Consider the following 57,185-nt stretch of genomic DNA (forward strand, 5'->3'; position numbering starts at 1 on the left):
CCACGCTGGAACTCTGTTACCTGCGCGACAGCGTAGCCCGAAGGGCTGGGCGATCTCCTACAGGGATCGTGCGTGGCTTGAGGCAATGGCCGGGCTCACACCGTGTAATGCTTCAACTCACGCGCAATCAGCATGCGCTGGATCTCGCTGGAACCCTCGTAGATCTGGGTAATGCGCGCATCGCGATAGTACTTCTCCACCGGATAGTCTTCCAGGTAGCCGTACCCGCCATGCACCTGGATCGCCATCGAGCAGACCCGTTCGGCCATCTCCGAGGCGAACAGCTTGGCCTGGGAGGCCTCCGACAGGCAAGGCTTGCCGGCACTGCGCAGGCGCGCGGCATGCAGGATCAGCAGGCGCGCAGCGTTGACCTGCACCTGCATGTCGGCCAGCAGGTTGGCAATGCTCTGGTGCTCGTTGATCGGCTTGCCGAACTGGATGCGCTCGCGGGAGTAGGTCAGCGCCGCCTCGAACGCCGCGCGGGCAATGCCCAGGGCCTGGGCGGCGATACCGATACGCCCGCCTTCGAGGTTGGACAGGGCGATGGCCAGGCCCTTGCCGCGCTCGCCCAGCAGGTTGGCGGCCGGGATGCGGCAGTCGTCCAGGGTCACCGCGCAGGTGTCGGAGGCACGAATGCCCATCTTGTGCTCGCTGCGGTCGACCTTGAAGCCTGGGTTGTCGGTCGGCACCAGGAAGGCCGAGAGGCCTTTCTTGCCCAGTTCCGGGTCGGTCACGGCAAAGACGATGGCCAGCTTGGCCCGGCGGGCGTTGCTGACGAACTGTTTGGCGCCGTTGATGACCCACTGGCCATCGACCAGCTCGGCGCGGGTGCGCAGGTTGTGGGCCTCGGAGCCGGCCTGGGGCTCGGTCAGGCAGAAGCAGCCGATCGCCTCGCCACTGGCCAGTCGCGGCAGCCAGGCCTGCTGCTGCTCGGGCGTGCCGTAGGCCAGCAGCGGGCCGCAGCCCACCGAGTTGTGGATGCTCATCATCGCCCCGGTGGCGCCATCGGCGGCGGAGATTTCCTCCACCGCCAGGGCGTAGGCCACGTAGTCGGTGTAGCTGCCGCCGAACTGCTCCGGGGCGACCATGCCGAGCAGGCCCAGTTCGCCCATCTTGCGCACCACGTCATCGTCGATCCAGCCGGCCTTTTCCCAGGCCTGGGCATGGGGCGCGATCTCGCCGCGGGCGAAATCGCGGGCCATGTCGCGGATCATGATCTGCTCTTCGCTCAGTTCCAGGTCTTGCATCTGTGTACTCCCGGGCTCACAGGCCTTCGAAGAATTGGTCGACCCGCTGGGCGGTGAGACCGGCCAGGGTCGGCGGGTTCCAGCGGGGTTGCTTGTCCTTGTCGACGATCAGGGCGCGCACGCCTTCGATGATGTCGCCGTGGGCGAACCACTGGCGGTCGATGTGCAGTTCCATGGCGAAGCAGTCTTCCAGGGCCAGGTGGCGGCCACGGCGCAGCAGTTCCAGGGTGACCGCCATGGCCAACGGCGAGCGGGTTTCCAGCAGGTCGGCGGTGTCCAGCGCCCATTGGCGGCTATCGCCGATGGTCACGGCGCGCAGTTGCTCGATGATGCTCGGCAGGTCGGGCAGGGCGAAGAAGTGGTCGATCACCGGGCGCAGTGTCGCCAGCGGCGCGTCCGCCAAGGTCTGGGTGCCCAGCTTGGCGAGCAAGCCTTGCAGGTCCTTGAGCGGGTTGGCGCCGAAGGTCAGGCGGTCGAGCCCGTCATCCAGGGCCGCGAGCTGCTCACTGTCGACGTACCAGTCGGCCAGGCCGCAGTAGAGGGCATCGGCAGCCTTGACCTGGCTGCCGCTGACGCCCAGGTAGATACCCAGTTCGCCCGGTACCCGGGGCAGGAAGTAGCTGCCGCCGACATCCGGGAAGTAACCGATGCCCACCTCGGGCATGCCCAGGCGGCTGCGTTCGGTGACGATGCGCAGGTCGCAGCCCTGGGCCAGGCCCATGCCGCCGCCGAGGGTGAAGCCGTCCATCAGCACCAGCACCGGCTTGCGGTAGCGGTGGATGCACAGGTCCAGGGCGTATTCCTCGACGAAGAAGTCCTCGTGCAGCTTCTCGCCGGCCTTGTAGCTGTCGTGCAGCGAGCGGATATCGCCACCGGCGCAGAAGCCCTTGGGGCCCTCGCCACGCAGCATCACGGCGTGCACCTGCGGATCCTGGGCCCATTGGTCGAGGTGGCGCTGCAGGCTGCGTACCATGTCCAGGGTCAGGGCGTTGAGGCCGGTGGGGCGATTAAGGGTGAGGTGGCCAATGTGGTTGCGGACCTCGGCCAGTACCTGATCCGTTGCCGAGGGTTGAGCGTGCGCGGTCATCGCGGTCTCCCTGCTTTGTTATTGATTTTCCAGGTGAAGTCCTGGAATGCGCGGGCGGATCGAACGATCCTGTCATGCAAAATTACCCTGCACAATTGGCAAATCTGCAGGGTTACCCTGCATTTTTGTCGCCATGCGCATTCCAAGTCTGATGCAGCACTGTAGCAACTCCACGCCCCCTGTAGGAGCGGCCTTGTGCCGCGAAAGGGCCGCAAAGCGGCCCCAGGATTTCAATACTGATGCGAAGGTCGCCGGGGCCGCTTGCGGCCCTTTCGCGGCACAAGGCCGCTCCTACAGGGGGACGTGCAGCAATTGAGACTGGCTCCTCACCCCGAAGGGTGATAGCCGCCCCGTCCCCCCCATGAAACAATCCCGCCCAGCACTCACCCTGGCGGGGACAACAACAATGAGCAACGCCCAGCTGAATTCGCCCGACTGGTACGCGCAGATGGCCCGCGTGGTCGACGCCATTGGCACGCCCGGCTTCGTCGAGGCGTTGTTCGCTGCCCTCAACCAGCTGGCGCCGTGCCAGGCCATCACGGTGTTCCTGTACCCGCGCAAGGGCTTGCCGTCGGCGCTGTTCGCCAAGGACGACGAGGGGCCCTGGCTGCCCGAGGGCAATGTGCAGAAGTACCTCGAAGGCTACTACCTGCTGTGCCCGTTCTACCGCGCCTGCATGGACGGCATGCCCGCCGGCTGCTACCGCCTGAGTGATGTCGCGCCCGATCATTTCAAGCGCAGCGAGTACTACACCTCCTTCTACCAGCATGCCCACCTGGAGGACGAGCTCAACTACCTGATGCCGCTGGACGCCCAGCTGTCCATCGCCGTGGCCCTGGGCAGCACCCGGCGCCTGGGCAGTCGCCAGGTGGCCGAGCTCAAGTGCATCGCCGCCTGGGTGGTGGCAGTGGTGCGCCGACACTGGGGGCAGCTGGATGCCGAGGCCCTGGGCGGACGCTTCGAGAGCGCGCTGGGGCGGCAGATCAACGCCGCGCTGAACAATTTCGGCTCATCCCTGCTCACCGAGCGTGAATGCCATATCGCCCAATACCTGCTGCGCGGCCATTCCACGCGCTCGCTGGCCGAGCGCCTGGGGATCAGCGAAGACACCGTCAAGACCCACCGCAAGAACCTCTACGCCAAGCTCGACATCGCCACCCAGGCCGAGCTGTTCTCACTGTTCATCGCCTCGCTGGCCCAGGCCCAGGAAGGCCTGAGCAAGGACCCGCTGGAAAGCTACCTGCGACGGCGCTGAACCACCGTTTCACCTTATCCAGACAACGACAATCACTGGCCCCGCGTGTGGCCGGAGGGGAGACCTGCGTGCATACGAAAAGCGATTGGCAGCAGCGCGCTGCACGGCAAAGCTTCATCACCAGCGCGTTGATCGACGGCCGCCCGGTGGCGGCCCGCGACGGCGCCACCTTCGCCGCCGTCAACCCGGCGACCGAGCAGTGCCTGGCCCAGGTCGCCGCCTGCGCCGACCATGAGATCGACCAAGCGGTGCGCGCCGCTCGCCGCGCCTTCGAGCACGGCCCTTGGGCACGCATGGCGCCGGCCGAGCGCAAGCGCGTGCTGCTGCGCCTGGCCGAGCTGATGCTGGCCCACCGCGAGGAACTGGCGCTGCTCGACTCGCTGAACATGGGCAAGCCGGTGATGGACGCCTACAGCATCGACGTACCCGGTGCTGCGCATGTGTTCGCCTGGTATGGCGAGGCGCTGGACAAGCTCTACGACCAGGTCGCGCCGACCGCCGCCAGCGCTGTGGCAATGATCAGCCGCGAGGCGTTGGGCGTCATCGGCGCGGTGGTGCCGTGGAACTTCCCGCTGGACATGGCTGCCTGGAAGGTTGCCCCGGCGTTGGCCGCAGGCAACAGCGTGGTCCTTAAGCCCGCCGAGCAGTCGCCATTCTCGGCCCTGCGCCTGGCGGAGCTTGCACTGCAGGCCGGGCTGCCGGAAGGCGTGCTCAACGTGGTGCCGGGCCTGGGTGAAACCGCGGGCCGCGCCCTGGGGCTGCACCCGGACGTGGACTGCCTGGTGTTCACCGGCTCCACCCAGGTGGGCAAGTACTTCATGCAGTACTCGGCGCAGTCCAACCTCAAGCAGGTGTGGCTCGAATGCGGCGGCAAGAGCCCGAACCTGGTGTTCGACGACTGCCGCGACCTCGACCTGGCGGCGCAGAAGGCGGCGTTCGGCATCTTCTTCAACCAGGGCGAGGTGTGCTCGGCCAACTCGCGGCTGTATGTGCAGCGCTCGATCCATGACGAGTTCGTCGAGCGCCTGCTGCGCCAGGCCCGTGAGTGGCTGCCGGGCGACCCGCTGGATCCGGCCAGCCGCGCCGGCGCCATCGTCGATGCCGGGCAGACCGCACGCATCGAGGCGGCCATCGCCCAGGGCCGGGCCGAGGGCGCGCGCCTGCTGTGCGGCGGTGAGCGGCTGAGCGTCAACGGCTCGCAGAACTTCATCACGCCGACGATCTTCACCGATGTGCGCCAGGACATGGCCCTGGCCCGCGAGGAAATCTTCGGCCCGGTGCTGGCGGTCAGCGCCTTCGACGACGAGGAGCAAGCCATCGCCCTGGCCAACGACAGTGTCTACGGCCTGGCCGCATCGGTCTGGAGCGACGACCTCAACCGTGCCCACCGCGTGGCCCGACGACTGAAGGCCGGCACGGTGTCGGTCAACACCGTCGATGCCCTGGACGTCACCGTGCCGTTCGGCGGCGGGCGCCAGTCGGGCTTTGGCCGCGACCTCTCGCTGCATTCGTTCGACAAGTACACCCAGCTCAAGACCACCTGGATCCAGCTGCGCTGACATTCACCCGAGGAGAACAACAATGAACGCACCTTTTGCGCCCAAACGCGACACCCGCGACTACCAGGCCAGCGACGCCGCCCACCACATCCACGCCTTCCTCGACCAGAAGGCGCTCAACGCCGAGGGGCCACGGGTCATCACCCGGGGTGAAGGCCTGTACCTGTGGGACAACGACGGCCGCCGCTACCTGGACGGCATGTCCGGCCTGTGGTGCACCCAGCTCGGCTATGGCCGCAAGGACCTGACCGCCGCCGCCGCCGCGCAGATGGACCAGCTGGCGTACTACAACATGTTCTTCCACACCACCCACCCGGCGGTGATCGAACTGTCCGAGCTGCTGTTCAGCCTGCTGCCGGGCCACTACAGCCACGCCATCTACACCAACTCCGGCTCCGAGGCCAACGAGGTGCTGATCCGCACTGTGCGTCGCTATTGGCAGGTGGTCGGCCAGCCGAGCAAGAAGATCATGATCGGCCGCTGGAATGGCTACCACGGCTCGACCCTGGCGGCCACGGCGCTGGGCGGGATGAAGTTCATGCACGAGATGGGCGGGCTGATCCCGGACGTTGCGCATATCGACGAGCCGTACTGGTTCGCCGCGGGCGGCGAGCTGACCCCGGCCGAGTTCGGCCGACGCTGCGCCCTGCAACTGGAGGAGAAGATCCTCGAGCTGGGCGCCGAGAACGTTGCCGGTTTCATTGCCGAGCCGTTCCAGGGCGCCGGCGGCATGATCTTCCCGCCCGAGAGCTACTGGCCCCAAATCCAGCGCATCTGCCGCCAGTACGATGTGCTGCTGTGCGCCGACGAGGTGATCGGCGGTTTTGGTCGCACCGGCGAATGGTTTGCCCACCAGCACTTCGGTTTCGAGCCCGACACCCTGTCCATCGCCAAGGGCCTGACCAGTGGCTACGTGCCCATGGGCGGGCTGGTGCTGAGCAAGCGCATCGCCGAGGCGCTGGTGGAGCGGGGCGGGGTATTCGCCCACGGCCTGACCTATTCCGGTCACCCGGTGGCAGCAGCGGTGGCGGTGGCTAACCTCAAGGCCCTGCGCGACGAAGGCATTGTGCGCCAGGTCAAGGAAGACACCGGACCGTACCTGCAGCGCATCCTGCGCGAGGTGTTCGCCGATCACCCGCTGATCGGCGAGGTGCAGGGCGCCGGGTTGGTGGCGGCGTTGCAGTTCGTCGAGGACAAGGCCACGCGCAGGCGTTTCGCCAATGAGAACGACCTGGCCTGGCAGTGCCGCACGTTCGGCTTTGAAGAGGGGGTGATCATTCGCTCCACCCTGGGGCGGATGATCATGGCGCCGGCGCTGGTGGCCAGCCGAGGCGAGCTGGATGAGCTGGTGGAGAAGACCCGTATTGCGGTGGATCGGGTGGCGGGGATGGTTGGCAGACGCTGAGTCTGGCTTGAGATCCTGGGGCCGCGTTGCGGCCCTTTCCGGCCGGTCCGACGCCTCGGCTAGGCCGCTCCTACAGGGGTACGCGATCCGGGTAGGAGCGGCCTTGCGCCGCGAAAGGCCTGACTTATGATTATCCAGCGTTGTCAGACAGTGCCTTCAACACCGTCATGGCGCTCTGGGCATCGTCCACGCCGACAAAGATGTGGTCATGGTAATAGGCCGCCACTACGTTGCAGCTGATGCCCGCCTTGCCCAGCGCGGTGGCGAACGCCGCAGTCAGGCCCACGGCCTCGAGGGAAGAGTGGACGGTTAGCGTGATCCAGGCGCAGACATAGGTGTAGGGCAGCTGCATCGCGTCCGCGACCGTTCGCTCCAGGATGACCGTCCAGCCTTCGCGCTCCCTGAAGCTGCCTACAATGTTCAGGTCTTGCAGCTGCGAGGCGTCAGTGACCGTGGCAAAGACATATTCGCCATCATTGAGTTCGGGCCTCATGGACTGGAGAAGTTTTTCAATCGAGGTTTCGCCATGCATCGCCTGGGCTCCTTGAATTGTGAGTCGGCAGTCTAGAGCGTTCACCGGGGGCGAATGAAATTAGCATTGCACGCAGGGCATTAGGACAATCGATTTCGCCGCTCAGCGCCACGCTGCCAGGCGTACCAGCGCGGGCAGCAGCAGCGCCCAGATCGGCGCCAGCAGCAGGGCGGTGGTGACCGCGCCCAACGGCAGGTCGACCTGCGCCAACCGGGCACCGGCCAGATAGGCCAGCGGCCCGCCCAACGCACCCAGCACCGCCCCGCACCAGAACGGCTGGCCGGCCCAGGCCAGGCTATGGCGCAGGCCGCTGGCCAACACCAGCCACATCAAAACCAGCCACACGGGTAGCGGACGGCTGTCGAAAGTAAACACGCCAATCGCGCCCAACAGGCTGTCCACCAGGCAGCCGGCCAGCGTCACGCGCAGTAGCGCCCAAGCCTCGCCAGGGCGATCCTGGCAGAGGTATACATGCACCGCCATGACCGGCGGCACCACCAGCAGCAACCCGGGCCATCGGGCGCCGAGCACGCACAGCCACCAGCCGGCCTGCAGCCACAGGGCATTGGCGATCAGCCAGCCACGGCGCATGGGTCAGTGCCCGGGCAACGGAGCGCGCCGTGCCAGGGGAGCTGCCCACAGCAACTGGGCGACGCCGATGGCGCGCTCCTCGAAACCGCCCTGGCAGTAGCACAGGTAGTACTCCCACAGGCGCTGGAACATTTCGTCGTAGCCGAGCGCCGTCAGCACACCGCGGGCCTGGCGCAGGTTGTCGCGCCAGTGCCGCAGGGTGCGGGCGTAGTCCAGGCCGAAGTCCTCCAGGTGCACGAGGTTCAGTCCTGTCTGGCGGCTGGCGGTGTCGAGCAGCACGCTCAGCGACGGCAGGGCGCCGCCGGGGAAGATGTAGCGCTGGATGAAGTCCACCGAGCGACAGGCCTGGGCATAGCGCTGGTCGCGGATGGTGATGGCCTGCAGGAGCATCAGCCCGTCGGGCTTGAGCAGCGTAGCGCACTGGCGAAAGTACACAGGCAGGTAACGGTGGCCGACGGCCTCTATCATCTCGATCGAGACCAGTTTGTCGAAGGTGCCCGCCAGGTCGCGATAGTCCTGGCGCAACACCGTCACACGGTGCTCCAGCCCCAGCGCCTGGACGCGCTGCAGGGTGAAGGCGTACTGGGCCTCGGAGAGCGTCGTGGTGGTGACCCGGCAGCCGTGCCGGGTCGCGGCGTGGATCGCCAGGCTGCCCCAGCCGCTGCCGATCTCCAGCAGGTGATCCTGCGCACGCAGTTCGAGTTTGCGGCAGATCTGCTCCAGCTTGTTCAGCTGGGCCTGCTCCAGGGGTTGCTCGGGGTGTTCGAACCGGGCCGCCGAGTACATCATGGTCGGGTCGAGCAGGTGTTCGAACAGGACGTTGCCCAGGTCGTAGTGGGCCAGGATATTGCGTTTGGCGCCGCGCCGGTTGTTGCGGTTCAGGCGATGCAGCAGGCGCAGCAGGGGGCGACCCAGACGCGCCAGGCCACCCTCCAGGGCGTCCAGTACCTCCAGGTTGGCCACGAACAGCCGGGTCACGGCCGCCAGGTCCGGGCTGTGCCAGTAGCCATGGATGTAGGCTTCGCCGGCACCGATCGAGCCATTGCCGGCCACCAGGTTCCAGGCCGCGCCTTCAAGGATCTCCACTTCGGCCTGCAACGGGCTGTCGGTGTCGCCGAAGCTCCATTGCCGTCCCCGCTCGCGCAGCCGCAGGTGGCCGTGGCGTAGCTTGCCCAGTTGCGCCAGCACCGCGCTGCGGGCCAGTCCACCCAATAGCGGTGTGAGGCCTGCAGATTTGCTAACGCTCAGGGTGGGGTTCGACATGGTCGGGCTCCTCGCGGCGATGGCCGAGCGCCAGGGTGCCCTGGCTGGCGGTATGGTCGTGAACGGGGACACGCTTGAACAACAGGCGCAGGGCTTGCCAGTAGATGGCCGAGACGGTGCGCAGGCTCATCCAGGGGAAGGACAGCAGGTAGCGATGCAGCGCGGCGCGGTCCAGCGGCTGGCGGCGCACGGCGAGGTCGGCTTCGAAGACCTTCTGGCCGTCTTGCCAGTTCTCCATGTGCACGTGAATCCGCTGCGTATCCAGATGGAAGTGCAGGTGGTAGTCCATGGCCATCGGCAGGAAGGGCGATACGTGAAAGGCCTTGGCCATGGTGAACGGTTGCTCGAGGCCGTCCCGCACCGGCAGCACATAGTGGAAGCGCTCGCGCCATGGCGTGTTGCGCACTTCCAGCAGAATCGCCGCCAACTGCTCGTCGCGGTCATGGCAGAAGTACAGGCTCACCGGATTGAACGACAGCCCCCAACTGCGCAACTGTGTCAGCAGGCGCACCGGGCCTTCGGGAACCTGGCCGGTGGCCTGGCCGACCAGTCGGCGGGCGGCCTGGGCCAGCGGCTCGCCCTTGCCGGTCAGCGCCGGCAGGTAGTCGGTCTCGCGCCAGCTCAGGGGCGCCAGTCGCCAGCGCCCCACCCAGCGCGACAGGCCCAGCAACCGGGCCTGCTCGTCGAGGTCCAGGTAGAACATGCCGATCCGGTAGCGGAAGGCATGCGACCGGGGCCCCAGGCGTCGATGGCTGACCCAGCCCGGGCACAGGCTGCTGTTCACAATTGCTCTCCGAAGTGTTCGGCGACCTTGAGCGCACTGACCACGCCGTCTTCGTGAAAGCCGTTGCCCCAGTAGGCGCCGCAGTAGTAGCTGTGGTGCTGGCCCTGCAGCTCGGCCTGGCGGGCCTGGGCGGCGGTGGCGGCGAGGCTGTATTGAGGGTGGGCGTACTGGTAGCGGGCGATGATCTGCGCCGGGTCTACACGTGAGGTCTGGTTGAGGCTGACGCAGAAGGTCACCGGGGCCTGGATGCCCTGCAGGATGTTCATGTTATAGGTCAGCGCGGCTGGGGCCTGTTCGGGGCCGCCCAGGCGGTAGTTCCAGCTGGCCCAGGCCTTGCGCCGGCGCGGCAGCAGGCGGGTGTCGGTGTGTAGCAGCACATCGTTGCTGGCGTAGGTGATGGCCCCAAGCACCGCGCGCTCCTGGGCGCTGGGTGCTTCCAGCAGGGCCAGGGCCTGGTCGCTGTGGCAGGCGAACACCACGTTGTCGAAGCGCTCACTACCGGCCTTGCCGTGCAGGGTGACGCCGCCTTCGTCGCGGCTCACCCGGTCGACCTTGCACGCCAGGCGAATGCGCTCGGCGAACGGTCGGCACAGCGGTGCGACATAGCTGCGCGAACCACCCTCGATGACCTGCCACTGCGGACGCCGGTTCACCGAGAGCAGCCCATGGTTGCGACAGAAACGCACGAAGAACTGCAGGGGAAAACCGAGCATGTCCGCCCGTGACATCGACCAGATCGCCGAGCCCATCGGCACGATGTAGTGCTCGACGAAGCGCCGGCCATAGCCCTGTGCCTGGAGGTAGCTGCCCAGGGTGGTGGACGGATCGATGCGCCCGCCGTCCAGTTCGGCCAGGGCCTGGCGGTTGAAGCGCAGGATATCGCGCAGCATGCCCCAGAACCCCGGCGACAGCAGGTTGCGCCGTTGCGCGAACAGGGTGTCGAGGTTGTGGCCGTTGTATTCGAGGCCGCTGTCCGGGTCATGCACCGAGAAGCTCATCTGGGTCGGACGCGAGGCGACCCCGAGCTGGTCGAGCAGGCGGATGAAATTCGGGTAGGTCCAGTCGTTGAACACGATGAAGCCGGTATCCACCGCGTGGCGCTCGCCACGCCAGGCCACTTCGACGGTATGGGTGTGGCCGCCGATCCAGTCGTCGGCCTCGAACACCGTGACCTCGTGGCGGCGCGACAGCAGGTGGGCGCAGGTCAGGCCGGCGATGCCGCTGCCTATGATCGCGATGCGCATGGCGGGCTATTCCTGTGGCCGTCTTGCCAGGCGTCGACCCAGCGCCAGGCGCCAACGCGGCGGCAGCGCGCCGAGCAGGCGCAGGACCAGGGTGAACGCAGCAGGGAAGTTGATTTCCAGCGGCCGCCCGGGCAGGCGCCGGGCGATATGGCGGGCGGCGCGCTGCGCCGTCCAGCGCTGGGGCATGGGGAAGTCGTTGCGCCGGGTCAGGGGCGTATCGACGAAGCCGGGGCTGACCAGGGTGACATCGATGCCTTCATTGGCCAGGTCGATGCGCAGCGATTCGATCAGGTAACGCACGGCGGCCTTGGATGCGCCATAAGCGCCGGCCCGGGGCAGGGCGAGCCAGGCCACCGAACTGCCCATCACCACCACATGCGGGCGCTCGCCACGGCGCAGCAAGGGCAGGGCGATGGCCAGGCAATGACACAGGCCCAGCAGGTTGGTGCGCACCACGCGCTCGACCAGGTCAGGGTCGAATCGACCCGGCTCCAGGTATTCACAGGTCCCGGCGTTGAGGATGACCCCGTCCAGCGCGCCCCAGGCTTGCTGCAGTTCCCCGGCGATCAACGCCAGCCGTTCGCGGTCGTCGATATCGCCAAGGGCCGCCAGCGCCTGCCCGGGAAAGCGTTCGACCAGGGGCGCCAGGCGCTCGGCGCAACGGCCGCCCAGGGCCACCTGGTGCCCCTGTTCCAGCAGTTGCCCGGCCAGTGCGGCGCCGATGCCGCTGCTGGCGCCGGTCAGCCAGTAGCGGCTCATGCCAGCCGACCCTTGAGCCAGCGGATGGCGCCGCCCATGACCGGGACATGTTCATAGAGCAGGGCACCGGCGTCGAAGTAGTCCTGGTGAACCTGTACCCGTTGCTGCCACTGCAGATGGCTGCAGCCCTGCAGGCTGATGGGCCGGCCACCGGCCAGGCGTGGATGGCGAAAGTGCAGGGTCCAGCGCAAGTAGCCCTGCCCGGGCCGGACCTCGTCGGCGTCGGTGAAGGCATAGCGGATGTCGTGGGCGTTGGCGTAGAGCTGGGCGAAGTACGCCTTCAGGGCCGGCAGGCCATCGACCCGGTGCAGCGGGTCGCGAAAGCTGACATCTTCGCTGTACAGGTTTTCCAGCGAGTCCAGGTTGCCCCGGTGCAGGCGGGCGAAGCATTCGGCGAACTGCTGCAGGTAGTCTGACATGCGCGGCTCCGGGCAATCCTGTACAACGATGGCGAGTTGTACAGGTATGACTGAAGCCTAGGTCTAAAATTGTACAAACACAATCTTCTTGTACAGCTTTTGCCGTCAGCGTCCGGCTGCCGCCAGCGCCTCGCGCAAGCGCGCGACCTCCGCTTCCAGCTCGCGCACTTTCTCCTCGGCATCCACCTGGGCCGTGACATCGCGCTGGATACCGATGTAGTAGGTCAGTTGGTCGGCTTCGTTGCGTACCGGGGTGATCGACAGCTCGTTCCAGAACGGGCTGCCATCCTTGCGGTAGTTGCGCAGCACCTGGCGGCAGGGGCGGCCTGCGCGGATCGCCTGGCCGATGGCGGCGACGCCCGGCTGGTCATGGTCGGTGCCCTGGAGAAAGCGGCAGTCCTGGTAGAGGATGTCGTCCGTGGCGTAGCCGGTGAGCCGTTCGAAGGCCGGGTTGACGTAGATGAGAATGCTGTCGTTGCCCTCCTGTTCGGCGACGACGATGCCATCGTTGGACTGCTCGACCATCAGTTGCAGGAGTTTCGCGTTGATCATGGAGCTCACCTGTCGGATCGTGTGTGCGAATGCGCAGCGTAGCTTCCGTGCGAGAACCTCGGGCGCGTGTGCCGACCATGATGACCCAAGCAGGCTCGCCGCAACAGGTACCCATGGGGTTAGAATGTGTCTTCACCCATTCGAACCCTGGCCATGACCGACGCCCCTTCCTTCGACTTGCTGCCCATGCGCGACGTGGTCAGCCTGACCGGCATCAACCCCGTGACGTTGCGCGCCTGGGAGCGCCGCCATGGCCTGATCAGCCCGCAGCGCACCGAAGGCGGGCACCGGCTGTACACGGCCAGGGATGTCCAGCGCATTCGCGACATACTGCGCTGGACCGGCAATGGCGTGCCTATCAGCAAGGTTGGCGGGTTGCTCGCCGGCCAGCCCGAAGCGCCCCCCGCGCAGGACGATGCCTTTCACGACTGGCGCCTGGCCGTTGTCCGGGCGACCAAGGCGTTCGACGCGCAGGCTTTGGAAGGCATTCACGGGCAGTTGTTCACGCTGTTGCCCAAGGCCTCGGTGATGCACGAGGTGTTCATGCCGGTGTGGCGCGAGCTGGCCGAAGGTGAGGCCTTCGGCGAGCGCAGCCAGTGGCTGTTCCTGGACACCTTCCTGCGCGCCCGTCTGCTGCTGCGCCTGCACATGAACCAGGCCGATGCGCCACGGGTGCTGCTGGCCGGCGCCGAGGGCCTGGCCGAGCTGCAGTTGCTGTGTGCCGGCCTGCTGCTGAGTGATCGGCGCCAACGCATCGAGGTGCTGGGGTGTGGCCAGCCGCTGGAGGAGCTGGCGCTGGTGTGCAGGGCAATCCAGCCGGCGGTGCTGGTGGTTGCGGTGCGGGGGCCGGTAAGCGCGGCCTTGGCGAAACGACTGCGTTCGTTGCAGATGGAGATCGCTTGCCCGCTGGCGCTGGTGGGCGAGGGGCTGGGGGCTTCGCAGGCGATGCTGCAGGGGATTCCGGTGTGTCTGCTGGATGAGTGTGATCCTCAGGCGCCCGGCATGCTTGATGCGTTGATCAGGGGCGCCTTGGATCTGTGATGGCTACCTACAGCGCCTTCATCTCCGCAATATCCCGCGCCACCTGATCCGCGGAGCGGTCGAACATCGCCTGTTCCTGCGCATCCAGCGGCAGCTCGATCACCCGCGTGATGCCCGCGTCCGAGAGCACGCAGGGAACCCCCATGGCGATATCCGTGCGTCCATACTCGCCCTCGAGAATCGCGACCGCCGGCAGGATGCGGCTGCGCCCGTTGGCAATCGCATCCACCATCTGCGCGATCGCCACGCCCGGCGCATCGCAGGCGCTGCCGACCTTCTTCAGGGCAAGGATCTCGCCGCCACCTTTACGGGTACGCTCAACGATCTGCTCGATCTGCTCACTGGACAGCAAGTGCGCCAGCGGCACCGCACCGACCATGCAATAACGCATCAAAGGCACCATGCTGTCGCCGTGCCCACCCAGGACCAGCGCCGTGATATCCCGTGCCGAAAACCCGGTCTGCTCGGCGATGAAACATTTCATGCGCGCGGTATCCAGCACCCCCGCCTGGCCGAACACCTTGTCGCGGCCCAGTCCACTCAGGCTCCAGGCCCGGTAGGTGAGCACGTCGACCGGATTCGACACCACCAGCACCGTCGCGGTTGGCGCCTGCTGTTTCACATCGCGCATGATGCCGTCGAGTATCGGCAGGTTGATGGCCAGGACATCCTGGCGCGACTGGCCAGGCTTGCGCGGCACGCCCGCACAGTGATCACCACCAGATCGGAACCCTGCAGCAATTGCGCATCCGACCCGCCGTGCACCTTGGTATCGGACCCGGACTCCACCGCCGCCTGCCAGACATCCAGCGCCTTGCCCTGCGCCAGTTCACCCTGGACGTCGATCAGCGCTAGTTCACGGCAGAGCGCGTCCCGGGCGATGACCTGGGCCGCTGCCTCACCGACGATACCGGCACCCACGATTGATAGTTTGTTCACCTCGCACCTCCTCGTGGCTCGCGTTACCCGCAACACGCGCGCCTGTACAGGGAAGTATTGCCTGCCCGGGCGAAAAGGCTACCCGAGGTGCAGCCCTGTGGGCCCTTGGAGCCATCCCTTTCAAGGTTTTTGCGTTTTTTGGGATATGGCCGCTCTAATTCAAGATTGCCGGGGTCGCTTTGCGACCCTTTCGCGGCACAAGGCCGCTCCTACAGGCGATCGCGCCCCCCTTGTAGGAGCGGCCTCGTGCCGCGAAAGGGCCGCAAAGCAGCCCCGGCGATTCGAAGCCGGACGCCAATTCAGAGCACTTTGACCGCCCGCCCGATGAACTGCACAGGCCCGTTCGGACGTCCGCTTGCAGAGCCACCCGCATTCTCCAGGGTCAGCTCGAACAACTGGTTGGGCTCTACCGCAGGCAGGCGCTCCAGCGGCACGGTGACCTGCTCCCCAGGTTTGATCAGCCCAAGCGAGATTGGTGCTGGCCACTGTTCACCCTTGGTCCAGAACTGCAGGACCTTGCCTCCCGGGACCTCGGACTTGCCCAAGGGAATCAGCTGGACCTGATCAGCGCCACGGGCCTGGACCACCCAGCCAGGTGCCTGGGTGGCAGGCGCCACCAGCACGACCATATAGGTGGTGGCAGGCGACTGTACCGTCAGCAGTGCAAGACCCAGTAACAGACTGGCTGCAAGGCCGGCACCGGCCAGCCCTTGCCACAGCCCCAGGCGTCGCCACCATGAGGGCTGGGCAGGGCGGTCGCCCAGGCTACGGTTGATCCGTTGCCACAGTCGGGGACTGGGCGCAAGTGGCGTGGCCAGCGCGTTCAAGCCCAGCAGTCGCTGCTCCCAAGCGTCCACGGCGTCACGCAAGGCACGGTCCCTGTCCAGGCGCTTGAGCACGGTCTCCTGCTGTTCGGCCGACAACGTGCCTAGCACGTACTCCCCGGCCAGTTGCTCGAGGTCATCGGTGCTTTCGTTACCCGGCTCGTTGGTCATCCCATGCACTCCCGCAGCGCCTTGAGGCTGCGTTTGATCCACGACTTGACCGTGCCCAGCGGGGTGTCGAGCAGGCGGGCGATCTCGGCATGGCTGCAGCCGTCGACGTAAGCATGCAGGATGCACTTGCGCGGCGCGGCGTCGAGCTGGTCGAGGCAGCGGTGAATCCTCGGTGCATCGGCCTGCAAGGTCATGTCATCGTGATAGGGCGCGATATCGACGATGGCGACATCGTCGATCACCACTTCTCGGCGGGTATCGCGTATGAAGTTCAAGGCCAGGTGCCGGGTCAGGCTGTACACCCAGCCACGCGCCGAGCCTCGGGCCGGATCGAAGCTGTCCGCGCGGGTCCAGATGCGGATGAAGGCGTCATGGACGATGTCCTCGGCGGTGGCGTGGTCGCGGGCGATGCGCCGGGCCACGCCGAGCAGCCGGGCACCCTCCTGGTCGTAAAGCGCCTGCAGGGCGCCGCGATCGCCCCTGGCACAGGCCTGGAGACAGCGCTCGTAGTCGAATGGCGTCGTGGGCAGGTTCAAGGTCGGGCCGATCCTCATGCTACCGGGAGCCCCGGCCGGTCGGCCGGGGACTGTCGATGAGCGTAGCTCAAGGGTGCTGGCGCGCCTTGCGCGCAGGCCCTCAGTTGGCGGCCCAGAAGATGTAGTCGGCCTGGTACTTGACGATCTGCTTCTCGCCCTTGTTCTGCGCCGTGCAGGCGGTCTGCGGGGCGACACCGCCACGGGTGGCCAGGCGCTGGACGAAGCTGACGCCGCTCATGGCGCCCTTGCCCTCGGCTGGGTTGGCCTTGACCAGCTGGAACGGTAGGTCACCCTTGGCCGCCGGGGCGATGGCCAGCTGGGTGCCGGTGATCTTCGAGCCGTCCTTGGCCTGCCAGGTGGCGGGCGGGCCGAAGTAGTCGCCCACGGTCTTGCCGGCCCGGTCCTTGAGCACGGCCTTCGGGCCGACGAAGGTCCATTCGGTCTGGCCGGGGGCGTCGGCCTTGTCGCGGCATTCGTAGGTGATTTCGCCGACACCGACGGTTTCCAGCGCCACCTTGTGGCCGTCCGGCACCTTGACGGCATCGGGGACCCCGGTCTGGGCGTGGGCGGTCGGCAGCAGCATGGCCAGGGCGAGGCCGCAGGCGGTCAGGAACGAAACGTGTGCGATGTTCATCGAGCGATCTCCTGGTGGGGGCATGGCAGGGCATTCAACTGTTGCCCTGAGGTGAATACCCACCAGAACGGGATCTGGATGCACTCAATCGTAAAAAGAGAGACCTGGCCGACGGAACGCAAGGTGGCCAGCAGTCTTCCTCCGATGTCGAGCGCTCATCGGGCAATGGCGTTTCTTTACGCTTTCTTTATGCCGGCCTTTGCAGGTTGAGAAGATACTGGCGCGGTTTTTCTGCCCCCCCCAGCCTGCCTGCCCGCATTCAGTGTTTACGCGATACTGACGAGACGTTACCTGTGAGCCAATCCGCAATCGTTGAAAACCCGTCCCACGCCAACAAGAGCACGGGCATCGGCCTGCTGGTCGCCGCCGTCGGCGTCGTCTATGGCGACATCGGCACCAGTCCCCTGTACACGCTCAAGGAGGTGTTCTCCGGCCATTTCGGCGTGCAGGCCAACCTTGAGGGGGTGCTGGGTATCCTGTCGCTGGTGTTCTGGTCGTTGATCTGGGTGGTTTCGGTAAAGTACGTCCTGTTCATCCTGCGCGCCAGCAACCAGGGCGAGGGCGGGATCATGGCGCTGACCGCGCTGGCCAGGCGGGCGGCACGTCCCTATCCGCGGCTGAGCAAGGTGCTGGTGCTGCTGGGGCTGTTCGGCGCGGCGCTGTTCTACGGCGACAGCATGATTACCCCGGCCATCTCCGTGCTGTCGGCGGTGGAGGGCCTGCAACTGGGCATCGACGGCATCGAGCACTGGGTCGTGCCCCTGGCGGTGGTGGTGTTGGTCGGGCTGTTCATCATCCAGAAGCACGGCACCGCGCGCATCGGCATCCTGTTCGGGCCGGTGATGGTGCTGTGGTTCGTGGTGCTGGCTGCGCTAGGCATCCATGGCATCGTGCAGCGGCCCGAGGTGCTGCAGGCGCTGAACCCGTCCTGGGCGGCGCACTTCTTCGTCGCCCATCCGGGCATCGGCGTGGCGATTCTGGGTGCCGTGGTGCTGGCCTTGACCGGTGCCGAGGCGCTTTATGCCGACATGGGGCACTTCGGCCGCAAGCCGATTTCCCGCGCGTGGTTCATCCTGGTGCTGCCGGGCCTGGTGCTCAACTACTTCGGCCAGGGTGCGCTGATCCTCGACAACCCGGCAACGGTGCGCAACCCGTTCTACCTGCTGGCCCCCGAGTGGGCGCTGCTGCCGATGGTCGCGCTGGCCACCCTGGCCACCATCATCGCCTCGCAGGCGGTGATCTCCGGCGCCTTCTCGCTGACCCGCCAGGCCATCCAGCTGGGCTATGTGCCGCGCATGTTCATCCAGCACACCTCCAGCGAAGAGCAGGGGCAGATCTATATCGGCATGGTCAACTGGGCGCTGATGGTCGGCGTGGTGCTGCTGGTGGTCGGCTTCGAGTCGTCCAGCGCCCTGGCGGCGGCCTACGGCGTCGCGGTGACCGGCACCATGCTGATCACCACGCTGCTGGCCTCGGCGGTGGTGCTGTTGCTATGGAAGACCCCGCGCTGGCTGGCGATTCCCTTGCTGCTGGGCTTTCTGCTGGTGGACGGCCTGTACTTCGCCGCCAACGCGCCGAAGATCCTGCAGGGCGGCGCCTTCCCGGTGATCGCCGGCCTGGCGCTGTTCGTGCTGATGACCACCTGGAAGCGCGGGCGCAGCATCATCGTCGAGCGCCTGGATGAAACCGCCTTGCCGCTGCCCTTGTTCATCGCCAGCGTGCAGGCGCAGCCGCCCCATCGCGTGCAGGGCACGGCGGTGTTTCTTACCGCCCGCTCCGATGCGGTGCCCCACGCGCTGTTGCACAACCTGCTGCACAACCAGGTGCTGCACGAGCAGGTGGTGCTGCTGACGGTGGTGTCGGAGGATTCGCCGCGGGTGACGCAGGACAAGCGCTTCGAGGTCGAGGCGTTCGGCCAGGGCTTCTTCAGGGTCAGCCTGCACTTCGGCTTCATGGAGGAGCCCGACGTGCCCCTTGCCCTCAGCCACAGCAGCACGACCGAGCTGGACTTCAGCCCCATGCGCACCACCTACTTCCTGAGCCGGGAAACCGTGGTGCCGACCAAGCGAATCGGCATGGCCAAGTGGCGCGAGCACTTGTTCGCCTTCCTGTTGAAGAATGCCAACAGCAACCTGCGGTACTTCAAGCTGCCGCTGAACCGGGTGATCGAACTGGGGACCCAGGTCGAGATGTGAGGGGGCATCACGGGGCGCCGGTAGCTTACTATCCTGAATGGCATAGCAGGGGTATGGCGAGGAGTGGCAACGCGCGCCGGGCGCCCAGGACGCCGCCAAAAGTGAACAGCTTATTTCCGAGGCAGGACACTAGTGTGAGCTTGAGCGCGCTGGGTGCTCAATTCAAAAGTCCACTTCCATGATTTCAGAACCGATACATTTATCGAAGATTGCGGCCAGAGGGACATCGTTGCCGTAGTAGGATGCGATACATGCATTGACCCATTCTTCACGGTTGGCCAAGTCCCAATTTATAATGTAACCTGCGTTGAATACCAGACATTCAAATAAGTAGCGCTGTGTTCGTCCGTTGCCTTCCCGGAATGGGTGCGCGACGTTCAACGTACCGTAGGATTGCGCAACAGCGGAAACCAGTTTTTCTCGGGAGTACCCTTCAAACCAGTGCGCGTCGGCCATCTTCGAAAATTCTTTCTCGGTTTCGGACTCGATAAACTCTGGACTGCAGAACCTTGTTCCGCCCTTACTGATTGCTAACGTTCGGGTCTCGCCTGCCCAGCTATACACATTGCAGAACAAGGCATGGTGCACCCGCTTCAAAGCGTCGAGGTTGTAGGGCGGCTGGACAAAGTCCATCGTTTGCAAGGCAATTTCGTTGAGGTACCGCTCGGCCTCTTCAAGGTCATCTGCATCTTGCAGATCAAGCAAGTTTATAAGCACGTCGCTACCCGGGTAGCAATCCGGTGCTTGGTCAGTACCGTACTTGTCTCGGCTCAAGCTTTGATGCGTCGGACGGCATGAAGAGCCGCAGCGCGGGTAGGCAGCTTCACTTCGCCATCGGTAGGGGATGGCACAATGCCCTCAAGGCGCAGGCTGGCCGCGAAATTGGATTTTCGATACTTGGCGAAACAAGCTTTCTTGGCTTGCAAACTCAGCTTATCCATCATTTGCCCTCGAGTCATTGCTTGGTAAGTATAACCGATCGCCCTGCAATGGCGCCACGTCAGACCACGACGTTGCCCTTGGACATCACTCAAAGTCTGTCCGGATGCCTCAAGAACATGGCGATTCGTGAAAGCGGAATTGGCGGTATCAGCGGGCATTCATCGGGGTACAACGGTCGGTGATCATGGGCCTCATATCGCCAGCCCTGATACGACATTGACACCTTCCAGCGTCGCAAACGAAATGTCCTTGGCCGTCAGCTCCGAAGTCCGCACCTGCGCGGGCTCGATGTCCGCGGGCTCGAAAAAACGAGTGAAGATGTCCAGGCGGTGGCGCTCGATGGGGTAGGTGATCAGCGTCTGGCTGGCCAGGTCGCCGCGCTCCAGCGCGGGCAGCGGCGTCGTGCAGGCTATCGGTATCGCGCAGGGCGTGCATCGTGCGCAGGTGCGTTGGATTGATCATGAGTGGAATTAAAGATCATCTCAAGAAAAATGAGTTTGTCTCATTGTGGCCGTTTATTGACAATCCCCCCATTGAATTTTTCCTTCGAAGCCGGGCAAGCAGGAAGACTTTTCAGGATCTATTTCGGGAATCAGGGTGCCGGGTCACAATGAATAAAACCTTCACGTTCGCCATTAAAAGTATTCGTTTCGACGAGGACTATCTGCCTGCGGACAACACCCGCATCACCACCAACTTTGCCAACCTGGCCAGGGGCGCGAGCCGCCAACAGAATCTGCGCAACACGCTGGCGATGATCGACAATCGCTTCAATGCCCTGGCGCATTGGGACAACCCCAAGGGTGACCGTTATTCGGTAGAGCTCGATATCGTTTCCGTCGAGATGAAGATCGCGGGTGAACAGGCAGGCGATGCCTTGCCGTTGATTGAGATCCTGAAAACCAGCATTGTCGACCACAAGACCAACGAGCGCATCGAAGGCATTGTCGGGAACAATTTCTCCTCTTACGTGCGGGACTATGACTTCAGCGTGCTGTTGCTGGAGCACAACAAGGGGCAGTCCGGTTTCAGTACGCCGGAGGCGTTTGGCGAGCTGCACGGGAAACTGTTCAAGCGCTTCGTGAATTCGAGCGCTTTCAAGGAACACTTCAACAAGCCGCCGGTCATCTGCCTGAGCGTTTCGAGCAGCAAGACCTACCAGCGCACTGAAAATCAGCACCCGGTCCTGGGTCATGAATACCAGCAGGATGAGTACTCATTGACCGATGAGTACTTCGCCAAGATGGGCCTGAAGGTGCGCTATTTCATGCCGCCGAACAGTGTCGCGCCCCTGGCGTTTTACTTTGCCGGCGACTTGCTGGGTGATTACAGCAATCTCGAGCTGATCAGCACCATCAGCACGATGGACACCTTCCAGAAGATCTACCGCCCCGAGATCTACAACGCGAACTCGGCGGCAGGCAAGTCCTATCAACCCAGCCTGAAACACCAGGACTACTCGTTGACTCGAATTGTCTACGATCGCGAAGAGCGCAGCCGTCTGGCCATAGAGCAAGGCAAGTATGCCGAAGAACAATTCATCAAGCCGTACCACGCCGTGCTGCAGCAGTGGTCCGCTCATCACGCTGTTTGAACGATCGAATACACAAGGCCTTGCGTCATGAAAAAACTACTCCCCACTTCGACTGCCGGCAGCCTGCCCAAACCGTCCTGGCTGGCCCAGCCGGAAACCCTCTGGTCGCCCTGGAAGCTGCAAGACCAGGTGTTGGTCGAGGGCAAGCAGGATGCGCTGCGCCTGTCGTTGCATGAACAACAACTCGCCGGTATCGATATCGTCAGTGACGGTGAGCAGACCCGTCAGCATTTCGTGACGACCTTCATCGAACACCTGAGTGGCGTTGATTTTGAGAAGCGCGAAACCGTCCGCATTCGTGACCGCTACGACGCGAGTGTTCCGACGGTCGTGGGCGCCGTGGCTCGTCAGAAGCCGGTGTTCGTGGAGGACGCCAAGTTCCTGCGTCAGCAAACCTCGCAGCCGATCAAATGGGCGCTGCCAGGCCCCATGACGATGATCGATACGCTGTATGACGCGCACTATAAAAGCCGCGAAAAGCTGGCCTGGGAATTCGCCAAGATCCTCAACGAGGAAGCCCGCGAGCTTGAGGCTGCCGGCGTTGACATCATCCAATTCGACGAACCCGCCTTCAACGTCTTCTTCGATGAAGTGAATGATTGGGGCGTTGCCACCTTGGAGCGGGCGATCGAAGGCCTGAAATGCGAAACGGCCGTGCACATCTGCTACGGCTATGGCATCAAGGCCAACACCGACTGGAAGAAGACTCTGGGCTCGGAGTGGCGCCAGTATGAGGAGGCGTTCCCCAAGCTGCAGAAATCCAAGATCGACATCGTCTCGCTGGAGTGCCACAACTCCCACGTTCCGATGGAGCTTATCGAGTTGATCTGCGGCAAGAAGGTGATGGTCGGGGCCATCGACGTGGCCAACCACGCCATCGAAACCCCGGAGGAAGTGGCCGATACCCTGCGCAAGGCCCTTCAGTTCGTCGACGCCGACAAGCTCTACCCGTGCACCAACTGCGGCATGGCGCCGTTGCCGCGCGCCGTGGCACGCGGCAAGCTCAATGCACTGAGTGCAGGTGCAGAGATCGTGCGCCGAGAACTCGCGAGGTAAAGCCGAGCGCGGTGTGGGAGGGCTGGGGCGTGCAGCTTCGGCCCTTTTTCATTGTTGGCGGGTTGTATCAAATCTTCAGGACCTACTATGTCGCTTCCTTGTATGGCTATCGAGCCGTTGCGCTTTCGCCAAGCGCTCGGGCACTACGCCTCCGGCATCACGGTGATCACCTCGCACAGTGATGGCGAACCGCTTGGCTTTACCTGCCAGTCGTTCTACAGCGTGTCGATGAATCCGCCGCTGGTGTCGTTCAGCGTCATGTCCAGTTCGGCCAGCTATCCCGGAATTCGCCAGGCCGGCCGTTTCGCGGTCAATATCCTGTCAGGCGAGCAGGTCGGGATTTCCAGCCAGTTCGCTCGGCGTGGCACGGACAAGTGGCAGGGCATCGACTGGCAGACGTCGCCGCTGGGCAATCCGATCATTGCCGGCAGCCTGCACTGGCTCGATTGTGAGATTCACGCCGAACACGCTGCCGGTGATCACCTGATCGTGATTGGCGAGGTGAAGGCGTTGAACGTGCAGGACGCCGACGCCGCGCAGCCACTGCTGTATTTCAAGGGACAGTATCGTAGTCTCGCCGCAGTGGATGCGGCTTGAGTCTTAATTCATCATGCGCGCGATCATGTTACTGCGTCAGGTACAAAGATTGCGCCTAGGGTGGTGTACAGCAGCCACAAAATGCTGCTCACCATCCACAGACTCGATAGCGTAAAAAGCGAGATCCATTGCACCGCGTTACCGAACCGGCGCTTGGTCACGCGAATGGGACTTTCGACCTACAGGCTGTCCGGATCCCCGAAGAACATTTTGACATTCATATAAGTCAAAAGGTTATGAACGGGAAACTGGATTTGTACCCCAGATGTACCCCTTTCAACAGCAGCTACGAGTGGATTCCAGTGGACGCAACGAGGAGGGATCGGTTTCAAACGTGCAATCTCTCACTCACTTGCGTAATTTATGCTTTGGGCTCGTCCCAGTCGCTACGCGTCGCAGCAGTCAGCGCATCCCAGTCATCAGGAGGGTTGCCGCGGCCCAGCATCTTCTCGAATACGGCGTAGGGATCGGATTTGCTGCCTGCGGAGCGTAGGGTATTTTCGTCGTTGACCCATGCATAGACGATGACCTTGGATCTTGAGTCGTAGCGAAAGAACAGCCGAAAGCGCCTGCCGATTTTTGCACGGCGCCAATGTCGGTAGGCGGTGCCCAGCGTATTGCCTTGGCGGAACTCATCACGGCCCGGATCGGCAGGCACAGCCTCCATGATCAGATGGCTCAATGCCCGAAACAGCTTGACGTTGGCGTTGCTCTCAAAACCTTGCGGGTCGTTCTGCTCGGCCCGGGCGGCCGCTTCTTGCAATTTGCGTAGCTGTAACGTCACACCTTCATGGAACAACAGTGTCCAGCCATGTCGCAGCATCAGATCGCGACCTCACCGTCGATATCTTCGTCCAGGTTTACGGAGTGGTTTGCGTTGGCGAGCATGGTTTGCGCCAAGTCTTCCGGCAGAGTGGTGAGGTTGCGGCCGTCTCGGATATCAGCCTCCAGCAAACCCAGGAATGCACCGATGGCAGGGTCTTCGTGGGTGGTTTCTACGCGGCTGACCACGATTTCACCGTTGCGTACGTCGAATGCAATTTTGCCACCTGTGTCTATGCCCAGTAGCTGGCGAACGGATTTTGGCAGCGTGACCTGCCCCTTCGAGGTCAACGTGGCGATTTCGTGGATGGCAGGCATGAGCGTTCTCCCGGATGTATTAACTGAATGGTAAGGAAAAATCCTTACACGGTCAATCTTGGTTTTCTGCTGATCAAGCATGGGCGGGGAGGACGCTAAATAGCGCCCTGGATGAGTTACACCACTTGCTGGGGCACGATCTGTGCGGCGGCAGCTATGTCTCCGTCTTCAGCTGTAAGTACTTCTTTAAGTGGCGTCTCTCCCACCCCCATCGCTCGCTCGATCAGCAGTTCGCTTCCATGGCCCTCAAGCATCGCTTGCAACCGCCCGAACTCGTTGCACCAGATCGTCTCGATATCCTTGTCGCGCTGGGTGTCGCGATCATGGCTCAATGCCACTGCTCGCACTTGCAAGCGGCCGTTCTCGGCCTTGCCTCCCAGCTCTACGCCGTAGCCTGGTGTGGCTGGCTTGCGCAGCACTACCTTGCCCGATTCGGCCCAGGCGGTGGTCATGCCTTCGCGCACTTCGTAGCCGAGTTCGGCCAAGCCCTGAAGCATGGCTTCGCGACGGGCAAGGGCGGCGTGTGCTTGCACATGAGCGGCAAGAACCGCTTCGCAGTGGCTGGTCAGCTCGCCCACCATAGTCTGCGAGGTGGCAGTTGTGCACAGGCTGACCTTCTCGAGCAATACCTCGTTTCCAGCATCCAGGTGGGCTCGCACTCCGTTTGCCAAGTCGTGGAGCTTGGCCAACGAATCGCGACTGAGTTGGAAGTCGCGATTATTGTCGGCCAACTCGATCACCAGGCTGTCGAGCAGCAAGTTACGCTGCTGCGCCTGGGGCTGTGCTTCGGCTCGGGCCAAGGCTTGGACAAAGGGCAACGCACGGGCTGCGCCTTGCAACAGGTGCAGCTCGGCGATATGTCGGTCGATCTGCTGCAGGCGCGGATCACGGATCGTTTGTGCTCGTTCGGCTAACCACGTGTTGAGGTCGGGCGCGGGGGCGTCCTCCTTGAGCCGCTGAGCCAGCGCGTGTTGCTGCTCGTCAAGGGTTTGCGCTTCGTTGCTGCTGCTCAATTGGGCGAAGCCTTGGGCGAGCAGTTGCTCGGCATTGGCCAGTTGGGCGCCATCGGCCAGTTGTGTCAGAGCTTGCGCCACGTGCGGGGCGGTGTCAGTGCGGCCGCTTAGGGCCTTGAGCAGCAGCGCTGCGTTTTCCTGCATGCGGCGTTGGTGCTGGCGCTGCTCGGTCGCTTGCCGAACAGCGCGCTCCTCGCGGGCCAGTTGGTCGCGTCGCAGGTGCTCGATCTCGATGGGGACGGCTTTCTGCAGCTCTCGGAACTGGTCATCAGTGAGCAAGGCGCGCAATCGCGCTTGCCGTGCCCGCGTGGCCGTGCGCTCCTGCTCACTCATTTGGCCAAGCCCTTCGGCTTGGGCCTCCCAGCGTGCCACGGCCTGATCAAGGAGGCGCAGATGGCCTTCGCAAATGGCGATGATTTCTTCACGGGTAACGATGCGCACCACCTTCGGGCCACTCATTGGCAGCTCTCCTTTTCGTTGGATGAGGCCGTCTGCTGCTCAGCCTGCATGGCGCCCTCGATGGCCACACGCAAGCGAGCGCGCTCGTTGTCGCCGTCGTGGTACCAGGCCTGGGATGAGACGCGGTGGATCTGCGGGATTGCTCGGCGCAATACTGAGGGCCGCCAGATTTCCCGGGCCCGGGCGCGTTCGAGCAAGGCGTGGCTGGGCGCGTCGCATTCGATACCGATGGCATAGATGCCGGTCGCCGGGCTTGCGATGGCGAAGTCCAGGCCAAACGCGTCGCCTTCGCTGGCCGGAGCGGCATTCCAGCCCAAGGAGGCGATGAACGCGCCAACGATCCTGGCGAAGCCGTCGCGGCCCTGGTAGTGCCCATGCACCTGCGTGCTGCGGTCCGTCTGCAGGCGGCCCAGCAGCTTGCTGCTGTAGTCGAATTCGCCGGCACACAGCGCTCGCGCGTACTCCAGGTAGCCTTGCAGGTAGTCGCGTGGGCTGGCAGGGGCGCGCTGGGTGTTGAGCATGTCGGAAATGTCGGCGATGGGCATCGAGGTGATCATCACCACCTTGCGTCGAGCACGGGTAACCGCCACGTTCAGGCGGCGTTCGCCACCGGTCTGGCCGAGCACCCCGAAGTGGCGGCGGAAGGTGCCCTGGCTGTTGCGGCCGAAGGTGGAAGAAAACACGATCACGTCGCGCTCGTCACCCTGCACGTTCTCGACGTTCTTGACGAACACCGACATGTCTTCACCGTCCTCGCTGCGTTCGCGTTCCTGGGCGTACGCGGCGCGGAAGGCTTCGTTCTCGGAGGCGTGAGCTTCCAGGTGCTCCTCGATCAGCTCGGCTTGCTTGCGGTTGAAGGTCACAACGCCCACTGAAGGGCGGTGCGCGTAAGGGAGCTGCCAGAGCGCCTCCAGGTACTGTACGACACGCTCGGCTTCGGCAACGTTGCTCTGGTTCTGGTACAAGCCCTCGACCTGAATCAGTTCCAGCGGCTGGAGCTGACGAATGCTTGCCCGGGGGTGGCGCACCGGCACGTTCAGGCGGTTACCGTAGAACGAGGCGTTGGAGAAACCGATCAACTCGCGGTAGGCCGAGCGGTAGTGGATCTGCAGGGTGGTGCTGGGCAGGGCGTTGCGCGCCAGTTGCAGCAGGTCTGGGCAGTCCTTGATTTCGCGGCGGTTCCAGGTGTCTTGGAAGGCCTCGCGTTGCTCTTCGTCAGCGTCCTCGTCCGGTTCGTCGCCATCGAACAGTTCGGCCTCGTCACTTTCGACCCGGCTGGAGAAGAACGCAGTCGGCGGCATCTGCTTCTCGTCGCCGCTGACCACTGTGACCTGACCGCGGAACAGGGTCGGCAGGGCAAACTCCACCGGCATCTGTGATGCCTCGTCGTAGATTACCGTGTCGAACAGGCCGTTCTTCAGTGGCAGCACCCGGCTGGCCACGTCCGGGTTCATCAGCCATACCGGGCGCAATGTCATCAGCCCGAGCGGTGCACCCAGTTCGAGAAACTCTCGCAGCCTGCGTGATCGCTTGCCGGTCAGCCGGGTCACGTCCTCCCACTGCTTGCGGCTGCCTAGGCGCGCCGGGTCGATGCCGGTGGCCAACAGCTGGCGGTTGAGCTCACGCATCCGTGTATCGGCCTGAGCCAGGCTGGCGACCTTGGCCTGGGCCTCTTCCTGGCTGAACAGCAGTTCCGGGTTCGCCTGTTCGATGCGGTGCTTCCAGCCCAGCCGCGCTTCGCGGTTGAGCAGACGGCGCACGGCGGCTTCGAGTTGCTCGGAGGGCAAAGCGTCGAGTTGCGCCTGGCGCTGGCGCAGGAGGGCCAGCAGGTCCAGGTCAGCCTCGGCAAGTTGCCCGGCGCGGGCCCGGAAGCCCTGGTAGGCCGCCAGGTGGGGTAAGGCGTCGTGCAGGCGACTGAGTGCCAGTTCGTTACTCAGGTTGTGTTCCACGGCATGCCGCAACTGTTCAGCCAGTTCGTTGCCGAGCCAGTCGTCGAGCAGCTTGAGCTGGTTTAGGCTGGACTGGCGAACGCCTTGGCGCAGCAAGGAGGCGTCCAGATCGCCGAGCAATGCCTCCAAGTGTTGTTTGTCACCGGTAAGCACGGCGTCATCTGCTTGGCGTGCGCGAGGCGACTGTGCCAGTGCCTGTGCCAACGCCTGGATCTCGACGAGCTGACGGATATCAGCTTTGACCAAGGCCGCCAGTTCCAGGCCCGCCTGGGCGGCGACGCTGTCCAGGGTCAACGCTTGGTGAAGTGCAGCAAGTTCGGCGCGCAGAGGGCGCCATTGCTGCTCCAGATCGATGGCCGCGCGCAGCCCTGGCAGGGCTTCATCCATACGGCTGTCACCCTGCGCTTCGAGGAAACCGCGCAGGCGCTTGCGCCTGAGCAGGTGCAACGGATTGACGCGCGCCAGCCAGGAGCGAGCCCCCATGACCTGGGCGCAATCGCTTTCCAGGCTGCGCATCGGCTTGCTGTCGAGCAGGCTCAGCGCGGGCGACAGTGCTGGCAGGTAATCGCCTTCGGGCAGTTGGTCGAGCTGCTGTTGCAGTTGCCGCAGCTCGTTCAGCATCGATTCGCCACGCGGCAACTGCTCGCCGTCCTTGCTGCGGAACAGCGGCAGCCAGCGGGCCAGGCGCAGCCGCTGTTCCTGGCTCAGACCGAGCAAGGCAGCCACATGGGCGGCTATCCATGCCCGGTACGGTGCAGGGTCTTCAATCTCGAAGCTGGCCGAGTGTGTTTGCAGGGTAGCCTGGCGCTGCAGCTCTGCCTGGCTGAAAGCCTCAAGGCTGTCGGTAAAGGCCTGCAGTGTAGAGCGGTCCGTGGCGAACGGCTGCAACTGCGACAGGGCGCTGCCTTCGTAGCGGGCGGGCAACCACAGGCGTATCAGTGGTGCGCAGTTTTCTTCCAGGCGGGTCAGGCTGGCAACGTCAAGCACAGCCAGGCGCTGGCGCAACGCCGGGAACTCGAGTGGTGCCGGCCCATCTTCGAGGGCGATCAGCTCACCCAGCAGGCGTCGGTAGCTCAAGCCTGTGGCCGGGTCCGGGCGGTGCAGGCTCTGGTGGAAGCGGTCCAGCTCGCCTTCGAGTGCCTCGATTCGCGCCGCCGCCTGTTCGCGCTGGCGGAGCAGGCCTTGGCCTTCATCGCCACCGATGAACAGGGTTTCCAATTGTTCGCGAATGCTGCGGATGATCGGCTCACGGTCGCGGTTGACGTCATTGAGCATGACGATGCGCTGGCCCAGCCCTTCGGCCACCAGGCGCTTGTACACAACCTCTAGCGCCGCGTGCTTCTGGCAGACGATGAGCAGGCTGCGCTGGCGGCCGATGGCGTCGGCGACCATGTTGACGATGGTCTGGCTCTTGCCGGTGCCCGGTGGCCCCTCGACCAGCAGGCCCGGGCCTTGGCGTGCTTGCAGCACGGCTGCTTCCTGGGAGGGGTCGCTGGCGACGGTGAAATAGCGGTGCAGTTCAGCCGGTGGAGCCACGGCCTCGGCTTCCTCATCGGCCCTGAGCCGCAATGCGGTCTCGAGCCCGCTGCCTGCAGGTGAAAGCGACTTCAGCTGGCGCAGGTCTTCGCCAATGGCCTGGCCCATGAAGGTGACGTGGAACAATACGCCGGCACAGGCCAGTTCGTCCTGGTAAGGCACGACTTCCACGCTGCTGGCCGGTAGGCCGGCGATGCTGCGCGAGCGCGCAGTTGCAAGCATGCCGAACGCATCCATCACGTCGCTGGCGCGGATCGAGGAGCGGCTAAGCAACTCGTCGGCCGTCTTGCGCCAGCGCTTGCAGGCTTCGGCCCCGAGTACGCTTTCCAGCGCGGGGTTAAGGCGCACCTCTTCGCGTTCGCTGTCGAAGGCCAGGGCCGCAAGGCCCCGGCTGCCCACTTCCAGCAGCAGCTTCACCGGCCACAACAGCAGCGGAATGATGCGTGTGCGCGTGGTGCCGCGTGTGTCGCGACTGAGCAGGAAGGGGAAACCCAGGTAAAGGCCGTCAATGCCGGTGTCGCGTTTGTACAATGCGCTCTGCCGGTGTAGCGCGTGCAGGCGTGAGGCAATCTGCGGCATGGCCTGGAAGCATTCCGGGTCCAGGTTCACGGCCCGTTCGTTGCGCAGCAGCAGGTGGTCGAGCAGGGCGGCGGCCGGGTGGCGCTCGCTGTGCAGTTCGTTGAGATCGACTCGGGCGGTGGTCTTGCCGATGCTCATGCGCACCAGCGGGCCGCGCATCACTGCGGTTACCACCTTCTTCTCGAAGAACTCTAGGATCTGTGACACATACTGCTGCTTTTGCGGCTCAAACCACTGGCTTGCCGGAATGGCCAGTAGCACCAGGGTCTGGGCCAGCGGCATGCGCCGTTCCAGGCGGAACTGCTCGGCCCAGGCATCCACTGCGGCTACGCCGCTGCGGGAGAACCCGCGTATGCGCTCATCGACGCTGTGGTAAAGATCTTGGCGCGGATGCTGCAGTAGCGCAGTGGCAGCTTCGCTGTCGAACCAGCCGACCTCGACGCTGGTGGCCAGCTCCGCTGCTTCCTGGATGATTGCATCCACCGAGCGGAATTGCCCGATCGAAGCGCTGAGCAGCACGATTAGGTCTTCTTCGGCGATGACCCGTCGTTCCGCCAGTGCCTGCAGGCCGGGGTGCTCGGTATCCGGCAGCAGCCGCTGGCGCGCTTGCCATTCGCTGGTGAGCTTTGCCCGCGAGGTCGATAGTATGTATACCCGCAAGGTCTCCTCGACCAGTTCGATCTGCTGGTGCAGGGCGCGCTGGCGAACCTGTTCGGCGCGCAGTTTGAGGCGAGAAAGCCAGTTGTCGGTCTGCAGTTGTTCCAGCAGGTCGGGCACCGAGCCACTGATCAGCCGGTAGCCTTCCAGCGGGTGCTCCAGCAACCAGCCTGGGGTGACGATATCGCCGCGGTGGATCAGCGGGATTTCCGGGTTGAGCAGTTTCAGCGCGAGCATCAAACGGAAATCGTCCTCGAGCCCGTCATGCTGTACCACCTGGCGCAGGCCGGCGAGCAATGAGGGGGGAAGACCAATCTGCTCGGCCCAGGTGACGATGACGCCGCGCAGCAGGTGGTCGAGTGCCTGCTGCCAGTGCTCGGCGTGAGCGGCGGCGAGGGCGAATACCGCTGGTTTGTGGTAGCGCGCTTCACCCAGTTGCAAGGTGGCACCTTCGCCGTCGTCGCGTTCGGCAAAGGCTGAAGCCGGTGCCTGCACCGGGCGTCCGTCGAGCCACACCTCGACCTCGGGCCATTGCCAGCGCTGGTGCCGGTCACGTGCCAGCAGGCCGCGCAACAACAGGTTCAGCTCCGGGTCGAGGTCGTCGGGAATCGGCACGCCGTTGGCCAGTACATGGATGAGGAAGGCATTGGCATGGATGCCCTCGAAGCAGGCGCCCCCGGTCAGTTGTTCGAGCAGGATCATGCCCAGGCTCCACCAGTCCGAGGCGGAAGCCACACCGCCGGCGATGGCTTCAGGAGCCATGTAGCGGCTGGTCTCCAGGGGCGAGACGATGTCCAGGTCGAATTCTGACAGGCGCGCCGAGCCAAAGCCGCTGATCACTAGGTCCAGTGGCTCGTGGGCACGTATAAGCAAGCTGGCCGGGCGCAAGTCACGGTGACGCAGCCCAGCCTCGTTGAACGTGTGTAGTGCCTGGCCCAGCTCTCGCAGCACATGGCGCACGCTGTGGGCTTCGCGGATCACGCCGCCGAGGTCGGCCAGGCTGCCGCCGGTCAGCTCCTCGATCACTTCGAAGGCACGGCCATCCCAGCGGCCGGTGGCGATGATTTCGGGCACGTGCTCGCGCGGCAGGCGGCGGATCACGTCATAAACCGCAGGGTCCGGTTCCGCGCCTGGTCGATAAAGGGTGAGCACCGCTTGGCGAGCGGTTTCCTGGTGCACTGCCAGGTAACGCTCGCGGACGCCGTCGGTATTGCTGATCTGGCGGATCAGCGACCAGCCTTCGATCAATGTTTCGCTGGTTGCGGGCGTCTCGTCGACCGGGGCAACTGGCACATCGTTGGTTGAGGGCTGGGCGGGCAGGGCATCGCACTCCAGGCACATCAGGTCGCCGGGGTCCATGGCATGGCCGTTTTCACAGACGATGCCATGGGCCGGGAGCGTATCCGTCGGCGGAAGCTTGTCCAGAGTATGGATGACCTGCGGCCGCCAGCCGTCAGCCTGGATCGGCTCGCCGGCGAGGTCCCAGTTGCACGGGTGCTGGTCGACGCTGCCCTCGCAGAACATTTCCTGTACCGGGCGTGCAGTGTTGCAATTGGGGCAATAGCGAATCATCGGGCGAATTCCGGTCAGTGGCGGTGCGCGCTGGTGCGAATCTGGTGGCCTTGCGCGTTCAAAAGGTCGCGCAGACGCAGTACGTCGTCACGCCGAGGGATCCCCGCCATCCATACGCTGCCGTTCTCGTCGAACATCAGGTCGAGGGCCTGGTCGGCGGGTTGCAAGGGGCGCTGGTAGCTGGCCAGGCGTTCATGGCCGAGCGGGGTCAGCAGATTCAGGCGCTGATTGTCGCTGCCGCGCAGCGCCAGGGATTGCTCGCTGCGCTCGTCGAAGGGGTCGCTGATCAACGCATCGATCAGACCTTCGGCTTGTTGCAGCAGGGGTTGCAGGTGTTCCAGCGTGTAGCCGCTGTACACCAGAATGTCCAGGGGGGGTGACTGGCGCAACCCTTGAAGCAGAGCGAGCAGGGCAGGGAACTGGTCGAAGGGTTCACCGCCCGAGAGGGTGATGCCTTCGGCCTCAGCCAACCAGGGCGTCAGTTGCTCCAGCAGTTGTGCAATACGCACGCGGCGCTTGCCTGGCCCCCAGGTGTCAGCGGATATACACCCCGGGCAGCGGATGCTGCATCCCTGAAACCAGATGCCCAGGCGCCGACCTGGGCCGAGGGTGGTTACCGGGAAGTGCACGCGGGAGAGGCTCAGCTCCATGGTCAGCGACGTTCCAGGGTCAATCCGCCGACTCCCAGTCGGCTGATGGAGAAATGCTCGCCAGGTTGCGCGTCCTGATCAAACAAGGCTCGCGCCAGCGGGTTGAGCAGATGCGCTTCGAGTTGGTTGCGGATACCCCGGCCGCCATTCGACAGGTCACGCAGGCACAGGGCGTGCAACGCCTGACGCGCCTCAGGGGCGATGGTCACGTGTAGTTCCTGCTGTTTTAGGTCCTTGAAGGTGGCATCGACCATCTGTTCGAAGATCTGCTGGCCGACTTCTTCACGAATGAAGTCGAAAACGATGACGTTCTCGCCGATACGGTTGAGAATTTCCGGACGATTGAGCACCAGTTTGAAGTGCCGGTCGATCTCGCTGTGGACTTTCTCCCGGACCTGCTCATAGGGCTCGCCCGGCAGCACATTGGCAACGCGCTCGCCGTTGTCGCCCAGGCGGTAGATGCCCAGGTTGGAGGTGAACACGATCAGCGCCTCGGAGAAGTACACCCGGTCACCGCGCCCAGAGGTCAGCACGCCATCGTCGAGAATCTGCAGGAACTTGTCGAGGATGCGCGGGTGGGCTTTTTCGATTTCGTCGAACAGCACCACGCTGAAGGGTTTCTCGCGAATCGCGTTGGTCAGTTCACCACCGACGTCGTAGCCGACATAGCCTGGTGGCGCACCGATCAAGCGCTGGTCGGCATGCTCTGCACTGAATTCCGACATGTCGAAACGGATATACGCGTTTTCGTCGCCGAACAGCAGGCTGGTCATGGTCTTGGCCAACTCGGTCTTGCCCACTCCGGTGGGGCCGGCCAGGAAGGCCACGCCACGCGGGCGGTTACCCTTGCGGCTGGCGCCGACGCCGGTCATCGCCCGCTTGACGATGTCCAGCATGTGGGTCACAGCGTGGTCCTGGCCTTTCACTCGCTGGTGCACTAGCTCGTCGCCCTGGCGGATGCGCTGGCGATCAATGCGCAGCCAGGGGTCCTCGGTGACACCCACTTTATATCGGCGCACGGCATCGGCTATCTGCACCATGGCCACCCCCTCGACCCGTGCGAGTTGTGCGATCGCACTGAGGTCGAGCAGCAATAGGCCCTCGGTGTTATGCACGAAGGCGTCCGCGGCTTGGGCGAGCGCGTCCTGACTTGACTCCTGGCTACCGGCGAGCCCCTTGAGCAGGGCCGGGGCCAGGGCGCGGCGGGCCAATTGGTCAGGTTTGGATACCGGAATGTGGCGAATCCGGGGATTGTCGACCAGCAGCCAGTCCGGCAGGTCGCCTTCTTTTTCCACCAGCCACAGCAGCGTATTGAAGAATGGCTTGCGCGTTTGTGGCTGCGGCCGGCTGCGCGCCTGGTGGGCATGCACCAAGGCCTGAGTGAACAGCTGATGCTCCGCCGCGCTTAGGGAATCGCTACGTACCGCCAGGCGCGAGGCGAAGTCGATGATCAGGGCGACCGGTGCATCGGCGCGGGCCAGCAGACGCTGCACGGTGGCGGCGAGCAAGTCGATACCCGCTGACGCGGCACCGTTCACCGCGGTCAGGCCGAGTTCCTGGAGTAAGGCTTGGCCCGGTGCCGGGTCGCTGCCGGGCCTGCAAAGCACACGAAAACCAGCCACCGGGTCCCAAGCCAGCACATGGCCATAGCCGCTGTCGAGCAGGGCGTCGCAGAGGGTTTGGTTGAAACTCTGAGCCGTGACCGTGCCAGGGGCGATCTCGCAGGCTTGGAGGTCCCTAATGTTACCCGATAGGACAAATTGGCTTTTCAGTGGAAGGAAGCGGACGAGGTCTCGCATCCAACGCGGGGTTTGAAACGGTGTAATCCCTGACATGATCAACTCGTCTAGGTTGTATCCTTGGCAGGGTATTGTTCCTTGCGTGTATTTTCCAGTGTTGCTGTCTGAAAGTTCAGCGTGTTGGATGGCAGAATCTTGGGGATGCCTCGATACCTCCCGTATACCTCGTGAATAAGGGGTATGCGAGCTCTGTTCACTATCGAAAGCGGCCTACCAATAGACCTAGTAAGGCATCGTGCCTTGCGTCGCGCTGGCTTGTTTGGCCAAGCGCAATCAGGTTTTCGACTCCATGCTCATTGGATAAGCAAAAATGATCAGAAGAACGGCCTATTTCAGCGAAACCTAAAGACTGTCCGGATCGCCGAAGAACATCTGTATCCGCGACCGCAACCACTTCTCCGCCGGATCATTGTCCTGCGCCCCACGCCAGGCCATGTGCAGCTCGAAGGTGCGCACCTCCAGCGGCAGGTCCTCTGCCCGCAACCCACCCGCCGCAGTCAGCGCATCGGCCGTGTAGTCCGGCACCGTGGCGACGATATCGGTCCCCGCCAGCAAACTCCCCAATCCGTTGAACTGCGGCACCGCCAACACCACGTGGCGCTTGCGGCCGATCTCGTCCAGTGCCTCGTCGATGAACCCCGAGAGGTCGCCGGCGAACGACACCAGGGCATGGGGCCGGGCGCAGAAGTCATCCAGGGTGATGCTGCCGGGCATGCTGTCGGCGCGCAGCAGCTTGGGCATGCTGCGGCGCAGCACCTTGCGCTTGGCGTTGGCGGGGAGTTCGTTGGTGTAGCTCACGCCCACCGAGATTTCGCCCGAGGCCAGCAGGGTGGGCATCAGCAGGTAGTTGACCCGGCGCACCACCAGCACGATGCCGGGGGCTTCGGCGCGGATGCGCTTGAGCAGCTGCGGCAGCAGGGCGAATTCGGCATCGTCCGACAGGCCGATGCGGAACACCGCGTTGCTGGTGGCCGGGTCGAACTCGGCGGCGCGGCTGACGGCGGTGGAGATCGAGTCCAGCGCCGGTGACAGCAGGGCGAAGATCTCGTGGGCCCGCGCCGAGGGCTCCATGCTGCGGCCGGTGCGCACGAACAGCGGGTCGTCGAACAGGTTGCGCAGGCGCGACAGCGCGGCGCTGATCGCCGGCTGGCCGAGGAACAGTTTCTCGGCGGCGCGGGTCACGCTGCGTTCGTGCATGAGCGTTTCGAACACGATCAGCAGGTTGAGGTCTACGCGACGCAAGTCGTTACGATTCATTCGATGCGGCTCGCCTGAAGTGGGGCAGGGGTGAATCTTAAGGCCAAAGGCTGGTACCCTGCACCGATTTCCGGGTGCCAATGCACAGATTTGTCAGGGGCCCAATCAATGACAGGCATGTCGACTATTAACAGCCACTGATGGTCCAACCGTGAAAGCCCGGATAAAGTCCGTGGTAATACGAGATTCACACAGGCGAGGTATGCGATGTCCCGCATGATCCGTTTCCACAAGTTCGGCCAGGCCGATGTGCTCCGATGCGAGGAGCAGGCCGAACCGTCCCCGGCTACCGGCGAGGTGCAGATTCGCGTCGAGGCGATCGGCGTCAGCTGGTACGACGTGCTCTGGCGGCAGAACCTGGCGCCGTCCCAGGCGCGGCTGCCGGCCGGCATCGGTCACGAGATGGCCGGCGTGGTCACCGCCGTGGGCGAGGGTGTGGACGATATCGCGGTGGGCGACCGGGTTGCCAGCTTCCCGGCCACCAGCGCCAACGACCACCCTGTGTATGGCGATGTGATCGTCCTGCCGCGCAGCGCCATCACCCGTTACCCGGATGTGCTGACCCCGATCGAGGCCAGCGTGCACTACACGCCGCTGCTGATCGCTTACTTCGCCTTCGTCGACCTGGCGCGGGCCAAGGCCGGGCAGACCGCGCTGGTCACCGACGCCAGCCACTGCGCGGGGCCGGCCTTCGTGCAACTGGGCAAGGCCCTGGGGCTGAAGGTGTTCGCCGCCACCAAGGAGCCCGAACAGCGCGAGTACCTGCTGGGCCTGGGCGCCGACAAGGTGATCGTCACCGAGGAACAGGACCTGCTGATGCAGATCGGCAAGTACACCGATGGCCGTGGCGTGGACATGGTCCTCGACGGCATGGGCGGCCCGCAGATGTCGCTGCTCGGCGATGTCCTGGCGCCGCGTGGCAGCCTGGTGCTGTACGGCCTGCAGGGCGGCAACCAGACGCCGTTCCCGGCCTGCGCGGCGTTCCAGAAGAACATCCAGTTCCATGTGCACTGCATCGGCAACTTCACCGGCAAGCCGGAGCTGGGCATCGCCCAGGACCAGGTGGCCCTGCAGCGGGCGCTGCGCGACATCAACCAGTTCACCGCCGACCAGCTGCTGACGCCGCAGATCATCAAGGTGTATCCGTTCGAGCAGGTGGTCGAGGCGCACCGGCACATGGACGAGTGTCCGTGTGGTGGGCGGGTGGTGCTGGATATGGGTGTGCACTGAAGCCACGTGTGATCCCTGTAGGAGCGGCCTTGTGCCGCGAAAGGGCCGCAAAGCGGCCCCGGCGATTGATGCGTCAACGCTGTAACCTTGAGGCCGCTACGCAGCCCTTTCGCGGCACAAGGCCGCTCCTACAGGGACGTCAGGCAAATTTAGCTAAATGTCCTACTAGGCTTTAGGAAGTTTCCTTCAAGCTCGGTTTGCTATTCATCTGCCAGAATCGGACTTCAATTCGAAGCCGTCAGGGAGATGGAGCGATAGCATGACCGAGACCCACGACCAAGCCATGCATTATGTCTACCAGCAAGTCCTGCAGCGCCTGCTGGAGCACATGACCCAGGCCCAGCGCGCCTCGGTGCAGTTGCTGGTCCAGCGATTGCTGGTCATCGCCGGCGGCCAGGATTACGTCGGCAACGTCCGGGTGCTGGTGCTGCACGGTGTCGACCGGCGCAGCGCGCATCTGCTGGCTTGCCTGCGCGCCGCGCAGTTGAGCATCGCCCTGCGCCATGGCGCCACCTGCCGCCTGCGCGTGCTGGCGGCCCGCCTGCCGACCCTCGACGATACCGCCCTGGCCCTTCACGACCGTTGCTTCAGCGCGCTGTTCCTGCATGACGATCCGCGGGTGGAGCTGCTGCGAGCCGATGGCGGGCAGCTCGGTCCGTTCGGTGCCCGCCAGGCCTGCACGGCCGAGCAACTGGCCGATGCGGGCAACGCCTGGTTGCTGTTCGGCCATCTGGTCGGCGGGCAGCCGGACGCGATGCTCGGTGCCAGGGGCTACCTGGAGCTGGCCAACAGCCTGGGCCAGGCGCTGGCCGGGGAGGCCGGCGAGCAGATCCTGATCAGCGCCGTGCCGTTTTCACAGCGCCACCGCTTGCTGGCCTGGGGGCGGCGCTGCCTGCGCCATACCGTGGAGGTGGCCCACGCCCTGACGCCTCACAATGTGCTGGCGGCGGGTCTCGAGCAGTTGGGCGAGGTGCTGGCCGATCCCTGGCAACCACCGACTTCGCCCGTGCTGCGCCAGCCCGGCGGCGAGCCGCGCCTGGTGATGGTCGAGGACCTGTTGCGCCACCCGGACGACGGTGGAGCGCTGGACCGCATGCTCGGCCGGCAGGACGTCAAGGGCAGTCAGGCCCAGGGGCCGTCAGGGCTGTTCGATCCCTTGCCGCTGGCCCACCTGCATGGACTCAAGGCGCAGTACCTGGATCAGCGCAGCTATCGCGAGGGCACCCAGGCGTTCTTCCAACGCTTGCGCCAGCCGTCGACCGCCTGGCCGCAGGGGCGGGCCTTGCGCGGCGAGGCACAGACGCGCCTGGCTGGCGCCTATGGTGTGAGCGAGGCGCAACTGGTCTGCCAGCTGTTCACCCCGTTCGAGGCGCAAGGGCACAACCTCGAGACCTTCGTGCTGCGGTGTCATCCGGGCATGCGCGTCGCACTGCCGTACCTGCACCGTGCCTTGCAGGGTCGTCCCTGCCCGGAGCCGGTCAGCCAGTGGCTGGTTGAAACCAGCGGCCTGCAGCTGGCGCAGTTGCGGGGGCTGTATGCCGGCACGCTCAGCCACCAGGCCCGGCGCCTGTTCCAGCTGCTGGGCCGGCGCGACCTGTGGCTGCGGCCTTTGCCGGCCAGCCCGGGTGGCGGCTATCCGCTGTGGCGCGCCGTCGAGTAGGCCTGCTTTCTGGGCGAGTGCTCTTAACGATCGTGTGACCGTCGATCCAGCGCGCTTGCCCAGGCATGTGATCTGTATGTATAACCAGTGTTTGTTCCTCAGCACCCGACTAGCACCGTGATCGCCCATTCCGTCGATGATCCCCTGTACTACCTGCACAACTTCCGCCAGGTCCTGCGCTGGGTCGGGCAGCGCTATGCCGACCTGCTGGACCGCGACGAGCACGGTTTCATCCAGGTCTTCAGCGAACTGCCGGTGCCCAGCCAGGCCCTGCTGGTACGCATGGTCATGCGCAAGGGTGAGCTGTTTCGCAGTGACAAGCTCGACTATGCCGAGATTGGCGACACCGAGGTGGCCCTGGCGCCGTTGCTGGCGTTGGGCTGGGTGGTCGACGACGCGCCGATGACGGTGGAGCAACTGTGGGCGTTGCTGCGCAAGGACGAGCTGGCGACGTGCTTCGCCGGGCGGCTTCCCCGGCCGCGGGCCGGCAAGGCCGAGTTGCTGGAGCAGTTGCAGGCCTTGGGTTTGCCGGCCGGCCCGCTGGCCCAGTGGTGCCCCGATTTCCCGGTGCGGATCCTGCACTGGTGCCGGCAGCCGTTGTGCGACCGCCTGCGCCTGCTGTTCTTCGGCAACCTGTACCAGAGCTGGTCGGACTTCGTGCTTGCCGACCTCGGGGTGTTCCGCTACGAACAGGTGGCGTTCAGTGACGACTCGCGGGCCTTGCGCCAGCGTGCCGAGGTCGACCTGGCCATGACCCTGCACCAGTGCGCAGAGCACCTCGAGCAGGGCGCCCCGCCTGCCGAGCTGCTCGCGGCACTGGACGGGTTCGACGATAGCAACCCCTGGCTGGCCCGGCGCCGGGCGCGCCTGCTGTTCAGCATCGGCCAACAGTGCGAGCGCCTGGGGGACTGGGACCTGGCACTGCGGATCTACGCCGACTGCGCGCACCCCGAGGCACGTATTCGTCAGGTCCGGGTCTATGAGCGCAGCGAGCAATGGCCGCAGGCTCACGCCCTGGCCCTGCACATGGCCCAGGAGCCCGCCAATGCCCTGGAATGCCAAGCCCTGGAACGCCTGCTGCCACGCCTGGCGCGCAAGCTTGGCGGTCCGGCACAGCCGCGCCGGCGCAGCGAGACTGTGACACTTATCGAACTGGAACTGCCGGCTGAGATGGCGGCACTGGGCGTGGAAGAAGCAGTGCGCCAGCATCTGGAGCAGGACAGGGGCAGCGTTCACTATGTCGAGAACACCCTGTTCAACAGCCTGTTCGGCCTGCTGTGCTGGGAGGCGATCTTCGCCCCGGTGCCGGGGGCGTTCTTCCACCCGTTCCAGAGCGGGCCGCAGGACCTGCACGACGTCGACTTCCAGCAGCGTCGCGCGGCACTGTTCGACGCCTGCCTCGGGCGCCTGGACGATGGCAGCCATCGTCAGGCCATCCGCGACTGCTTCCAGGCCAAGCAAGGCCTGCAGTCGCCTTTCGTGTTCTGGCAGATGCTCGACGAGCCGCTGCTCGAACAGGCACTCGAGCACTTGCCGCCCGCGCACCTGAAAGCCTGCTTCCTGCGCCTGCTGCAGGATATCCGCGCCAACCGCGCCGGCATGCCCGACCTGATCCAGTTCTGGCCGGGGCAGGGCGGCTACCGCATGATCGAGGTCAAGGGGCCGGGTGACCGCCTGCAGGACAACCAGCTGCGCTGGCTCGAGTTCTGCCATGCCCACGGGCTGCCGGTCGCGGTCTGCCATGTGCGCTGGAGCGATGTGCCGGCATGAGCTACACCGTGGCCGTGCGTGCCCTGTGTGAATTCAGCGCCAAGGTTGGCGACCTTGACCTGCGCTTCACCCCGTCGCCCACCGCCCAGGAGGGCATTGCCGGACACCGCCGGGTGGTGGCGCGGCGCGCCGCCGGCTATGAAGCGGAGGTGGCGCTGGAGGGCGAGTACCAGGGGCTGCGGGTGCGCGGTCGCGCCGATGGCTACGACCCGGCGCGCAATCGCCTGGAGGAGATCAAGACCCACCGTGGCGATCTGGCCAGGCAGCCCGACAACCACCGCCAACTGCACTGGGCCCAGGCCAAGGTCTATGCCTGGTTGCTGTGCCAGGCACGGCAGCTGGCGGAGATCGATGTGGCGCTGGTCTATCTCGATGTCGACAGTGACGGCCAGACCGTGATCAGCGAGCGTTACCAAGCCGATGAGCTCAAGCACTTCTTCGAGACCCAGTGCCAGCGCTTCCTGGCCTGGGCGCAGGCCCAGGAACGACGGCTGAGCGAGCGGGACCGGGATCTTGGCGCGCTGACATTCCCCTATCGCGAATTCAGGCAGGGCCAGCGCCAATTGGCCGAGACGTTGTACAAGGCCGTGAGCACCGGCCGCTGCCTGATGGCCCAGGCCAGCACCGGCATCGGCAAGACCCTCGGTACCCTGTTCCCGCTGCTCAAGGCCGTGGTGCCGCAGCAGCTGGACAAGCTCTACTTCCTTACCGCCAAGACCCCAGGCCGGGCCCTGGCCCTCGATGCACTGCGCCAGATCACCCGGGCGTCGCCGCAACCAGCCCTGCGCAGCCTCGAGCTGATCGCCCGCGACAAGGCCTGCGAGTACCCCGAGAACGCCTGCCATGGCGAATCCTGCCCTTTGGCGCGGGGCTTCTACGACCGCCTCCCTGCCGCCCGCGAAGCCGCCGCGCAGGTGTCGCTGCTCGACCGTGCCAGCCTGCGCGAGGTGGCCTTGGCGCACCAGGTCTGTCCTTATTACCTGAGCCAGGAGATGGCGCGCTGGGTCGACCTGCTGGTGGCCGACTACAACTACTACTTCGACGCCCATGCCTTGCTGTTCGGCCTGGCCCAGGCCAACCAGTGGCGCACGGCGGTACTGGTGGACGAGGCGCACAACCTGGTCGAGCGGGGGCGGCAGATGTACAGCGCCAGCCTCGACCAGGGGCAGTTGCTGGCGTTGCGCCAGAGCAAGCCGGCCGGGCTGGGCAGTGCCCTCGACCGGCTGAACCGGCAGTGGAACACGCTGTACAAGGCCCAGGTGGCGCCGTACCAGGCCAGCGAACAACTGCCGGACGCCTTCTTGCGTGCCCTGCAGCAGTGCATCGGGCTGATCCAGGAGCGCATGAACCAGGCGCCCGCCGAAGTCGAGCCCAAGGTGCTGGAGTTCTTCTTCCAGGCCCTGCAGTTCAGCCGCATCGCCGAGCTGTTCGACGAGCACTTCCTGTTCGATATCAGCCCGCGCAACGGCCCACGGGGGCGGCGCCTGGCCACGCTGTGCCTGCGCAACGTGGTGCCGGCGCGGCTGCTGGGGCCACGGATGAGCGCGGCGCGCAGCGTCACGCTGTTTTCTGCCACGCTGAACCCGCGGCACTTCTACAGCGACCTGCTGGGCATGCCCGCTGACACGGCCTGGCTGGAAGTTGCCGCGCCGTTCCGGGCCGAGCAGTTGCAGGTGCGCATCGTCAGCGAGGTGTCCACCCGCTACCAGCAGCGCCAGGCGTCGCTGGCGCCGATTGTCGAGCTGATCGCCGCCCAGTTTGCCGGCCAGCCGGGCAACTACCTGGCCTTCTTCAGCAGCTTCGAATACCTGGAGCAGGTGGCGCGGCTGCTGGAGGCCAAGCATTCGCAAATTCCCCTGTGGCGCCAGGCCCCGGGGATGGACGAAACCAGCCGCGAGGCCTTCCTGGCGCGTTTCGTGGAGCACGGGCAGGGTGTGGGTTTCGCGGTGCTCGGCGGCGCCTTCGGCGAGGGTGTGGACCTGCCGGGCACGCGCCTGATCGGCGCCTTCGTTGCCACCCTCGGGCTGCCCCAGGTCAACCCGGTCAACGAGCAGTTCAAGCAGCGCCTGGGCCGTCAGTTCGGCGCCGGTTTCGACTATGCCTACCTGTACCCGGGCGTGCGCAAGGTGATTCAGGCCGCCGGCCGGGTGATCCGCGGCGATCAGGACCGTGGCGTGTTGATGCTGATCGACGAGCGCTTCGCCGAGCCCCGGGTGCGGCAGATGTTCCCCAGTTGGTGGCAGCTGGGGTGAACGCCGCCATCGCCTGGCGCTGAAACTCCCAGTACACTGCGCGCTCCAACACCTACTTCTGTTGATTTCGAGGTTCCGCATGACGCTCAGTCCTTTGGCAGGCAAGCCGGCTCCGGCCAGCGTGCTGGTCGATATCCCCCGCCTGTTGACCGCCTACTACACCGGCCGTCCCGACGCCGCGGTGGCGGCCCAGCGCGTGGCCTTCGGCACCTCGGGCCACCGCGGCACGTCGTTCGAGCTGAGCTTCAACGAATACCACGTGCTGGCGATCACCCAGGCCATCTGCCTGTATCGCCAGGAAAAGGGCATCGACGGCCCGCTGTTCATCGGCGCCGACACCCACGCGTTGTCTGCCCCGGCCGCCGCCAGCGCCCTGGAAGTGCTGGCCGCCAACGGCGTGCAGGTGATGCTGAGCCAGGATGACGAGTACACCCCGACCCCGGCAGTGTCCCACGCCATCCTCTGCTACAACCGTGGCCGCCAGCAGGGCCTGGCCGACGGTATCGTCATCACCCCGTCGCACAACCCGCCGCAGAGCGGCGGCTTCAAGTACAACCCACCCAACGGCGGCCCGGCCGACAGTGACGTGACCAAGTGGATCGAGGCCAAGGCCAACGAACTGCTGGCGGCCAACCTGGCCGGCGTCAAGCGCATGGACTACAAGCAGGCGCTGGCGGCACCGACCACCCAGCGTCACGACTACGTCAGCAGCTATGTCGCTGACCTGGAAAACGTCATCGACTTCGAGGTGATCCGCAGTGCCAACCTGCGCCTGGGCGTCGACCCGCTGGGTGGCGCCGGGGTGCGCTACTGGTCGGCCATCGCCGAGCGCTACCAGCTGAACCTGGAAGTGGTGAACACCGAGGTCGACCCGACCTTCCGCTTCATGACCGTCGACTGGGATGGCCAGATCCGCATGGACCCGTCCTCGCCGTATGCCATGCAGGGCCTGATCGGCCTGCGCGAGCGCTTCGACGTGGCCTTCGCCTGCGACCCCGACCACGACCGCCACGGCATCGTCACCGCCGACGGCCTGCTGCAGCCGAACAACTACCTGGCCGTGGCCATCGACTACCTGTACCGCAACCGCCCGCAATGGCGCAGCGACGCGGCAGTGGGCAAGACCGTGGTCTCCAGCGGCCTGATCGACCGTGTCACCGCCGCGCTGGGCCGTGAGCTGTACGAAGTGCCGGTGGGCTTCAAGTTCTTCGCCCAGGGCCTGTTCGACGGCTCGCTGGGTTTTGGCGGCGAAGAGAGCGCCGGCGCCTCGTTCCTGCGCAAGGACGGCAGCGTCTGGGCCACCGACAAGGACGGCCTGATCCCGGCGCTGCTGGCGGCCGAAATGACCGCCCGCACCGGGCGCAACCCGAGCCAGATCTATGCCGACCTCACTGCCAAGCTGGGCAAGCCGTACGCTACCCGCGTCGAGGCCAAGGCCGATGCGCGGCAGAAGGCGCTGCTGAGCAAGCTGGCGCCGGAGCAGGTCAAGTCCACCGAGCTGGCCGGCGAGCCGATCCAGCAGATCCTCAGCCACGCGCCGGGCAACGGCCAGGCCATCGGTGGGTTGAAGGTGATGACCGAGAACGGCTGGTTCGCCGCGCGGCCGTCGGGCACCGAGGACATCTACAAGATCTACGCCGAGAGCTTCATCGACGAGGCGCACCTGGCGCGCCTGGTGGCCGAAGCCCAGGTGCTGGTGGACGCGGCGATCGCCTGATCTACGTCGTTGTACAAGGTCGGCGCGGTCCCTGTGGGAGCGGCTTCAGCCGCGAACACCGGCGCAGCCGGTGCCAGGCACCGCGTCGCCTGATTCGCGGCTGAAGCCGCTCCCACAGGATCGCGTAATTGTTCTGCCAGTAGAACGATCCATGCCATTTTCTCCGTCTACCGCTTAATTAGCCTCCTCGGTAAGGTTATACCTATCCAAGAGGAGGCTTCTCATGAAAAAGATCCAGGGCATCCACCGCAGCCCCCACGCCCATTGGGTGGGCGACGGCTTCCCGGTGCGCAGCCTGTTCACCTACGACCATCTGGCCCGGCACATCAGCCCGTTCCTGCTGCTGGACTACGCCGGCCCCCACGACTTCACCCCGACCACGGCCCGTCGCGGCGTCGGCCAGCATCCGCATCGCGGTTTCGAGACGGTGACCATCGTCTACCAGGGCGAGCTGGAGCACCGTGACTCCACCGGCGCCGGCGGTTTGATCGGGCCGGGTGACGTGCAATGGATGACCGCCGCGGGCGGCATCATCCACGAGGAGTTCCATTCCCCGGCCTTTGCCCGTAGTGGCGGTACCCTGGAAATGGTGCAGCTGTGGGTCAACCTGCCGGCCAAGGACAAGCGTGCCGCGGCGGGCTACCAGACGCTGCTGGCCAACGACATTCCCGTGGTGGCGCTGGCAGGCGAGGCGGGCAACCTGCGGGTGATCGCCGGACGTTACCTGGATCATCAGGGACCGGCGCGCACCTTCACCGAGATGGACGTCTGGGACCTGCGGCTGAAGGCCGGTGCCACGTTGCAACTGCCCTTGGCCGCCGGGCGCAATGCCGCGCTGGTGGTGCTGCGCGGCAACCTGCGGGTCAACGACGAGCGCGAGGCCGGCCCGGCCAGCCTGGTGCTGCTGGAGCGCGATGGCAGCGATGTGCGCCTCGAGGCGCTGGAAGAGGTCAGCGTGCTGCTGCTCAGCGGCGAGCCGATCGACGAGCCGATTGTTGGCTACGGGCCGTTCGTGATGAACAGTCAGGCGGAAATCGCCGAGTCGTTCGATGATTTCCAGGCCGGGCGGTTTGGGCAGGTTGGTGGCGTCGTTCGATAGTAGCCATCGCGGGGCAAGTCGCATCGGCGCACCGCCGCTCCCACGCATTGAGTCCACAATGACTCAAAGCGTGGGAGCGGGCTTGCCCCGCGATTATTTTTGCGCGTCACTCCTGATCCGGCACCACCGCGATCACATCAAACTCTATCAGCCACTTGGCCTGGGCCAACCCTCTGGTAAAGGTTCAGAGTTGCGGACCGTAGATGGCTCTTTCGATTCCCTCGTTGACACGCTGCATCTCATCCTCTGAATCCGAACCGTAAGGTGTCGAATCGTTTGAAGAGATTGGCTCGTTCGAACGGGCCCATCTTGCATCTCGTATCTCTTTCAGCATTCTCTTGGCGCCACCAAGCCGTTCGATCCGCTTAATGTCGTTAAAGAAAGGGAGCGGAGGGATCTCAAGTTTTGCTTTTTGCGAAGCTGTTATGCCTGAAGCACCGCCAGTCTTGAACACTATATCTCTGGCGCGAGCTGGTAACTGCTTTATGTGTGCGGTGAGTCTGGGGGCAGTCAGCTGGGCTATCTCAGATGAGGTTTTCGAAAGAGCAAATAGGTCAGGGAATTCAAGATGATTGACGATTGATGTGAATATGTCTGGCTCCATACGAATCACTTTCAGGAAGCGATGGCCGGAAGGATCGACCTTGTTGACGGGGTCTCCGGTGCAATAGCTATAAGCATTCACTCCACCCGCCCCGAACGGACTCAGCGAGTCGGTTGAGAGAAAGCGCATTAGCACAGGGCTGAACACCCGGTAGCCATTACCGAGAAAGTAGAGTCCAGTCAATGAGTCGCAATGCTGGCCATTGAAACCGAGTGCAGCGCTTGATACGCCGACAGGCCCTGAATACCCATAAGCGGTGTAGGTGAATGCATGAGATTGCTGGTCTTCGCTGCACCACAGAATGGACCTTGGCCTATCTGCCGCCAATAAGATTGTAGCGGTCGGCATGGGGTTACCTGATTAGGGGCTGTGCAAGATAATTTAGGCGTCGAAGCTCGATACTGGAACTGGCAAAATTATCAGGTGCCATTTTCGGCCCTCTTCTTGCGGCTGGCAGGCTCAATGAGGCCGCAACGCGGCCTCATGTACTGCTCGTGATCAAGCCTGATCCGGCACCACCGCGATCACATCGATCTCCATCAACCACTCAGCCTGGGCCAACCCTGCCACCACCAGCCCGGTGGAAATCGGGAACACCCCCTTGAGCCATTTGCCCACTTCCTTGTACACCGGCTCGCGGAAGCGCGGGTCGGTGATGTAGGTGGTGGTCTTGACGATGTGCGACAGGTCCGAGCCCGCTTCTTCGAGCAGCTGCTTGACGTTCTTCATCGCCTGCTCGGCCTGGGCCTGCGGATCGCCCAGCCCCACCAGCCGGCCTTCGAAGTCTGTCCCGACCTGCCCGCGCACATAGATGGTGTTGCCGGCGCGCACCGCCTGGCACAGGTCGTTATCCAGAGTCTGGTTGGGGTAGGTGGCCTTGGTGTTGAACATGCGGATGCGAGTGTGGGTAGGCATCAGAGGGCTCCGAAAGTGCTGACGTTGCTGATCGAGGGTTGCTGCTCATCCGCCGCGCGCTGCTCGCGGTCGCGGTAAGCCAGGTAGGTGCGCTGGGTGGCGATATGGCCGGCAACGTGCTTGGCGTCGTGCCACACCCCCCAGATGAACGACGAGCCACGGCGCGACAGCCAGGGCAGGCCGAGGAAATACACGCCCGGCTCCCTCGACACGCCGCGCTGGTGCTGTGGCTTGCCGTTGGCGTCGAAGGTGTCCACCTGCAGCCAGCTGAAGTCCACGCCGTAGCCGGTGGCCCAGATGATGGTCCTGACGTTGGCCTGGGCCAGGTCCAGTTCCGGCAAGGGCTGGCTGACGCAGGCCGGGTCGGGCAGGCGCTTGCGTGCCTCGGGCTCTTCCGGCAGGTCCAGGCCGTTGCGTTCGATATAGGCGTCGGCGGCGTCCAGCAAGGCCAGGTAGTTCTCGTCGCCGCGGTTGATGTTCTCGGCCAGGTTATCCTGGAAGCGGGCCACGCCGCCCTCGAACGACTGGGTCAGGCCGACCAGGGTCATGCCCTGGTGGGCGAGAGCGCGGAAGTCCACGGTGTGGCCGCCGCGGGCGCCGGACACGGCGATGGTCACGTGCTCGCGGCCGGGCTTGGCGATCTCCGCGTCCCACTCGCCAAGCACGCCCAGCCACCAGCAGAAATCGCGGTTGCGGTAGCTGCGCGGCGGACGGTCATGGGCGCCGACCGACAGGTACACCTGGCGCCCGGCGCGCATCAGTTCCTCGGCGATCTGCACCCCCGAGGAGCCTGCGCCGACCACCAGCACCGCGCCCTCAGGCAACTGCTCGGGGTTGTAGTAGGCGGCGGAGTGGATCTGGTGCAGGCTTTCGTCCTTGGGTGCGATGGCCGGGATCACCGGGCGCTGGAACGGGCCGGTGGCAGCCACCACGCGGTTGGCGCGGATCACGCCCTGGTTGGTGTCGATGGTGAAGCCCGGGCGGTCGGCGTTGCGCACCACCTTCCTCACCTCGACCCCGGTGCGTACCGGCAGGTTGTACTTGCGCACGTACTGTTCGAAGTAGTCGGCGACCTGCTCCTTGCCGGCGAAGGCGTCGGCGTCGAGGTCGAATTCCAGGCCAGGGAAGCGGTCGTGCCAGACCGGTCCGTTGGCCACCAGCGAATCCCAGCGTCCGCTGCGCCAGGCCTCGGCGATGCGCTTGCGCTCCAGCACCAGGTGCGGCACGCCGAGCTTGCTCAGGTGTTCGCTCATGGCCACGCCGGCCTGGCCGGCGCCGACCACGAGGGTGTCGATTTCGATGTTGTTCAGTGTCATGTCCCAGCCCTTCTTCAGCGGCGTTCTTGTTCAGGTCGGTGGGGACCGCCTTTGCCTGGGGCCAGACTAGGGATGGGCGGGAAATCGCGAAAATAGTATTTAGCTGGGGCTTGCCGATAAATTGGCGAAGGCCTGTGTTGTGGCGCGGATGTTCAGGGTTGCGCAGGATCTTGTAGGAGCGGCCTTGCGCCGCGAAAGGGCTGCAGAGCAGCCCCGGCAATCTTGAGGTGGGCACAAATCCAGGGGCTGCTGCGCAGCCCTTTCCGGCCGGTCCGACGCCTCGGCAAGGCCGCTCCTACACAGAATGCATTCGCAGGCGCCTTAGTTTTTTCCTGCCCAGTACCGAGGAAAATGTTGGTTTCGCAGCTCCCGGGGCCCACCGAGAATGCCGGTAACCTCAACACAGGAGCTGCACCATGACCTTCTCCATCATCGGCCGCTGCCAGGAAACCGGCCAGGTCGGCATCGCCATCAGTTCTTCGAGCATCGCCGTTGGCGCCCGCTGCCCGTGGGTACGTGCCGGGGTCGGGGCGGTGTCGACCCAGAACATCACCCTGCCGGCCCTCGGTCCGCAGATCCTCGACGCCCTCGAACAGGGTCAGTTGCCGCCCGCAGCGGCGCTGGACCGGGTGCTGAGCGCCAATGGCTGGAGCGAGTATCGCCAGGTCACGGTGATCGACAGCCAGGGCCAGGTGGCGCTGTTCACCGGCAAGGAGGCCCTGGGCGTGCACAACGCCGTGGCCGGCGAGCAATGCGCCGCGGCCGGCAACCTGTTGTCGTCGCGGGCGGTGATCGAGGCCATGGTGACGGCGTTCGAGCAGGCCGGCGGCCACCTGGCCGACCGCCTGCTGGCGGCGATGCACGCGGCCATGGCTGCCGGTGGCGAGGCGGGGCCGGTGCACTCGGCGGCGTTGAAGATCGCCGGAGAGCTGACCTGGCCCTTGGTGGACCTGCGCGTGGACTGGGCCGAGCACGATCCCATCGGTGAACTGGACAGCCTCTGGCAGGCCTACCGCCCGCAGATGCAGGACTATGTGACCCGCGCCCTGAACCCGACCGCCGCGCCGAGCTATGGAGTGCCGGGCGATGAATGAGGTTTCCAGCCGTGCGCTGCTGGAGCGCTTGGTCGGGTTTGCCACGGTCAGCCGCGATTCCAATCTCGAGCTGATCGCCTTCATCCGCGATTACCTGGCCGGACTTGGCGTTGCCAGCGAGCTGTTCCACAACGAGGCGGGCACCAAGGCCAATCTGTTCGCCACCATCGGCCCCGCCGACCGTGGCGGCGTGGTGCTCTCCGGGCACACCGATGTGGTACCGGTGGAGGGCCAGGCCTGGACCGTCGAACCGTTCCTGCTCACCGAGCGCGAAGGACGCCTGTACGGCCGTGGCACGGCCGACATGAAGGGCTTCATCGCCTCGGTGCTGGCGGCGGTGCCGGCGTTTCTCGCCCAGCCGCTGAAGCTGCCGGTGCACCTGGCTTTTTCCTATGACGAAGAAGTGGGTTGCCTGGGGGTTCGCTCGATGCTCGCCGCCCTGGCGCAGCGTCCGCACAAGCCGCGGCTGTGCCTGATCGGCGAACCCACCGAGCTCAAGCCGGTGCTCGGCCACAAGGGCAAGCTGGCCATGCGCTGCCAGGTGCATGGCGCCGCCTGCCACTCGGCCTATGCGCCCTACGGCGTCAATGCCATCGAGTACGCGGCGCGGCTGATCGGCAAGCTGGGCGAGATCGGTGACGAGCTGGCGCGTCCCGAGCATCACGACGAGCGCTTCGACCCGCCGTTCTCCACGGTGCAGACCGGGGTGATCAAGGGCGGCCGGGCGCTGAATATCGTCCCCGAGGAGTGCGAGTTCGACTTCGAAGTGCGCGCCTTGCCCGGCTTCGAGGCCCAGGCCGTGGCCGACCGTCTGCAGACCTACGCCGAGGCCGAGCTGCTGCCGCGCATGCATGCCGTCAGTGGCGCCAGCGATATTCGCCTGCGCGCCCTGAGCGCCTACCCGGGCCTGGCCACGCCAGCCGAGAGCGAGGCTGCACAACTGGTGGCGTTGCTCAGCGGTTCGGACGATTTCGGTACTGTGGCCTTTGGCACCGAGGGAGGCCTATTCGATCAGGCGGGTATCCCCACGGTGGTCTGCGGGCCCGGGAGCATGGACCAGGGGCACAAGCCCGACGAGTTTGTCAGTGTCGAGCAGTTGCAGGGATGCGATGCGATGTTGCGGCGGTTGGTGGATCATCTGAAGCAGGCATGACAATCGCGGAGCCAGCCGGCTCCCACAGGTTGCGCAGGCATCTGTGGGAGCGGGCTGGCCCCGCGACAAGGTTATAGCGGCTCAGGCCTGAACAACGGTTTCTTCATCACGCCCTTGATCCACACGACGGCAATCAGCGACACCACCGCCAGTACCACTCCCGCCGTACCGAAGACCTTCAGGTTCATTTCCGGGCTGGGGGAGGCATGCCAGATCGCGTACAGCATCCCGCCGATACCGAACAGCTGCGGCAGTGGGTAGAACGGTGTGCGGAATGGCCTCGCCAGATGTGGGTAGCGCAGCCGCAAGGCGATCACATCCAGGTGCACGATGATGTACGCCAGCAGCCAGGCCAGCGCGGCGGCCAGCAGCAACAGGTTGATTGCCGCGGCGTCCTGGCCCATCAGCAGGATCGGCAGGCCGGTGATCGCCGCGACGAACAGCACGGCCACCCAGGGCGTGCGCGCCCGCGGGCTGAGCTGCTTGAACTGGGGGAACGCCTGGCCGTTGCAGGCCATGCCGTAGAGCATGCGCGGAATGGCCGCCAGCGATGTGTTGAGGGTGCTGCAGGTGGCGGTCACCGCGGCGATCACCAGGAACACCTCGCCGGTCTTGCCGAACACCGTGGTGGCGAACAGGTAGTGGGGCAGGGCATCGTTGCTCAGGGCTTCGCGGGGTACCAGGAACAGCGCGCCCAGGCCGTACAGGCCGATGGTGGCGAAGATCACGGTCAGGCCGATGATCATCGAGCGCGGGATGTTGCGTTCGGGCTTGCGGGTTTCCTCCACCAGCGAGCAGACGAACTCGGCGCCGACGAAACCCCACACGGCCATGGCGGTCAGGGCCAGCACCCCGGCGCCCATGGGGTTCCAGTCGCCCTGCAGCAGGGTGGTGGTGACCCCCTCGGCATGCCCTTCGCTGATCGCGGCGACGCCGAGGATCAGCAGTACGATCACCATGACCACGGCCATGGCGCTCTGCAGCTTGGCGAAGATGTCGATGCCCATCAGGTTGAGGCCGGTGAACAGGGCGAGCACGCCGAAGGCCACCGAGTACTGCGGGAACACCCCGGGGTAGACCTTGCCGATGATCAGGTCGAGCAACAGCAGCTCGGCCGACAGGGCGAACATGGCCACCACCACGTAGCCGGAAAAGGTCGCCAGGATCGCCGGGAAGTGCCCCAGCGCCACTTCGGTGTAGCTCGACAGGCTGCCGGCGCGCGGCACCAGCAGGGCCAGCTCGGAGAAGGAAAAGGCGTAGCTCAGGGCCAGCAGGTAGGCCAGCCCCAACGGCACGATGAAGCCCAGGCCGGCGGCGCCGACCCCCTGCAGCATCATCACCATCACCCCTTGCGACACCACCAGGCCCACGGCCACCGCCAGCAGCGATCCCAGCCCCAGGACCCGGCGAAAGCCGGCTTGATCGTGCTGCACGCTGGCAGGCACGGACGCACTTGCACTCATGACAGTTTCCCCGCTCTTTGTTGTTGTAGTTGCGCCAGATACTGGGACAGGGGGCGGGGCGGGGAAATTAGTAAATATGTGGTTGCTGGGCAGGAAAAAGCTATGCGCGCCAACGCCGACCTGTAGGAGCGGCCTTGCGCCGCGAACGGGCTGCATGGCAGCCCCGGCGATTGATGCTTTAACGCTAAAACCCAGGGGCTGCTGCGCAGCCCTTTCGCGGCACAAGGCCGCTCCTATAGGTCACGCCAGGCTTGGTTTCAGAACGTCGCCTTGACCTGCAAGCCGAACACCAGCGCGTTGTCGATGTCCTTCCCGGAAAACGCCCCCGGCTCGACGATGTACTGCACATCCGGCCGCAGGTTCAGCCACGCGGTGGCCTGGTAGCCATAGCTCAGCTCGACCAGCTGCTCGGCGCTGTCGAGGTTGGGGACGGGCTGCCCGGCATCGACGGCCGCATCTTCCAGCACATCGCGGCTACGCGGGTTCGGCACCGCGCGGCCATACCCCAGCGCGACGGTATCCCGTGGCCGGCTTGCGAACGGCTTGTACAGCACCACGCCTGCGCCATACCACCTGGTGAACGGCGAGGCGGCCTTGCTCGACGCCGAGTACTGGCCGAAGGCATGCAGGCTGCGCCCGGGCGATACCGGGTCGTTCCACACGGCCTGGTCGACCAGCAGGTAATGCCCACCACGACCGGCGACTTCCTCGCTGCTGCCGATGCGCTTCGCGTTCGAGCTGTCGTAGTAGTAACCGAGCTTGTACTCGCCCGGCAGTTCGCCGCGCAGCTTGTACACCAGTTCCACAGGGACCACGGTGCCGGTGGTGTGCTTGGGCCCCAGGTGCCAGGCGCGGCTGGAATTGCCGTTGCTCTCGGGGTCGACGTTGAACGCCGCCACCCGCAGTTGCCAGTCGGGCGTCAGGTCATATTTCAAGCGTACGCCGAGGTGGGCGTTGGGGTAGTTGGTCCAGCCGCTGCCGCCGGACATGTTCAGCGGGTGACCGCAGAAGCCGGCGTTCATGAAGTTGCACAGGATGCCGCTGTCCAGGCCGCCGAGGTCGTTGCCCATGGCCATGTAGCCAAGCTTGAGGTTCAGCGCGGGCGACAGGTTGCGCTCGTAGCTGAGTTCGGTCAGGCGGGTGTAGAGGCCGCCGTAGTTTTCCTGGATCGGCAGGCGGTTGCCCACCAGGTCCTCCGAGGCGCTGTTACCGCGCCGGTCGTTGATGGTCAGCTGGACCTTGCCGCCGTTGTCCAGGCCGTACAGCTTCGACAGGTCGAACTGCACGCCCAGCTTGAGGTTCTGCGAGTAGCGGGCCGAGCGGTGCAGGCCGCCATGGGCGTTGTAGGCGGTCTCGCCGCTGTAGTCGCCGGTGAAGCTGATGCCGTCTGCCGCGAGCCGGTGGCGCAGGCCGCCCCAGTCGCCGGTCAGGGTGTTGTCGTCGGCGAGAGACGCGGTGCTGGTCAGCAAGAGAAAGAAGGGAGTGAAACGAAAAGCACGGGGCATTGCGTAATCTCGGGTTGTGTATAGGGCCCCTTCGCGGGTAAACCCGCTCCCACAGGGACCGCACAAGTTGCAGTCCAGTGAAAGTCCTGTGGGAGCGGGTTTACCCGCGAAGAGGGCGACGCGGTTCAGGGCAGGGCGTACGCCATCACGTAGTCGCCACGATCGGTCGACTGGCGTGCGCCGCCGGCGGTGATCACCACGTACTGCTTGCCGGTCTTCGGCGACACATAGGTCATCGGGCCGCCCTGGCTGCCGACCGGCAGGCGGGCCTTCCAGATCTCGTTGCCGTTGCCGCTGTCGTAGGCGCGCAGGTAGAAGTCCTGGGTGCCGGCGATGAACACCAGGCCGCCCTGGGTGGACAGGGTGCCGCCCAGGGTCGGCAGGCCGATCTTGATCGGCAGGTGCATGCGGATGCCCAGGGGGCCGGTGTCCTCGACAGTGCCGACCGGTACCTGCCAGGCGATCTGCCGGGTCTTCATGTCGATGGCGGTGAGGGTGCCGAATGGCGGCGCCTGGCACGGGATACCGGCCACCGACAGGAAGCGGTTCTTGTTCACCGCATACGGTGTGCCCTTGAGCGGCACCGCGCCCATGCCGGTGTTCAGCGCCTCGCCGCCGCCCGCTGCCGCACCCGTGTTCTGCGAAGGGATCATCTGGATCCACAGGCCCAGGCGCATGTCATTGACGAAGATGAAGCCATGCACCGGGTCGGTGGAGAGGCTGCCCCAGTTCATGCCGCCCAGCGAACCCGGGAAGCTCAGCGACAGGTCGGTGCCCGGCGCGGTGTACAGGCCGTCATAGCGCATCTTCTTGAAGTCGATGCGGCACAGCAGCTGGTCGTACGGGGTGGCGCCCCACATGTCCGACTCGGTCAGGGTCTGCGCGCCGATCTGCGGCATGCCCACCGACTTCGGCTGGGTCGGCGAATACGGCTCGTTGGGGATGTTGCCCGGTTTTACCGGTACTTCGTCGACCTGGGTCAGCGGCTTGCCGGTGGCGCGATCGAGCACGTAGATCTGCCCGGCCTTGGTGCCGATCACCACGGCGGGCACGGTGCTGCCGTCATCCTTGGTGAAGTCGATCAGGCTCGGCTGCATCGGCAGGTCGAAGTCCCAGAGATCGTTGTGCACGGTCTGGTACACCCACTTTTCGTTGCCGGTGGTGGCGTCCAGGGCCAGCACCGAGGCGCCGTAGGTGTGATCAAGCTTGTTGCGTTCGACGCCGTAGATGTCGGTGGACGAGGAGCCCATCGGCAGGAACAGGGTGTTCATCGCCGGGTCGTACGACATCGGCGCCCAGCTGTTGGGCGTGCTGCGCACGTAGGTCCGGTCGCCTTGCGGGGCGTCGCGGTCCTGCGGGTTGCCCGGGTCGAAGGCCCAGCGCTGGGCGCCGGTGATCACATCGAAGCCACGGATCACGCCGCCGGGCATGTCGGTCTGGACGTTGTCGGCGACGCGGCCGCCGACCACCACGGTGGTACCGGCCATCAACGGCGCCGAGGACAGCTGGTAGTACGAGTCCGGCACGTTGCCCAGGCCGGCCTTGAGGTCGACCTGGCCGTTGTCGCCGAAGCCTTCGCAGAACGCGCCGGTGTCGGCATCGACTGCGATCAGGCGGGCATCGATGGTGTTGGTCAGCAGGCGGCGCTGGCAGTTGGCGCCGGCCGGCACGCTGCTCACGCTGACCGGCGTGCTGTCGGGCCGGGTCGGTTGGGCGATCGGCGCGCTGGCGTCGAAGTAGGCCAGGCCGCGGCAGCGCTGCCAGACCTTGGACTGGGCGTTGATGGCGTTCTTCCACAGCTCCTTGCCGGTGTCGGCGTCGAGGGCGATCAGGTTGTTGTGCGGGGTGCAGATGAACACCTTGTCGCCCACCTGCAGCGGCGTGAGCTGGTCTTCGGCGCCGTTGCCGTCGCTGAGGGCGACGTCACCGGTGTGGTAGGTCCAGGCCACCTTGAGCTGGTCGACGTTGCCACGGTTGATCTGGTCCAGCGCGGCGAAGCGGCTGCCGCCCTCGGTGTTGCCGTAGTGGGCCCAGTCCTTCTGTTGCTGGCCGGGTTCCACTGGCGTCAGGCCCGGGCCCTTGCTGGTAGGAGCGACGCTGGGGTGGGCGACGAACATGTTGCCGGCGGCGATCGCCAGCGCCACGCCCAGCAGACCGGCGATGCCGTAGGCGCCACGCGCTGGGCGCCGGACCAGTTGCGGATACACCAGCACTACCACCAGGCCGATGGTGGCGAACATGAACAGCCGCGAGAACAGCGGCCAGAACACCAACCCGGCGTCGGCCACGGCCCAGATCGCGGTACCGGCGAGGAACAGCGCATAGAGCCAGGCGCCAGCGGGCTTGCGACGGGCGATGAGGATGCCGGCAATGGCCATGGCCAGGCCGCCGCCCAGGAAGTACCAGGAGCCGCCCAGGCCGGCCAGCTTGACGCCGCCGGCAGCCAGGAGCAGGCCGAGCAGGGCGATGACGACGCCCAGGCCGACCAGGATGAAGGTTGAGGCGCCGGAGGCGCGGGGTGAGTCTTTCATGCCAGGGATCTCGCAGGTGGAATGCGAGAAGTTTAAGCCCTTAGCAAGCTAATTAACAAGTTAGTACATTTTGCGGCGAGCAAAATTTCTATAGGCCGTAATCCTCCCGTGTAGGAGCGGCCTTGTGCCGCGAAAGGGCCGCAAAGCGGCCCCGGCGATCTTTGCTCAGTCCTGAAATCCTGGGGCCGCTGCGCAGCCCTTTCGCGGCACGAGGCCGCTCCTACAGGTGGGCGTAGCCATTCAGACCTGCAACCCCTCCATCAAACAGCGCAACGCCCCCTTCACCCGTTCCGCCGCCGCCTGCGGATCGTCCTGGGCGATCACCCACATGCCGCTGTCGCCCATCGCGCCGTTGATCAGGTGCGCCATGGCCACGGCGTCGAAGGCGCGCAGCCTGCCGGCCTGCTGCAACTCCACCAGCCCCTGGGCCATGGGCCCGATGTAGCTGGCTTCCTCCAGTTCGCGCAGGCGCGGGCCGAGTACCCCGGGGGCGTCCTGCAGCAGGATGCGCCGCAGGGCCGGCTCGTGCAGCAGGTCGTAGTAGTACAGGCAGGTGTCGATATAGCCCTCCCATGGGTCGTCGTGGGTGGCGTAGCGGGCGTCGAGCGCCTGGTTGATCTCCTCGAGCAGGTGCTCCACCACGGCGGTGAACAGCCCGGCCTTGCCGCCGAAATGGTGGTGCAGGGCGCCCCGGGTGAGGTCGGCTTCGGCGCACAGTTCGTCCATCACCACGGCGGCAAAGCCCTTTTCGGCGAACTGGCGGCGGGCGACGGCGATCAGCCGTTCGATGGTATCCGCGCTCATGGCGGCGCGGCTGCGGCGAGGGGTGGGCATGGAGGGCTCCGGGTGAAAAGCGATGGCTGCAAATTAGCATACGTTGCGTATGTCAATAAATGGCATTAGCATACGCGGCGTATGTCAATTGGAGGTTACTACCGTGACTGCCCTTGTTTCACGCAAGAACATTGCCTGGCTGGGTGAGCTGCCCGGTCTGTTGCGCCTGGCGCTGCCGCTGGTGCTGGGCCTGTCGGCGGCCGAG

The 57,185-nt window shown here is 65.0% G+C and carries 48 protein-coding genes and 1 pseudogene (1 of these 49 running past the window's edge); 17 read left to right on the forward strand and 32 right to left on the reverse strand.

The genetic code is table 11. The features are described from left to right. Positions 1–95: 95 nt before the first annotated feature. Both POF53_RS14730 and POF53_RS14735 read right to left on the reverse strand, forming a co-directional pair. Complete coding sequence (locus POF53_RS14730) at positions 96–1,247, reverse strand: acyl-CoA dehydrogenase family protein (RefSeq protein WP_050705342.1); 1,152 nt, start codon at positions 1,245–1,247, stop codon at positions 96–98. A 16-nt stretch (positions 1,248–1,263) separates the two neighbouring features. Continuing rightward, positions 1,264–2,334 carry an enoyl-CoA hydratase/isomerase family protein gene (locus POF53_RS14735; protein WP_254464571.1) on the reverse strand — a complete coding sequence of 357 codons (1,071 nt, stop codon included), beginning with the start codon at positions 2,332–2,334 and terminating at the stop codon, positions 1,264–1,266. Between the two features lie 406 nt (positions 2,335–2,740). Here POF53_RS14735 and POF53_RS14740 point away from each other — a divergent pair, with 406 nt between their 5' ends. The 3 genes from POF53_RS14740 (at position 2,741) to POF53_RS14750 (ending at position 6,553) form a co-directional block, all read left to right on the forward strand. Continuing rightward, positions 2,741–3,589 carry a helix-turn-helix transcriptional regulator gene (locus tag POF53_RS14740; protein WP_498968247.1) on the forward strand — a complete coding sequence of 283 codons (849 nt, stop codon included), beginning with the start codon at positions 2,741–2,743 and terminating at the stop codon, positions 3,587–3,589. Between the two features lie 68 nt (positions 3,590–3,657). Then, on the forward strand, positions 3,658–5,148 hold the full coding sequence (locus tag POF53_RS14745; RefSeq protein WP_498968249.1) for an aldehyde dehydrogenase: 1,491 nt from the start codon (positions 3,658–3,660) through the stop codon (positions 5,146–5,148). 22 nt (positions 5,149–5,170) lie between these two features. Next, positions 5,171–6,553 (forward strand): aspartate aminotransferase family protein, encoded by a 1,383-nt coding sequence (locus POF53_RS14750; protein WP_232857241.1) that lies wholly within the window; start codon positions 5,171–5,173, stop codon positions 6,551–6,553. Between the two features lie 130 nt (positions 6,554–6,683). On the opposite strand, the gene POF53_RS14755 is transcribed toward POF53_RS14750, so the two are convergent. The 8 genes from POF53_RS14755 to POF53_RS14790 form a co-directional block, all read right to left on the reverse strand. Continuing rightward, the gene (locus tag POF53_RS14755; protein ID WP_203652552.1) at positions 6,684–7,085 is read right to left on the reverse strand and encodes an ACT domain-containing protein; all 402 of its coding nucleotides are present in this window, start codon (positions 7,083–7,085) and stop codon (positions 6,684–6,686) included. A gap of 102 nt (positions 7,086–7,187) precedes the next feature. Further along, positions 7,188–7,676 carry a DUF2878 domain-containing protein gene (locus tag POF53_RS14760; protein ID WP_498968252.1) on the reverse strand — a complete coding sequence of 163 codons (489 nt, stop codon included), beginning with the start codon at positions 7,674–7,676 and terminating at the stop codon, positions 7,188–7,190. A 3-nt stretch (positions 7,677–7,679) separates the two neighbouring features. Continuing rightward, complete coding sequence (locus POF53_RS14765) at positions 7,680–8,939, reverse strand: SAM-dependent methyltransferase (protein ID WP_203652554.1); 1,260 nt, start codon at positions 8,937–8,939, stop codon at positions 7,680–7,682. Next, complete coding sequence (locus POF53_RS14770; RefSeq protein ID WP_254464566.1) at positions 8,914–9,723, reverse strand: DUF1365 domain-containing protein; 810 nt, start codon at positions 9,721–9,723, stop codon at positions 8,914–8,916. Before POF53_RS14770 ends, POF53_RS14765 begins: the two co-directional genes overlap by 26 nt. After that, complete coding sequence (locus tag POF53_RS14775) at positions 9,720–10,967, reverse strand: NAD(P)/FAD-dependent oxidoreductase (protein WP_498968255.1); 1,248 nt, start codon at positions 10,965–10,967, stop codon at positions 9,720–9,722. The genes POF53_RS14770 and POF53_RS14775 overlap by 4 nt, the downstream gene beginning before the upstream one ends. Before the next feature lie 6 nt (positions 10,968–10,973). After that, complete coding sequence (locus POF53_RS14780; RefSeq protein ID WP_498968257.1) at positions 10,974–11,726, reverse strand: SDR family NAD(P)-dependent oxidoreductase; 753 nt, start codon at positions 11,724–11,726, stop codon at positions 10,974–10,976. Next, positions 11,723–12,145, reverse strand: coding sequence for a nuclear transport factor 2 family protein (locus tag POF53_RS14785; protein WP_498968259.1), 423 nt, complete (start codon positions 12,143–12,145; stop codon positions 11,723–11,725). The genes POF53_RS14780 and POF53_RS14785 overlap by 4 nt, the downstream gene beginning before the upstream one ends. Positions 12,146–12,250: 105 nt before the next feature. Next, positions 12,251–12,697 (reverse strand): PAS domain-containing protein, encoded by a 447-nt coding sequence (locus POF53_RS14790; protein WP_498968261.1) that lies wholly within the window; start codon positions 12,695–12,697, stop codon positions 12,251–12,253. Positions 12,698–12,850: 153 nt separating this feature from the next. Here POF53_RS14790 and POF53_RS14795 point away from each other — a divergent pair, with 153 nt between their 5' ends. Then, positions 12,851–13,738: a MerR family transcriptional regulator gene (locus POF53_RS14795; RefSeq protein ID WP_203652560.1), complete on the forward strand. Its 888-nt coding sequence runs from the start codon at positions 12,851–12,853 to the stop codon at positions 13,736–13,738. A gap of 7 nt (positions 13,739–13,745) precedes the next feature. Here the strand turns inward: POF53_RS14795 and POF53_RS14800 are convergent, their stop codons facing one another. The 5 genes from POF53_RS14800 to POF53_RS14820 form a co-directional block, all read right to left on the reverse strand. Continuing rightward, a complete protein-coding gene (locus POF53_RS14800; protein WP_498968263.1) occupies positions 13,746–14,438 on the reverse strand; it encodes a malate dehydrogenase in 693 nt (230 codons plus the stop codon). Next, a complete protein-coding gene (locus POF53_RS14805; RefSeq protein ID WP_498968265.1) occupies positions 14,357–14,677 on the reverse strand; it encodes a lactate/malate family dehydrogenase in 321 nt (106 codons plus the stop codon). Before POF53_RS14805 ends, POF53_RS14800 begins: the two co-directional genes overlap by 82 nt. Positions 14,678–14,976: 299 nt before the next feature. Then, positions 14,977–15,681: an anti-sigma factor gene (locus POF53_RS14810; protein ID WP_498968267.1), complete on the reverse strand. Its 705-nt coding sequence runs from the start codon at positions 15,679–15,681 to the stop codon at positions 14,977–14,979. Further along, complete coding sequence (locus tag POF53_RS14815) at positions 15,669–16,226, reverse strand: sigma-70 family RNA polymerase sigma factor (protein ID WP_498968269.1); 558 nt, start codon at positions 16,224–16,226, stop codon at positions 15,669–15,671. The genes POF53_RS14810 and POF53_RS14815 overlap by 13 nt, the downstream gene beginning before the upstream one ends. Before the next feature lie 82 nt (positions 16,227–16,308). Further along, positions 16,309–16,842, reverse strand: coding sequence for a DUF3455 domain-containing protein (locus POF53_RS14820; protein WP_498968271.1), 534 nt, complete (start codon positions 16,840–16,842; stop codon positions 16,309–16,311). Between the two features lie 293 nt (positions 16,843–17,135). Here POF53_RS14820 and POF53_RS14825 point away from each other — a divergent pair, with 293 nt between their 5' ends. Continuing rightward, a complete protein-coding gene (locus tag POF53_RS14825) occupies positions 17,136–19,037 on the forward strand; it encodes a potassium transporter Kup (protein ID WP_498968273.1) in 1,902 nt (633 codons plus the stop codon). A 162-nt stretch (positions 19,038–19,199) separates the two neighbouring features. On the opposite strand, the gene POF53_RS14830 is transcribed toward POF53_RS14825, so the two are convergent. The 3 genes and pseudogenes from POF53_RS14830 to POF53_RS14840 form a co-directional block, all read right to left on the reverse strand. Then, on the reverse strand, positions 19,200–19,742 hold the full coding sequence (locus POF53_RS14830; RefSeq protein ID WP_337994565.1) for a Fic/DOC family protein: 543 nt from the start codon (positions 19,740–19,742) through the stop codon (positions 19,200–19,202). A 65-nt stretch (positions 19,743–19,807) separates the two neighbouring features. Next, positions 19,808–19,981 (reverse strand): YhfG family protein, encoded by a 174-nt coding sequence (locus tag POF53_RS14835; RefSeq protein WP_498968276.1) that lies wholly within the window; start codon positions 19,979–19,981, stop codon positions 19,808–19,810. Positions 19,982–20,233: 252 nt separating this feature from the next. Beyond that, positions 20,234–20,353: pseudogene (locus POF53_RS14840) on the reverse strand (LysR family transcriptional regulator); the annotation flags it as partial. 236 nt (positions 20,354–20,589) lie between these two features. Between POF53_RS14840 and POF53_RS14845 the strand changes: the two are divergent. The 3 genes from POF53_RS14845 (at position 20,590) to POF53_RS14855 (ending at position 23,226) form a co-directional block, all read left to right on the forward strand. Next, complete coding sequence (locus POF53_RS14845; RefSeq protein ID WP_254464582.1) at positions 20,590–21,573, forward strand: DUF1852 domain-containing protein; 984 nt, start codon at positions 20,590–20,592, stop codon at positions 21,571–21,573. 27 nt (positions 21,574–21,600) lie between these two features. Beyond that, on the forward strand, positions 21,601–22,629 hold the full coding sequence (locus POF53_RS14850; RefSeq protein WP_498968278.1) for a methionine synthase: 1,029 nt from the start codon (positions 21,601–21,603) through the stop codon (positions 22,627–22,629). 102 nt (positions 22,630–22,731) lie between these two features. Next, positions 22,732–23,226, forward strand: a complete 495-nt coding sequence (locus POF53_RS14855) for a flavin reductase family protein (RefSeq protein ID WP_498968280.1) — start codon at positions 22,732–22,734, stop codon at positions 23,224–23,226. A 361-nt stretch (positions 23,227–23,587) separates the two neighbouring features. Here POF53_RS14855 and POF53_RS14860 read toward each other — a convergent pair whose 3' ends face one another. From POF53_RS14860 to POF53_RS14890, 7 genes are all read right to left on the reverse strand, one after another. Next, the gene (locus POF53_RS14860; RefSeq protein ID WP_156859478.1) at positions 23,588–24,049 is read right to left on the reverse strand and encodes a type II toxin-antitoxin system YhaV family toxin; all 462 of its coding nucleotides are present in this window, start codon (positions 24,047–24,049) and stop codon (positions 23,588–23,590) included. After that, the gene (locus tag POF53_RS14865; RefSeq protein ID WP_232857222.1) at positions 24,049–24,366 is read right to left on the reverse strand and encodes a type II toxin-antitoxin system PrlF family antitoxin; all 318 of its coding nucleotides are present in this window, start codon (positions 24,364–24,366) and stop codon (positions 24,049–24,051) included. The genes POF53_RS14860 and POF53_RS14865 overlap by 1 nt, the downstream gene beginning before the upstream one ends. Positions 24,367–24,482: 116 nt before the next feature. Then, on the reverse strand, positions 24,483–25,838 hold the full coding sequence (locus POF53_RS14870; RefSeq protein WP_232857221.1) for a coiled-coil domain-containing protein: 1,356 nt from the start codon (positions 25,836–25,838) through the stop codon (positions 24,483–24,485). Then, entirely contained in the window at positions 25,835–32,131 is a 6,297-nt protein-coding gene (locus POF53_RS14875; RefSeq protein WP_232857220.1) for an AAA domain-containing protein, read from the reverse strand. The genes POF53_RS14870 and POF53_RS14875 overlap by 4 nt, the downstream gene beginning before the upstream one ends. Before the next feature lie 14 nt (positions 32,132–32,145). Beyond that, positions 32,146–32,781: a 4Fe-4S single cluster domain-containing protein gene (locus tag POF53_RS14880; protein ID WP_232857218.1), complete on the reverse strand. Its 636-nt coding sequence runs from the start codon at positions 32,779–32,781 to the stop codon at positions 32,146–32,148. Positions 32,782–32,783: 2 nt separating this feature from the next. Next, the gene (locus POF53_RS14885; protein ID WP_232857216.1) at positions 32,784–34,616 is read right to left on the reverse strand and encodes an AAA family ATPase; all 1,833 of its coding nucleotides are present in this window, start codon (positions 34,614–34,616) and stop codon (positions 32,784–32,786) included. 306 nt (positions 34,617–34,922) lie between these two features. Next, positions 34,923–35,837, reverse strand: a complete 915-nt coding sequence (locus POF53_RS14890; RefSeq protein ID WP_232857215.1) for a LysR family transcriptional regulator — start codon at positions 35,835–35,837, stop codon at positions 34,923–34,925. A gap of 207 nt (positions 35,838–36,044) precedes the next feature. Between POF53_RS14890 and POF53_RS14895 the strand changes: the two genes are divergently transcribed. From POF53_RS14895 to POF53_RS14920, 6 genes are all read left to right on the forward strand, one after another. After that, a complete protein-coding gene (locus POF53_RS14895; protein WP_110738667.1) occupies positions 36,045–37,067 on the forward strand; it encodes a zinc-dependent alcohol dehydrogenase family protein in 1,023 nt (340 codons plus the stop codon). Between the two features lie 259 nt (positions 37,068–37,326). Beyond that, positions 37,327–38,727, forward strand: coding sequence for a hypothetical protein (locus POF53_RS14900; RefSeq protein ID WP_498968285.1), 1,401 nt, complete (start codon positions 37,327–37,329; stop codon positions 38,725–38,727). 117 nt (positions 38,728–38,844) lie between these two features. Further along, on the forward strand, positions 38,845–40,497 hold the full coding sequence (locus tag POF53_RS14905; RefSeq protein WP_498968287.1) for a VRR-NUC domain-containing protein: 1,653 nt from the start codon (positions 38,845–38,847) through the stop codon (positions 40,495–40,497). Then, on the forward strand, positions 40,494–42,749 hold the full coding sequence (locus POF53_RS14910; protein ID WP_498968289.1) for an ATP-dependent DNA helicase: 2,256 nt from the start codon (positions 40,494–40,496) through the stop codon (positions 42,747–42,749). Before POF53_RS14905 ends, POF53_RS14910 begins: the two co-directional genes overlap by 4 nt. A gap of 79 nt (positions 42,750–42,828) precedes the next feature. Continuing rightward, a complete protein-coding gene (gene pgm / locus POF53_RS14915) occupies positions 42,829–44,466 on the forward strand; it encodes a phosphoglucomutase (alpha-D-glucose-1,6-bisphosphate-dependent) (protein WP_498968291.1) in 1,638 nt (545 codons plus the stop codon). 223 nt (positions 44,467–44,689) lie between these two features. Further along, positions 44,690–45,565 (forward strand): pirin family protein, encoded by an 876-nt coding sequence (locus POF53_RS14920; RefSeq protein WP_203646222.1) that lies wholly within the window; start codon positions 44,690–44,692, stop codon positions 45,563–45,565. 184 nt (positions 45,566–45,749) lie between these two features. Here POF53_RS14920 and POF53_RS14925 read toward each other — a convergent pair whose 3' ends face one another. From POF53_RS14925 to POF53_RS14935, 3 genes are all read right to left on the reverse strand, one after another. Continuing rightward, the gene (locus POF53_RS14925; RefSeq protein WP_498968293.1) at positions 45,750–46,517 is read right to left on the reverse strand and encodes an RHS repeat-associated core domain-containing protein; all 768 of its coding nucleotides are present in this window, start codon (positions 46,515–46,517) and stop codon (positions 45,750–45,752) included. A gap of 150 nt (positions 46,518–46,667) precedes the next feature. Continuing rightward, entirely contained in the window at positions 46,668–47,084 is a 417-nt protein-coding gene (locus POF53_RS14930; RefSeq protein ID WP_094011146.1) for a RidA family protein, read from the reverse strand. Continuing rightward, positions 47,084–48,400, reverse strand: coding sequence for a flavin-containing monooxygenase (locus POF53_RS14935; protein WP_498968296.1), 1,317 nt, complete (start codon positions 48,398–48,400; stop codon positions 47,084–47,086). Before POF53_RS14935 ends, POF53_RS14930 begins: the two co-directional genes overlap by 1 nt. A 416-nt stretch (positions 48,401–48,816) precedes the next feature. On the opposite strand from POF53_RS14935, the gene POF53_RS14940 reads away from it, so the two are divergent. Continuing rightward, a complete protein-coding gene (locus POF53_RS14940) occupies positions 48,817–49,494 on the forward strand; it encodes a DUF1028 domain-containing protein (protein ID WP_203646224.1) in 678 nt (225 codons plus the stop codon). Then, entirely contained in the window at positions 49,487–50,647 is a 1,161-nt protein-coding gene (argE, locus tag POF53_RS14945) for an acetylornithine deacetylase (protein ID WP_498968298.1), read from the forward strand. Before POF53_RS14940 ends, argE begins: the two co-directional genes overlap by 8 nt. Positions 50,648–50,718: 71 nt before the next feature. Here argE and POF53_RS14950 read toward each other — a convergent pair whose 3' ends face one another. The 4 genes from POF53_RS14950 to POF53_RS14965 all read right to left on the reverse strand — a co-directional run bounded on the left by POF53_RS14950 (position 50,719) and on the right by POF53_RS14965 (position 56,980). Beyond that, positions 50,719–52,110 carry an APC family permease gene (locus POF53_RS14950; RefSeq protein WP_498968300.1) on the reverse strand — a complete coding sequence of 464 codons (1,392 nt, stop codon included), beginning with the start codon at positions 52,108–52,110 and terminating at the stop codon, positions 50,719–50,721. A 257-nt stretch (positions 52,111–52,367) separates the two neighbouring features. Further along, positions 52,368–53,615 (reverse strand): carbohydrate porin, encoded by a 1,248-nt coding sequence (locus POF53_RS14955; protein WP_475858709.1) that lies wholly within the window; start codon positions 53,613–53,615, stop codon positions 52,368–52,370. A 125-nt stretch (positions 53,616–53,740) separates the two neighbouring features. Then, positions 53,741–56,146 carry a glucose/quinate/shikimate family membrane-bound PQQ-dependent dehydrogenase gene (locus POF53_RS14960; protein WP_498968302.1) on the reverse strand — a complete coding sequence of 802 codons (2,406 nt, stop codon included), beginning with the start codon at positions 56,144–56,146 and terminating at the stop codon, positions 53,741–53,743. 240 nt (positions 56,147–56,386) lie between these two features. Next, positions 56,387–56,980, reverse strand: coding sequence for a TetR/AcrR family transcriptional regulator (locus POF53_RS14965; protein WP_475858708.1), 594 nt, complete (start codon positions 56,978–56,980; stop codon positions 56,387–56,389). 103 nt (positions 56,981–57,083) lie between these two features. On the opposite strand from POF53_RS14965, the gene POF53_RS14970 reads away from it, so the two are divergent. Next, positions 57,084–57,185: the beginning of an MATE family efflux transporter gene (locus POF53_RS14970; protein ID WP_498968305.1), read on the forward strand. The gene runs 1,266 nt beyond the window's last position; only the first 102 of its 1,368 coding nucleotides appear in the window; the start codon lies at positions 57,084–57,086; its stop codon lies beyond the right edge, outside the window.

Origin of the sequence: Mitsuaria sp. RG, from assembly GCF_028369275.1 — a bacterium.
Taxonomy (GTDB): Bacteria; Pseudomonadota; Gammaproteobacteria; order Pseudomonadales; family Pseudomonadaceae; genus Aquipseudomonas; species Aquipseudomonas peradeniyensis.

Excerpts from the sequence above, each read along its gene's own strand:
- POF53_RS14865 (WP_232857222.1), bottom strand. The coding sequence starts at position 24,366 with ATGCCTGCCATCCACGAAATCGCCACGTTGACCTCGAAGGGGCAGGTC.
- POF53_RS14910 (WP_498968289.1), top strand. The coding sequence starts at position 40,494 with ATGAGCTACACCGTGGCCGTGCGTGCCCTGTGTGAATTCAGCGCCAAG.
- POF53_RS14950 (WP_498968300.1), bottom strand. The coding sequence starts at position 52,110 with ATGAGTGCAAGTGCGTCCGTGCCTGCCAGCGTGCAGCACGATCAAGCC.
- POF53_RS14845 (WP_254464582.1), top strand. The coding sequence starts at position 20,590 with ATGAATAAAACCTTCACGTTCGCCATTAAAAGTATTCGTTTCGACGAG.
- POF53_RS14740 (WP_498968247.1), top strand. The coding sequence starts at position 2,741 with ATGAGCAACGCCCAGCTGAATTCGCCCGACTGGTACGCGCAGATGGCC.
- POF53_RS14835 (WP_498968276.1), bottom strand. The coding sequence starts at position 19,981 with ATGATGGATAAGCTGAGTTTGCAAGCCAAGAAAGCTTGTTTCGCCAAG.
- POF53_RS14775 (WP_498968255.1), bottom strand. The coding sequence starts at position 10,967 with ATGCGCATCGCGATCATAGGCAGCGGCATCGCCGGCCTGACCTGCGCC.
- POF53_RS14885 (WP_232857216.1), bottom strand. The coding sequence starts at position 34,616 with ATGTCAGGGATTACACCGTTTCAAACCCCGCGTTGGATGCGAGACCTC.
- POF53_RS14760 (WP_498968252.1), bottom strand. The coding sequence starts at position 7,676 with ATGCGCCGTGGCTGGCTGATCGCCAATGCCCTGTGGCTGCAGGCCGGC.
- POF53_RS14790 (WP_498968261.1), bottom strand. The coding sequence starts at position 12,697 with ATGATCAACGCGAAACTCCTGCAACTGATGGTCGAGCAGTCCAACGAT.
- POF53_RS14870 (WP_232857221.1), bottom strand. The coding sequence starts at position 25,838 with ATGAGTGGCCCGAAGGTGGTGCGCATCGTTACCCGTGAAGAAATCATC.
- POF53_RS14920 (WP_203646222.1), top strand. The coding sequence starts at position 44,690 with ATGAAAAAGATCCAGGGCATCCACCGCAGCCCCCACGCCCATTGGGTG.
- POF53_RS14755 (WP_203652552.1), bottom strand. The coding sequence starts at position 7,085 with ATGCATGGCGAAACCTCGATTGAAAAACTTCTCCAGTCCATGAGGCCC.
- POF53_RS14860 (WP_156859478.1), bottom strand. The coding sequence starts at position 24,049 with ATGCTGCGACATGGCTGGACACTGTTGTTCCATGAAGGTGTGACGTTA.
- POF53_RS14785 (WP_498968259.1), bottom strand. The coding sequence starts at position 12,145 with ATGTCAGACTACCTGCAGCAGTTCGCCGAATGCTTCGCCCGCCTGCAC.
- POF53_RS14900 (WP_498968285.1), top strand. The coding sequence starts at position 37,327 with ATGACCGAGACCCACGACCAAGCCATGCATTATGTCTACCAGCAAGTC.
- POF53_RS14815 (WP_498968269.1), bottom strand. The coding sequence starts at position 16,226 with ATGAGGATCGGCCCGACCTTGAACCTGCCCACGACGCCATTCGACTAC.
- pgm (WP_498968291.1), top strand. The coding sequence starts at position 42,829 with ATGACGCTCAGTCCTTTGGCAGGCAAGCCGGCTCCGGCCAGCGTGCTG.
- POF53_RS14965 (WP_475858708.1), bottom strand. The coding sequence starts at position 56,980 with ATGCCCACCCCTCGCCGCAGCCGCGCCGCCATGAGCGCGGATACCATC.
- POF53_RS14930 (WP_094011146.1), bottom strand. The coding sequence starts at position 47,084 with ATGCCTACCCACACTCGCATCCGCATGTTCAACACCAAGGCCACCTAC.
- POF53_RS14890 (WP_232857215.1), bottom strand. The coding sequence starts at position 35,837 with ATGAATCGTAACGACTTGCGTCGCGTAGACCTCAACCTGCTGATCGTG.
- POF53_RS14880 (WP_232857218.1), bottom strand. The coding sequence starts at position 32,781 with ATGGAGCTGAGCCTCTCCCGCGTGCACTTCCCGGTAACCACCCTCGGC.
- POF53_RS14895 (WP_110738667.1), top strand. The coding sequence starts at position 36,045 with ATGTCCCGCATGATCCGTTTCCACAAGTTCGGCCAGGCCGATGTGCTC.
- POF53_RS14820 (WP_498968271.1), bottom strand. The coding sequence starts at position 16,842 with ATGAACATCGCACACGTTTCGTTCCTGACCGCCTGCGGCCTCGCCCTG.
- POF53_RS14730 (WP_050705342.1), bottom strand. The coding sequence starts at position 1,247 with ATGCAAGACCTGGAACTGAGCGAAGAGCAGATCATGATCCGCGACATG.
- argE (WP_498968298.1), top strand. The coding sequence starts at position 49,487 with ATGAATGAGGTTTCCAGCCGTGCGCTGCTGGAGCGCTTGGTCGGGTTT.
- POF53_RS14960 (WP_498968302.1), bottom strand. The coding sequence starts at position 56,146 with ATGAAAGACTCACCCCGCGCCTCCGGCGCCTCAACCTTCATCCTGGTC.
- POF53_RS14765 (WP_203652554.1), bottom strand. The coding sequence starts at position 8,939 with ATGTCGAACCCCACCCTGAGCGTTAGCAAATCTGCAGGCCTCACACCG.
- POF53_RS14875 (WP_232857220.1), bottom strand. The coding sequence starts at position 32,131 with ATGATTCGCTATTGCCCCAATTGCAACACTGCACGCCCGGTACAGGAA.
- POF53_RS14780 (WP_498968257.1), bottom strand. The coding sequence starts at position 11,726 with ATGAGCCGCTACTGGCTGACCGGCGCCAGCAGCGGCATCGGCGCCGCA.
- POF53_RS14850 (WP_498968278.1), top strand. The coding sequence starts at position 21,601 with ATGAAAAAACTACTCCCCACTTCGACTGCCGGCAGCCTGCCCAAACCG.
- POF53_RS14925 (WP_498968293.1), bottom strand. The coding sequence starts at position 46,517 with ATGCCGACCGCTACAATCTTATTGGCGGCAGATAGGCCAAGGTCCATT.
- POF53_RS14795 (WP_203652560.1), top strand. The coding sequence starts at position 12,851 with ATGACCGACGCCCCTTCCTTCGACTTGCTGCCCATGCGCGACGTGGTC.
- POF53_RS14935 (WP_498968296.1), bottom strand. The coding sequence starts at position 48,400 with ATGACACTGAACAACATCGAAATCGACACCCTCGTGGTCGGCGCCGGC.
- POF53_RS14855 (WP_498968280.1), top strand. The coding sequence starts at position 22,732 with ATGGCTATCGAGCCGTTGCGCTTTCGCCAAGCGCTCGGGCACTACGCC.
- POF53_RS14940 (WP_203646224.1), top strand. The coding sequence starts at position 48,817 with ATGACCTTCTCCATCATCGGCCGCTGCCAGGAAACCGGCCAGGTCGGC.
- POF53_RS14750 (WP_232857241.1), top strand. The coding sequence starts at position 5,171 with ATGAACGCACCTTTTGCGCCCAAACGCGACACCCGCGACTACCAGGCC.
- POF53_RS14735 (WP_254464571.1), bottom strand. The coding sequence starts at position 2,334 with ATGACCGCGCACGCTCAACCCTCGGCAACGGATCAGGTACTGGCCGAG.
- POF53_RS14955 (WP_475858709.1), bottom strand. The coding sequence starts at position 53,615 with ATGCCCCGTGCTTTTCGTTTCACTCCCTTCTTTCTCTTGCTGACCAGC.